Source organism: Campylobacter sp. RM19072 (assembly GCF_024723485.1).
Classification (GTDB): domain Bacteria; phylum Campylobacterota; class Campylobacteria; order Campylobacterales; family Campylobacteraceae; genus Campylobacter; species Campylobacter porcelli.
This window is the reverse complement of sequence record NZ_JANQCU010000010.1, coordinates 1-57,671: the sequence shown is the minus strand read 5'-3', so window position 1 is coordinate 57,671 and position 57,671 is coordinate 1. Positions and strand designations below refer to the sequence as shown.

Annotated in this window: 56 protein-coding genes and 1 pseudogene (1 of these 57 running past the window's edge); 38 read left to right on the top strand and 19 right to left on the bottom strand. The window is 33.9% G+C overall.

Annotation, left to right across the window (positions count from 1 at the left end; all coding sequences use genetic code 11):
* The 3 genes in view from CSUIS19072_RS06110 to rsmH are tightly spaced (each overlapping or abutting the next) and all read right to left on the bottom strand, a layout consistent with a single transcriptional unit that may run on beyond the window.
* A protein-coding gene (locus CSUIS19072_RS06110; protein WP_086236920.1) for an FUSC family protein crosses the window boundary here: on the bottom strand, positions 1-672 show its start. 1,281 nt of this gene lie to the left of the window's left edge; only the first 672 of its 1,953 coding nucleotides appear in the window; the start codon lies at positions 670-672; its stop codon lies off the left edge, out of view.
* Entirely contained in the window at positions 672-953 is a 282-nt protein-coding gene (locus CSUIS19072_RS06105; RefSeq protein ID WP_086236919.1) for a hypothetical protein, read from the bottom strand. Before CSUIS19072_RS06105 ends, CSUIS19072_RS06110 begins: the two co-directional genes overlap by 1 nt.
* Positions 950-1,873 (bottom strand): 16S rRNA (cytosine(1402)-N(4))-methyltransferase RsmH, encoded by a 924-nt coding sequence (gene rsmH / locus CSUIS19072_RS06100; protein ID WP_086236918.1) that lies wholly within the window; start codon positions 1,871-1,873, stop codon positions 950-952. The genes CSUIS19072_RS06105 and rsmH overlap by 4 nt, the downstream gene beginning before the upstream one ends.
* Before the next feature lie 111 nt (positions 1,874-1,984).
* Here rsmH and CSUIS19072_RS06095 point away from each other — a divergent pair, with 111 nt between their 5' ends.
* The 5 genes from CSUIS19072_RS06095 (at position 1,985) to gltS (ending at position 8,062) form a co-directional block, all read left to right on the top strand.
* Positions 1,985-2,563, top strand: coding sequence for a class II aldolase and adducin N-terminal domain-containing protein (locus CSUIS19072_RS06095; protein WP_086236954.1), 579 nt, complete (start codon positions 1,985-1,987; stop codon positions 2,561-2,563).
* A gap of 110 nt (positions 2,564-2,673) precedes the next feature.
* Positions 2,674-4,146 carry a peptidylprolyl isomerase gene (locus tag CSUIS19072_RS06090; RefSeq protein WP_086236917.1) on the top strand — a complete coding sequence of 491 codons (1,473 nt, stop codon included), beginning with the start codon at positions 2,674-2,676 and terminating at the stop codon, positions 4,144-4,146.
* A 2-nt stretch (positions 4,147-4,148) separates the two neighbouring features.
* Positions 4,149-5,576: a cell division protein FtsA gene (gene ftsA / locus CSUIS19072_RS06085; RefSeq protein WP_086293610.1), complete on the top strand. Its 1,428-nt coding sequence runs from the start codon at positions 4,149-4,151 to the stop codon at positions 5,574-5,576.
* 15 nt (positions 5,577-5,591) lie between these two features.
* Positions 5,592-6,743: a cell division protein FtsZ gene (gene ftsZ, locus CSUIS19072_RS06080; protein ID WP_086236915.1), complete on the top strand. Its 1,152-nt coding sequence runs from the start codon at positions 5,592-5,594 to the stop codon at positions 6,741-6,743.
* A gap of 116 nt (positions 6,744-6,859) precedes the next feature.
* Positions 6,860-8,062, top strand: a complete 1,203-nt coding sequence (gene gltS / locus CSUIS19072_RS06075) for a sodium/glutamate symporter (protein WP_086293609.1) — start codon at positions 6,860-6,862, stop codon at positions 8,060-8,062.
* Here the strand turns inward: gltS and CSUIS19072_RS06070 are convergent.
* On the bottom strand, positions 8,055-9,959 hold the full coding sequence (locus CSUIS19072_RS06070) for a bifunctional C40 family peptidase/M15 family metallopeptidase (protein WP_086293608.1): 1,905 nt from the start codon (positions 9,957-9,959) through the stop codon (positions 8,055-8,057). The genes gltS and CSUIS19072_RS06070 overlap by 8 nt on opposite strands.
* Before the next feature lie 51 nt (positions 9,960-10,010).
* On the opposite strand from CSUIS19072_RS06070, the gene CSUIS19072_RS06065 reads away from it, so the two are divergent.
* The gene (locus CSUIS19072_RS06065; RefSeq protein WP_086293607.1) at positions 10,011-11,318 is read left to right on the top strand and encodes an ATP-dependent DNA helicase; all 1,308 of its coding nucleotides are present in this window, start codon (positions 10,011-10,013) and stop codon (positions 11,316-11,318) included.
* A complete protein-coding gene (locus CSUIS19072_RS06060; RefSeq protein ID WP_086236911.1) occupies positions 11,315-11,794 on the top strand; it encodes a hypothetical protein in 480 nt (159 codons plus the stop codon). Before CSUIS19072_RS06065 ends, CSUIS19072_RS06060 begins: the two co-directional genes overlap by 4 nt.
* On the opposite strand, the gene lolA is transcribed toward CSUIS19072_RS06060, so the two are convergent.
* Positions 11,791-12,306 carry a LolA-like outer membrane lipoprotein chaperone gene (gene lolA / locus CSUIS19072_RS06055; protein ID WP_086236910.1) on the bottom strand — a complete coding sequence of 172 codons (516 nt, stop codon included), beginning with the start codon at positions 12,304-12,306 and terminating at the stop codon, positions 11,791-11,793. The two genes, CSUIS19072_RS06060 and lolA, sit on opposite strands and share 4 nt — an antisense overlap.
* A 118-nt stretch (positions 12,307-12,424) precedes the next feature.
* Between lolA and secA the strand changes: the two genes are divergently transcribed.
* From secA to CSUIS19072_RS06025, 6 genes are read left to right on the top strand one after another with little or no spacing between them, the layout of a single operon-like run.
* Positions 12,425-14,959 (top strand): preprotein translocase subunit SecA, encoded by a 2,535-nt coding sequence (gene secA, locus CSUIS19072_RS06050; protein ID WP_086236909.1) that lies wholly within the window; start codon positions 12,425-12,427, stop codon positions 14,957-14,959.
* On the top strand, positions 14,959-16,149 hold the full coding sequence (locus tag CSUIS19072_RS06045; protein WP_086236908.1) for an ABC transporter permease: 1,191 nt from the start codon (positions 14,959-14,961) through the stop codon (positions 16,147-16,149). Before secA ends, CSUIS19072_RS06045 begins: the two co-directional genes overlap by 1 nt.
* Before the next feature lie 32 nt (positions 16,150-16,181).
* Positions 16,182-17,078 (top strand): branched-chain amino acid ABC transporter permease, encoded by an 897-nt coding sequence (locus tag CSUIS19072_RS06040; RefSeq protein ID WP_086236907.1) that lies wholly within the window; start codon positions 16,182-16,184, stop codon positions 17,076-17,078.
* Positions 17,079-18,128, top strand: a complete 1,050-nt coding sequence (locus tag CSUIS19072_RS06035; RefSeq protein WP_086242502.1) for a branched-chain amino acid ABC transporter permease — start codon at positions 17,079-17,081, stop codon at positions 18,126-18,128.
* Positions 18,125-18,889: an ABC transporter ATP-binding protein gene (locus CSUIS19072_RS06030; RefSeq protein ID WP_086236905.1), complete on the top strand. Its 765-nt coding sequence runs from the start codon at positions 18,125-18,127 to the stop codon at positions 18,887-18,889. Before CSUIS19072_RS06035 ends, CSUIS19072_RS06030 begins: the two co-directional genes overlap by 4 nt.
* The gene (locus CSUIS19072_RS06025; protein ID WP_086236904.1) at positions 18,886-19,581 is read left to right on the top strand and encodes an ABC transporter ATP-binding protein; all 696 of its coding nucleotides are present in this window, start codon (positions 18,886-18,888) and stop codon (positions 19,579-19,581) included. The genes CSUIS19072_RS06030 and CSUIS19072_RS06025 overlap by 4 nt, the downstream gene beginning before the upstream one ends.
* 50 nt (positions 19,582-19,631) lie before the next feature.
* On the opposite strand, the gene CSUIS19072_RS06020 is transcribed toward CSUIS19072_RS06025, so the two are convergent.
* Entirely contained in the window at positions 19,632-20,273 is a 642-nt protein-coding gene (locus CSUIS19072_RS06020) for a hypothetical protein (RefSeq protein ID WP_086236903.1), read from the bottom strand.
* 137 nt (positions 20,274-20,410) lie between these two features.
* Positions 20,411-21,676, bottom strand: a complete 1,266-nt coding sequence (locus CSUIS19072_RS06015; protein ID WP_086236902.1) for an apolipoprotein N-acyltransferase — start codon at positions 21,674-21,676, stop codon at positions 20,411-20,413.
* Between CSUIS19072_RS06015 and yajC the strand changes: the two genes are divergently transcribed.
* From yajC to ilvA, 18 genes are all read left to right on the top strand, one after another.
* Positions 21,649-21,939, top strand: a complete 291-nt coding sequence (gene yajC, locus CSUIS19072_RS06010; RefSeq protein ID WP_086236901.1) for a preprotein translocase subunit YajC — start codon at positions 21,649-21,651, stop codon at positions 21,937-21,939. The two genes, CSUIS19072_RS06015 and yajC, sit on opposite strands and share 28 nt — an antisense overlap.
* Positions 21,926-23,509 (top strand): protein translocase subunit SecD, encoded by a 1,584-nt coding sequence (secD, locus tag CSUIS19072_RS06005; RefSeq protein WP_086242505.1) that lies wholly within the window; start codon positions 21,926-21,928, stop codon positions 23,507-23,509. The genes yajC and secD overlap by 14 nt, the downstream gene beginning before the upstream one ends.
* Positions 23,510-23,511: 2 nt before the next feature.
* Positions 23,512-24,486 carry a protein translocase subunit SecF gene (gene secF / locus CSUIS19072_RS06000; protein ID WP_086236899.1) on the top strand — a complete coding sequence of 325 codons (975 nt, stop codon included), beginning with the start codon at positions 23,512-23,514 and terminating at the stop codon, positions 24,484-24,486.
* Positions 24,487-24,495: 9 nt separating this feature from the next.
* Positions 24,496-24,834, top strand: a complete 339-nt coding sequence (locus CSUIS19072_RS05995; RefSeq protein ID WP_086236898.1) for a DUF6394 family protein — start codon at positions 24,496-24,498, stop codon at positions 24,832-24,834.
* 10 nt (positions 24,835-24,844) lie between these two features.
* Positions 24,845-27,277 (top strand): leucine--tRNA ligase, encoded by a 2,433-nt coding sequence (gene leuS / locus CSUIS19072_RS05990; RefSeq protein ID WP_086293606.1) that lies wholly within the window; start codon positions 24,845-24,847, stop codon positions 27,275-27,277.
* A gap of 1 nt (position 27,278) precedes the next feature.
* Positions 27,279-27,818, top strand: a complete 540-nt coding sequence (gene lptE, locus CSUIS19072_RS05985) for an LPS assembly lipoprotein LptE (RefSeq protein WP_086236896.1) — start codon at positions 27,279-27,281, stop codon at positions 27,816-27,818.
* Complete coding sequence (locus CSUIS19072_RS05980) at positions 27,799-29,334, top strand: GGDEF domain-containing protein (RefSeq protein ID WP_086236895.1); 1,536 nt, start codon at positions 27,799-27,801, stop codon at positions 29,332-29,334. Before lptE ends, CSUIS19072_RS05980 begins: the two co-directional genes overlap by 20 nt.
* Entirely contained in the window at positions 29,334-30,497 is a 1,164-nt protein-coding gene (locus tag CSUIS19072_RS05975) for a Mur ligase family protein (protein ID WP_086293621.1), read from the top strand. The genes CSUIS19072_RS05980 and CSUIS19072_RS05975 overlap by 1 nt, the downstream gene beginning before the upstream one ends.
* Complete coding sequence (locus CSUIS19072_RS05970) at positions 30,487-31,380, top strand: M23 family metallopeptidase (RefSeq protein ID WP_086236894.1); 894 nt, start codon at positions 30,487-30,489, stop codon at positions 31,378-31,380. Before CSUIS19072_RS05975 ends, CSUIS19072_RS05970 begins: the two co-directional genes overlap by 11 nt.
* Positions 31,329-31,748 (top strand): bactofilin family protein, encoded by a 420-nt coding sequence (locus CSUIS19072_RS05965; RefSeq protein ID WP_086293605.1) that lies wholly within the window; start codon positions 31,329-31,331, stop codon positions 31,746-31,748. Before CSUIS19072_RS05970 ends, CSUIS19072_RS05965 begins: the two co-directional genes overlap by 52 nt.
* Positions 31,729-34,677 carry a DEAD/DEAH box helicase gene (locus CSUIS19072_RS05960; protein ID WP_086293604.1) on the top strand — a complete coding sequence of 983 codons (2,949 nt, stop codon included), beginning with the start codon at positions 31,729-31,731 and terminating at the stop codon, positions 34,675-34,677. Before CSUIS19072_RS05965 ends, CSUIS19072_RS05960 begins: the two co-directional genes overlap by 20 nt.
* Positions 34,674-35,261 (top strand): putative metalloprotease CJM1_0395 family protein, encoded by a 588-nt coding sequence (locus tag CSUIS19072_RS05955; protein ID WP_086293603.1) that lies wholly within the window; start codon positions 34,674-34,676, stop codon positions 35,259-35,261. The genes CSUIS19072_RS05960 and CSUIS19072_RS05955 overlap by 4 nt, the downstream gene beginning before the upstream one ends.
* On the top strand, positions 35,261-36,010 hold the full coding sequence (locus CSUIS19072_RS05950; protein ID WP_086293602.1) for a DUF815 domain-containing protein: 750 nt from the start codon (positions 35,261-35,263) through the stop codon (positions 36,008-36,010). The genes CSUIS19072_RS05955 and CSUIS19072_RS05950 overlap by 1 nt, the downstream gene beginning before the upstream one ends.
* Complete coding sequence (locus CSUIS19072_RS05945) at positions 35,997-36,671, top strand: 3-methyladenine DNA glycosylase (protein ID WP_086293601.1); 675 nt, start codon at positions 35,997-35,999, stop codon at positions 36,669-36,671. The genes CSUIS19072_RS05950 and CSUIS19072_RS05945 overlap by 14 nt, the downstream gene beginning before the upstream one ends.
* Positions 36,672-36,973: 302 nt before the next feature.
* Positions 36,974-37,351, top strand: a complete 378-nt coding sequence (locus CSUIS19072_RS05940) for a hypothetical protein (protein ID WP_086236887.1) — start codon at positions 36,974-36,976, stop codon at positions 37,349-37,351.
* A gap of 225 nt (positions 37,352-37,576) precedes the next feature.
* Positions 37,577-37,945, top strand: a complete 369-nt coding sequence (locus tag CSUIS19072_RS05935) for a YgiW/YdeI family stress tolerance OB fold protein (RefSeq protein WP_086236886.1) — start codon at positions 37,577-37,579, stop codon at positions 37,943-37,945.
* Between the two features lie 108 nt (positions 37,946-38,053).
* Entirely contained in the window at positions 38,054-38,440 is a 387-nt protein-coding gene (locus tag CSUIS19072_RS05930) for a CoA-binding protein (RefSeq protein WP_086236885.1), read from the top strand.
* Positions 38,437-39,648, top strand: coding sequence for a threonine ammonia-lyase (ilvA, locus tag CSUIS19072_RS05925; protein ID WP_086293599.1), 1,212 nt, complete (start codon positions 38,437-38,439; stop codon positions 39,646-39,648). Before CSUIS19072_RS05930 ends, ilvA begins: the two co-directional genes overlap by 4 nt.
* A gap of 21 nt (positions 39,649-39,669) precedes the next feature.
* Here the strand turns inward: ilvA and uvrC are convergent, their stop codons facing one another.
* Both uvrC and CSUIS19072_RS05915 read right to left on the bottom strand, forming a co-directional pair.
* Complete coding sequence (gene uvrC, locus CSUIS19072_RS05920) at positions 39,670-41,463, bottom strand: excinuclease ABC subunit UvrC (RefSeq protein WP_086236883.1); 1,794 nt, start codon at positions 41,461-41,463, stop codon at positions 39,670-39,672.
* Complete coding sequence (locus CSUIS19072_RS05915) at positions 41,450-41,893, bottom strand: hypothetical protein (protein ID WP_086293598.1); 444 nt, start codon at positions 41,891-41,893, stop codon at positions 41,450-41,452. The genes uvrC and CSUIS19072_RS05915 overlap by 14 nt, the downstream gene beginning before the upstream one ends.
* Positions 41,894-42,047: 154 nt before the next feature.
* On the opposite strand from CSUIS19072_RS05915, the gene guaA reads away from it, so the two are divergent.
* Both guaA and CSUIS19072_RS05905 read left to right on the top strand, forming a co-directional pair.
* A complete protein-coding gene (guaA, locus tag CSUIS19072_RS05910; RefSeq protein ID WP_086236881.1) occupies positions 42,048-43,580 on the top strand; it encodes a glutamine-hydrolyzing GMP synthase in 1,533 nt (510 codons plus the stop codon).
* 22 nt (positions 43,581-43,602) lie between these two features.
* Positions 43,603-44,244, top strand: coding sequence for a uroporphyrinogen-III synthase (locus tag CSUIS19072_RS05905; RefSeq protein ID WP_086293597.1), 642 nt, complete (start codon positions 43,603-43,605; stop codon positions 44,242-44,244).
* Here the strand turns inward: CSUIS19072_RS05905 and CSUIS19072_RS05900 are convergent.
* The 6 genes from CSUIS19072_RS05900 to CSUIS19072_RS05875 are packed head-to-tail and all read right to left on the bottom strand — an operon-like array spanning position 44,230 to position 48,525.
* Entirely contained in the window at positions 44,230-45,015 is a 786-nt protein-coding gene (locus tag CSUIS19072_RS05900; RefSeq protein WP_086293596.1) for an undecaprenyl-diphosphate phosphatase, read from the bottom strand. The genes CSUIS19072_RS05905 and CSUIS19072_RS05900 overlap by 15 nt on opposite strands.
* A gap of 1 nt (position 45,016) precedes the next feature.
* Positions 45,017-45,625, bottom strand: a complete 609-nt coding sequence (gene thiE, locus CSUIS19072_RS05895) for a thiamine phosphate synthase (RefSeq protein WP_086293595.1) — start codon at positions 45,623-45,625, stop codon at positions 45,017-45,019.
* Complete coding sequence (locus CSUIS19072_RS05890) at positions 45,622-46,347, bottom strand: transporter substrate-binding domain-containing protein (RefSeq protein WP_086293594.1); 726 nt, start codon at positions 46,345-46,347, stop codon at positions 45,622-45,624. The genes thiE and CSUIS19072_RS05890 overlap by 4 nt, the downstream gene beginning before the upstream one ends.
* A 9-nt stretch (positions 46,348-46,356) precedes the next feature.
* Positions 46,357-47,082 carry a basic amino acid ABC transporter substrate-binding protein gene (locus CSUIS19072_RS05885; RefSeq protein WP_086293593.1) on the bottom strand — a complete coding sequence of 242 codons (726 nt, stop codon included), beginning with the start codon at positions 47,080-47,082 and terminating at the stop codon, positions 46,357-46,359.
* An 11-nt stretch (positions 47,083-47,093) separates the two neighbouring features.
* On the bottom strand, positions 47,094-47,822 hold the full coding sequence (locus CSUIS19072_RS05880) for an amino acid ABC transporter ATP-binding protein (protein WP_086236875.1): 729 nt from the start codon (positions 47,820-47,822) through the stop codon (positions 47,094-47,096).
* Positions 47,815-48,525 carry an amino acid ABC transporter permease gene (locus tag CSUIS19072_RS05875; protein ID WP_180381024.1) on the bottom strand — a complete coding sequence of 237 codons (711 nt, stop codon included), beginning with the start codon at positions 48,523-48,525 and terminating at the stop codon, positions 47,815-47,817. The genes CSUIS19072_RS05880 and CSUIS19072_RS05875 overlap by 8 nt, the downstream gene beginning before the upstream one ends.
* 170 nt (positions 48,526-48,695) lie before the next feature.
* On the opposite strand from CSUIS19072_RS05875, the gene CSUIS19072_RS05870 reads away from it, so the two are divergent.
* Together CSUIS19072_RS05870 and flgG are read left to right on the top strand one after the other, a co-directional pair.
* Positions 48,696-49,511 (top strand): flagellar hook-basal body protein, encoded by an 816-nt coding sequence (locus tag CSUIS19072_RS05870; RefSeq protein ID WP_086293619.1) that lies wholly within the window; start codon positions 48,696-48,698, stop codon positions 49,509-49,511.
* A gap of 11 nt (positions 49,512-49,522) precedes the next feature.
* Positions 49,523-50,311, top strand: a complete 789-nt coding sequence (flgG, locus tag CSUIS19072_RS05865) for a flagellar basal-body rod protein FlgG (protein ID WP_086236872.1) — start codon at positions 49,523-49,525, stop codon at positions 50,309-50,311.
* A 43-nt stretch (positions 50,312-50,354) separates the two neighbouring features.
* On the opposite strand, the gene CSUIS19072_RS05860 is transcribed toward flgG, so the two are convergent.
* The 3 genes from CSUIS19072_RS05860 to CSUIS19072_RS05850 are packed head-to-tail and all read right to left on the bottom strand — an operon-like array spanning position 50,355 to position 54,120.
* Complete coding sequence (locus CSUIS19072_RS05860; protein ID WP_086293591.1) at positions 50,355-51,512, bottom strand: hypothetical protein; 1,158 nt, start codon at positions 51,510-51,512, stop codon at positions 50,355-50,357.
* 16 nt (positions 51,513-51,528) lie between these two features.
* On the bottom strand, positions 51,529-52,617 hold the full coding sequence (locus CSUIS19072_RS05855; protein WP_086293590.1) for a hypothetical protein: 1,089 nt from the start codon (positions 52,615-52,617) through the stop codon (positions 51,529-51,531).
* Between the two features lie 9 nt (positions 52,618-52,626).
* A complete protein-coding gene (locus CSUIS19072_RS05850; protein WP_086236869.1) occupies positions 52,627-54,120 on the bottom strand; it encodes an MBOAT family O-acyltransferase in 1,494 nt (497 codons plus the stop codon).
* Positions 54,121-54,262: 142 nt separating this feature from the next.
* Here CSUIS19072_RS05850 and CSUIS19072_RS05845 point away from each other — a divergent pair, with 142 nt between their 5' ends.
* Together CSUIS19072_RS05845 and CSUIS19072_RS05840 are read left to right on the top strand one after the other, a co-directional pair.
* Positions 54,263-55,234 (top strand): agmatine deiminase family protein, encoded by a 972-nt coding sequence (locus CSUIS19072_RS05845; protein ID WP_086293618.1) that lies wholly within the window; start codon positions 54,263-54,265, stop codon positions 55,232-55,234.
* Entirely contained in the window at positions 55,234-56,100 is an 867-nt protein-coding gene (locus CSUIS19072_RS05840) for a carbon-nitrogen hydrolase (RefSeq protein ID WP_086236868.1), read from the top strand. Before CSUIS19072_RS05845 ends, CSUIS19072_RS05840 begins: the two co-directional genes overlap by 1 nt.
* Here CSUIS19072_RS05840 and CSUIS19072_RS05835 read toward each other — a convergent pair.
* Positions 56,090-56,686 (bottom strand): M48 family metallopeptidase, encoded by a 597-nt coding sequence (locus CSUIS19072_RS05835; RefSeq protein WP_180379393.1) that lies wholly within the window; start codon positions 56,684-56,686, stop codon positions 56,090-56,092. The two genes, CSUIS19072_RS05840 and CSUIS19072_RS05835, sit on opposite strands and share 11 nt — an antisense overlap.
* Positions 56,687-56,736: 50 nt before the next feature.
* Here CSUIS19072_RS05835 and CSUIS19072_RS05830 point away from each other — a divergent pair.
* Positions 56,737-57,671: pseudogene (locus CSUIS19072_RS05830) on the top strand (hypothetical protein); the annotation flags it as partial.

The following is a 57,671-nucleotide window of genomic DNA, read 5'->3' as shown; positions in this document are numbered from 1 at the left end:
GAGTCGCTCATCTTTTATCGTTGAGCTTTTATTGGCAAATAGATTTTTAATATCATTAATATGCTCATTACACTGTTTGGATAAATTTAAAAACTCCTTATCGTTATTTATATTTTGACTGATTTGAACTAGCTCATCAAGTATCATCATACAAGATCGTTTAGTAAATTTACCATATGTTCCAAAGCGAGTAAGCCTAAAGGTCGCAGCTATAATGCTACTTGCTACAAAGCCACCTAAAGAGTCTTGTAGATTCCAACCTGGTTGATTAGAAGCAATAATGCTAAGAAGCCCAGTGGCATTAACGATGGATAGAATTTTATTTAAATTTTGATTAAAAAGATTGCTAAATCCTACAAATATCATCCAAATTAGCGTAAAAAAGCAAAATATAATATGAAATTTAAAAAGAGCATTAACAAACAAAACCGAGCAAATCCCAAGGATAATATATATTACAAAGTAGCTAATCTTTATCTTTATATTGCCTTCAAGCGATGAGAGAAAAAATATACTCATAGATGAGCTTGCTGCATATACCATACCAAAAAAACCGCCAATATAATATCCTATAAATCCGCATATTAGTATAGATATGGTGGCTTTGATAGAGTAGCTTAGAGCAAACCAAGCTGGGTCATAGTATTTAAAAAATTTGGCAATTTTATCCATTAATCGCTCATATTATCAATTATTTGATTTTTATATCTTATATATTCTAAATCTCTTTTTAGTAGTTTATTTTCTTCTTTTAGCACATTTAATTTGCTTTTTAGCTCTGCTATACTCTTGCTTGTATAGTAAATTTCATTGCTAAAATATACCTTTGGCAAGGCTAAGGCTAGAATGATGAGTAGAGCTGCATAAGCGATGATTATAGTTTTAAAATTCAGATTATTCTCTTTTTTTGTTCTTTGGATATTTTTTTGTAGTAAATTCTCTTTATCTCTCATCTTTGCCTCTTAATTTTAAAGATTCTCATTTTAGAACAGCTAGATCGTGGATTATCGCTAATCTCTTTATCAGTTGGAGTTATAGGCTTTTTGGTTATTATTTTGCCAATTGCGTGATTATTGCCACATTCACAACGCATAGCTTGTATAGGGCAGATACAGCTTGATTGCCACTTTTTAAATGTATCTTTAATAATCCTATCTTCAAGAGAATGAAAGCTAATAATTGCTAGTTTGGTCTCATCTATTTTGGAGTTTTGAATGGAATTTAATAGCTCTTTTAACACATCTAACTCTTTATTTACCTCAATTCTTATAGCTTGAAAGACCAAAGTAGCTACGCTTATAGATCGGTTTTTTAAATTTGAGCTTCCAACTATTTGGCTTAGCTCTTTGCATGAGATTATCTCTTTATTCTCCCTAGCTTTTATAATTTTTTGAGCTATTATTTTGGCATTTGGCAGCTCACCATACTCACAAAACACTCTTTGTAGCTCATCTTGAGTATAGTTATTTACTATAGTTTTAGCATTAATTGGATTAGAGCTATCCATTCTCATATCCAAAACATCGCTTTTAAGCCCAAAACCACGCTCATTAAGGTCCAGTTGAAGTGAGCTAACACCAATATCAGCTAAAATTCCTTTAATATTCTCTTGTGGAATTTTTTTAATAATTTGGCTAAAGTTGCTTTTGTAAATCTCAATCCTATCTTTATAATCTTTAAATTTATCTTGACAATATTTGATCGCCATATCATCTTGATCGCAAGCGATTATTTTGATATTTGGTATAGAATCTAATAGTGCTTTTGAATGCCCACCATATCCCAAAGTACAATCCAATATCACACCATCGCCAATATTTTTAAAAGTATCAACAACCTCGCTAAGCAAAACAGGAGTATGAATAGAGTTCAAAATAAGCCCTTAATTGAAATTTTTAATAAAAATTTTATCATAAATTTGATGAATAGAGTCTTATATTTTGGTATAATGTGGGTAATTTTATGGGATAGTTCAGGAATAATTATGAATGTAGAGTATTCAATAAATGAGATTAAGAAGATCTCATCTTCTATGTTTAAAAAGAATTTTTTAGGCATTTTTCATGGTTCTATATCAGCTAGAATAGAGCATAATCAATTTGTAATAAATAGAAAAGATGCGATTTTTGATGGTCTTAGCGATGAAGAGCTAACCATTTTATACTCTAAGAAAGATTATAGATGGAATGATGCTAGTATCGATGCGGATATCCACTTAAATATTTATAAAAATATAGCTGAAGCTAAGTATATCTGCTATGCAATACCGCCATTTCTAACCGCTTATAGCATTAATCACTCATTTTTTGAGCCTAAAGATTATTTTGGTTATATGAAATTTGGAAATATATTTATATATGACCCAAAACGCTTTGATGATTGGTATGAGCGTGCACCATCTGAAATTTGCCGCCACATGATAGAAAAGCATACAAATGTAGTTGTTATTAAGGGTTATGGGCTATATATATACGAACGAACGGCTCATGACTTAGCTAAATCCATAGCTTTGCTTGAAAATAGCTGTAAATTGCTAAATTTATCAAATGGATTTATAAATTGATTTTAGATAAAGATAAAATTTGATTTTAAGGTCTATTTTAAGGTAATTTAAAAGCAATTATTGATAAAATAACACCGTTTAATTGTCTGGTGTATAAAAAGGGTAGTTTGATGATAACTTGGATGCAAAAGCATAAAAAATATTTAGTTGTTACTATTTGGGTTAGTACAATAGCCTTTGTGGGTGCTGGATTTGTAGGTTGGGGTGCTTATGATATGAATACCAATCGTGCAAAATCCGTAGCAAAAGTTGGCAATAGAAATATATCAATTAGCCAATTTCAACAAAAATATAGCACAATGTATGAATTTTATCTAAATGCTTCAAATGGTAAATTTACTCAAGAACAAGCCGAGCAAATGGGGCTTGATAAGGTGGTGTTAAAAAGATTAATCCAAGATAATGTAATGTTAAATTACGCCGATGAGCTAGGACTAGATGTATCTCAAGAGGAGATAATCCTTGCTTTAATGGTAGATCCAAGCTTTATGAGCGATGGTAAATTTGATAAAGCTAAATATGAAAGCGTGTTAAAACAAGCTAGAATTTCACCAAAGGATTATGAGCAAAATTTAGCTAGCAATCTACTGCTTGATAAGCTATTTAATGCCTTAAAAATAGACACAAACTCAAAAGATCTTGATATGTTAGCGGCTAGTTATTTTATGAAAGATAGGGTATCTACGCAGATTATAAATTTAAATAGATCAGATATTAAAGTAGATGAAAGTGAGCTAAAATCAATCTGGGAAAGTAATAAAGATAAATATCTTACTCAAACAAAATATAATCTAAAAGGCAAATTTATACAAAAAATTATAAGCGATGAGAATTTGACCGCTTTGCAAGAGTATTATGATGAAAATAAAGCCCAATATAGAGATGGATTTGATAAAATTTTGAGCTTTGAAGTGGCTAAAGAGCGTGTAAAAGATGACTATGATATGAGACAAACAAGGAAATTAGCTCTAAGCCAATACCTAAAGGCAAAAAAGGGTGAATTGGAGTTTGAGTTTGATCTAATTGCTTTAGAAGATGATTATGAATTTGACGCACAAGAGTTGAAAAATCTACAAATTGGCGACTATATAAAGCCAGTTAAATATAGAATGAACTATCAAGATGGATATTTAATATCAAAATTAGAGTCTAAAGATATTCCAAAGCCTATGAGTTATGAAGAGGCTAGAGAGTTTATAATAGGTGAGTATATAGATAATAAACTTAAAAATAATTTAGAAAATATGGCTAAAGGTGCTTTAGAAAATTTCAATGGTAGAGATATTGGCTTTATAGCTAGAGATAGCAAGGTGGAGATTGCTGAGTTAAATGAGAGCGAAGTGTCTGAATTTATAAATTTAATCTTTGATAGCAAGAGTAAAGATGGGTATGTGATTTTAGGCAATAAAGCTGTAGTTTATAAAATCACAGATCAAAAATTAGCTAGTGCTAGTGATGTATCTAATTACGAAAATCTACTTAGAAATAGTGCGATTAGTATCAAAAATGAGCAATTAATAGAGGATTTACTATCATCGCTTCAACATAGATATAAGATAGAACAATATTATAAAGGTCAATAGTCGTGGGAATTAAAATATTAGGTATTGATATTGGCTCTACTCAAATTTGTGCTGTGATGGTAGAGCACGACCCAAGGTCAAATAATTCAGTAAAAATTATTGGTATGGGGACGATCAAATCTCAAGGATTAAAAAAGGGCTCAATTACAAATATTGAGTTAGCATCAAATTCTATAAAATCAGTAGTAAGCGATGTAGTAAGGGTAGCTGGAACTAAATTTGATAAGGTTATTGTATCTATTTCTGGTAAAGATGCTAAAAATATAGATTGTAAAGATGTGATAAATATCCCTGAAAAAGAGGTAACAATCAAGCAAATTGAGCGTGCTATTAGCTCAGCTGAATATAAGGTTAAAATTCCTCACGATTATGAGATTTTACATACTTTGCCTTATAACTTTAAAGTTGATGAGCAAGATAATATTGAAGATCCACTAGGTATGAATGGCACTAGATTAGAAGTGCAAGCTCACATTATAGCTGTGCAAAAATCAGCCATTACAAATTTAAGAAAAGCTATAGAAAAGGCTGGTTTAAAGGCTGATAATATCGTATTATCTGGATATGCTTCGGCTATCTCTACTCTAAACGAAGATGAAAAGTCATTAGGAACTGTCTTAATAGATCTTGGCGGTTCAAGTTGTGATATGGTTATTCACTCTGGAAATTCAATTAGATTTAACGATTTCTTACCAGTTGGTAGCTTAAATATAACCACAGATATTTCTACCGTGTTACATACCCCTCCAGCTGTAGCTGAAGAGGTTAAGATAAAATATGGAACTTTAAAAGCTAAAAGTAATGAGCTTATAGTCTTGCCAGATTTAGGCGATGAAAACTCAAGTCGTGAAGTGGATATAAGCGTTATAATAAATGTTATATATATGCGTGTTGAAGAGGCTTTAATGATCCTAGCTACTATGTTAAGCAAGAGTGGATATAAAGACTACGCTTCAGCTGGGATAGTCTTAACTGGTGGTATGGCAAAGCTTGAAGGGCTTAAGGAGTTAGCTACTGCTATTTTTGATAATATGCCTGTTAGAATTGCTAAACCAAGGGAATTTGAAAGCTCAATTGATGTTTTCAAAGACCCATCAAATTCATGTGCAATTGGTCTTTGCTTGTATGGTGCTGGGTATTTTACGCCATATGAGATAGATTCAGAAAGAAAGCTTAGATATAAAGATGAGATAGTCTTAAAGCCAAATCCTTTTGTATCTATTAAAGAGTTTGATGACAATATGGAGAAGTCTGGCTTAAGCGCAAATTCTAATTCATATGATGAGCTTAAATCTGAGCCTAAAACCAAAGTGGAGCTAGATTTGAAGATCGATGATATTAGCGATAAAGGTGATTTAAAGTCAAATAGTGATTTAGATAGGGTAAATCCTATTTCTAAATTTGTTAATTATTTAAAAAATTTATTTTAGTCAAGGGGGCTTGTAATGAGTGGTTTTACTGTAGAAGAGAAGACAAATATTTATGGTGCTAAGATAAAAGTTGTTGGCGTAGGCGGCGGCGGTGGTAATATGATTAATCATATCATCAGAGAGGGTATAAATAATGAAGATGGTATGAAAACTGTAGATTTGATAGTTGCCAATACAGACGCACAAGCACTTGATAGCTCAACTGCTCCAAATAAAATTCAACTAGGCGAGAAAAAGACTAGGGGGCTTGGTGCTGGTATGCAACCAAGCGTTGGTAAAGAGGCAGCTATTGAGAGTTATGAAGAGATTAAAACTACTTTAGAGTATTCTGATATTGTGTTTATAGCCTCTGGATTTGGCGGCGGTACTGGTACTGGTGCGGCTCCAGTAGTGGCTCAAGCTGCTAAAGAGATTGGAGCATTAACCATAGCCGTAGTAACCACTCCATTTAAATTTGAAGGTAGTAAGAGAATGCGTCTTGCTATTGAGGGTATCAATGAGTTAAAAAAAGAGTGTGATAGCGTCGTAGTTGTTCCAAATGAAAAATTAAGCAATATTGTAGATAGAAAAGCTGGTATAAAAGATAGCTTTAAGCTTGTTGATAGCATTTTAGCGCGTGCGGTAAATGGTATGAGCTCTATAGTTCTTAGCCATGGCGATAGCGATATTAACCTTGACTTTGCTGATGTTAAGACTGCTATGAGTCATAGGGGGCTATCACTTATGGGTGTTGGAGAAGCTCAAGGTGATGGTGCGGCTCAAGAGGCCTTAAAATCAGCTATGCAATCTCCACTTTTAGATGATATGGATATTAAGGGAGCGATGGGTGCTATAGTTCATTTTACTATACATCCAGATTGTCCGATGAGTGATATGACTGAAGCTATGGAGATTATAGAGTCAGCTGCTGATCCTGATGCGGATATATTTTGGGGTACTAAATGCGATTTGAGTATGCCAATTGACAAGGTTTTAGTAACACTAGTTGCTACTGGTTTTTCTGATAATAATGTATCTAAACTTCAACCAAGCAAGGAGGTTACTCCAGCAAAATCTGAAGAGCCAAAAGAGAGTATATTTAGTCGTCGTAGGGTATCAGGCTTGGATATAAACATTAATAGCGATGATTTAGATATTCCAACTATTAATCGCCATCAATTAGATTAATTAGTAGTTTTATAGGTGGTTAAGCTAAATTTAACCACCAAAATTCTGATAAATACTTCATTTATTTAACTAAACTAAATATAATAATAAACAAAATTAATTTTTAAGGTGCTTAAATGGAAATTACACTTAATTTTTACTCCACTCTTTGTGCGATGGTTTTTGTGCTATTACTAGGTACTTTTATCATCAAAAAGATTAAATTTTTAAGAGATTACAATATTCCTGAGCCAGTTGTAGGTGGAATTATTGTAGCTGTGGCTATATTTATTGCAAATAGATATGCTGGATTGAGCTTTAATTTTGATGGTTCGCTTAAGGATCCATTAATGCTTGCATTTTATGCTAGTATTGGTTTGAGTGCTGATTTTGCCTCATTAAGAAAAGGCGGAAAAGTCCTTTTTGGTTTTTTATTTATTGTTACTGGCTTATTGATTTTACAAAATTTAGCCGGTGTTGGCGTGGCTTTGGCAATGGGAGAAAATCCTATTATTGGCTTACTTACAGGCTCAATAACTATGAGTGGCGGTCATGGCACTGGTGCAGCGTGGGCAGCTGAGTTTATCAAAGAGCCTTATAGTTATGCTCCAGCTATGGAAGTAGCGATGGCAGCAGCTACATTTGGTTTGATAGCTGGCGGAATTATCGGTGGTCCTGTAGCTAGATATTTAGTTGTTAAAAATAATCTAATAGGCCACACTTCAAAAGAGAAGATAGACCCAACTCTATTTGAAAAGCCTGAAAAAAGTAGATTAATAACATCTAGTTCGTTTATTGAGTCTTTGGCGTTGATTGCTATATGTTTATTGGTTGGAACTGAGCTTAAAAAGATTGTTACTTTCGTAACTATGCCTACATTTGTATGGTGTCTATTAACAGGTGCGATTCTTAGAAATATTCTATCAGCTACTAAAATTCACACAGTATTTGATCGCGAGATGTCTGTAATTGGCAATGTTAGCCTATCTCTATTTTTAGCATTTGCTTTAATGACTATTAATATCTCTCAGCTTATCTCTCTTGCACTTCCTATGCTAACAATCCTTGTGGTACAAATTGTGCTTATGGTTTTATATGTGATATTTGTTACATATAGATTTTGCGGGAAGAATTATGACGCAGCCGTGCTATCAGCTGGCCATTGCGGATTTGGTCTTGGTGCGACACCTACAGCACTTGTAAATATGCAAACAGTAACAAAGCATTATGGTCCAAGCCATATGGCATTTATCGTTATTCCATTAGTTGGAGCATTTTTCATAGATATTATAAATGCTTTTGTAATCTCAGCGATGGTGGGTTTGCCTATTTTTAATTAACCCCATATAAGGCGGCAAATTCAGGGCGATACTCAAAATGCATTGTATCAAAATGCTCCCATCTGCCGCCCCAGATAAATCCATTTTTCTCAAAAATCTCAACTATTTTATATGGAATTTTGTTTTGGTAGCCATCTTTGTGCCATAGCCAGTAGTGGCTATTTGCTACATTTATGTCTATAGCAATCCCCCAGCTATGAGCCGATAGCCTGTTGGTTTGAGCTATATTTCTATATTTAAATGTCCCACCAATATCTTTAAGATATATAATCAAATTTGGCTCATTTTGCACCAAAATATCAAGCTCATCGCTGACTTTTTGTAAAGCCTTAGCAGCTCCATTGATGGAGTTGAATTTAATTTTTTGATTTAGGCTGTTTTTTAGCCAAGTTACTTCAACTAAGTTTTTCTCTACAGCCTCTTTATTCTGACCATAAATTTCGTTAAAAAATCGCTCATTTCTTATCCTTCCAGCATCTATTAGCTTAGAGTTTAAAGGGGCTAAAAGGGGATATTTTAAAGCAAACATATCTTTGATACTTGGGTTATTTAAAATATCACCCTCATCATATGGCATAGATGAGTTATTGGCAAAGATTATATTATTATTTTGAAATTTAATATCATAGCTATTTTGTAGGGCTAATTTTGGATTTGGGGCTAGGATATTCATCGATTCTACAAGGCTGAGTAAAAGAGCTTTTATATCATCTCTATCTTTGCCAATCTCAATATCAGTTATAGCTGTGCGACCTATGATGGCTCTAGCGTTATTTTTGGTTTTTAGTCCCCAAGAAGCGTGAGTAACGCTGATTTTACCATCTACAACGCCAGTATATAGCATAATATGCCCACGCATATATAAAAGCGTAGCATAAGGCACTGCAAATTCAACTATCTTAGATTTTTTCTCTTCATCAGATAAGCCTTTTAAATCTATGATTTGTGCGATTTGGGATTGTGGTTTGGAGTTGCGTGGTAGCCAAATTCCAAAACTAGCAAAGTAGTCTTTTGTAAATGCAGAGCAATCACGAAGTCCATCTATCCCGCCCCAGCCATAGTTCATTCCTAGCATCTCATTTAATATCAGTTTAGCATTTTTGGAGTTTAGCTCCAATTTATCAGTGGCTATATCTTGGCTTATTTTATATCCTTGTGGTGTGATGAAATTGCCATTTTCAACTCTTTTATATGGCACCAAACCGCCAATTCTTGAGTAGAATTTAAACTCTCCAACCTTATCTTTTATCGCAACTCCATCTTTTATAAATATAGCGAATTTGGATTTTCTAAACTCATCAGCCTCTTTTTTGTTTAAAATTTTTATATCGCTACTTAAGACAAAGCCAGTAAATGAGTCGCTTTGGATAAAGGCCCACGCCCCATCAAGGCTAAAGTGCGATACAAGCACCGGATGGAAAGCTTCTAAATTTGAATCTTGTAAATAATCAAATGGATATCCCTCACCTGGTCTGCTATCTAAAAATAGCCTATCTTTAGTCGCAAAGCTTCTAACGGCGGTATCTCTAAGGATAATTGCTGGTTTTAAAATCGTTTTATAAGCGGCGAAATTTGCGTTTTGTCTATTCTTATCAAACCAAGCTTGATCGCGTAAAATGTGGCTCTCGCCATAATATTTTTGCTTCTCAAAAGTGTAGGTATTAAACGCCCACATAGCGCTATTTATATCAATATCAAAGCCATTATCCCAAACGCTAAAATATTTATCTATTAACTCGTTATTGTTTGGGCTAACGCTTAGAGTGGTATCTGGTAAGATACTTGCATTTTGAGTAAAATTTAGATCAAGTGCCAAATTTAGCTCATTTAGCGTATAGCTCTGTTTAGCACATCCTAAAAATATGAAAAATAGTAAAAATAGTAGTAAATTTCTCATTTTTATCCTTAATTTTTTAGGTATAATTATAGCAAAAATAGGATAATTGTTTTGTTAAATTACATTATAGAGCTTCTTGAAAATAGTAATATCTTTCTTACTGGCGGTGGTGGGGTTGGCAAGAGCTACACGACTAAAGAGATTATGCGAATTTATAGATCTAATGGCAAAAATATCATAGCCCTTGGTAGCACTGGAATTAGCGCAGTAGGGATTGGTGGAGTAAGCATTCATAGCTTTTTTAAATTTGGGCTTTGTGGGAATTATTCTGAATTAATGGCTCTTGATAATAAGCAAAAAGGACGGCTAAAAGAGCTATTTGATATTATCAAAAATATTGATCTTTTGATAATTGATGAGATTTCGATGGTAAGTGCTGATCTGATGGAGATGATATATTATAGGCTTATTCAAGGTAGCTTTAATGGTCGTGTGATGGTGGTGGGGGACTTTTATCAACTGCCACCAGTTAAAAAGCAAGATAGTAGTAGCTTGATGAGTTTTTGCTATGCTTTTGAATCTACTGCTTGGTATAATTTTAAATTTAAAAATGTTGAATTAGTGGTATCTAAAAGAACTTCTGATATGCGATTTTACTCTATGCTCTCACGAATTAGGCTTGGCATTGTAGATGATGAAATTTATCAAAGCTTAAAATCTAAAATAACAGATATAATCCCAAGCGATAGTATAGTTTTATTTGGTAATAACGCTCAAGCTGATATGCTAAATATCAAAAAGCTATCTCAAATTCCAAATCCGCTCATATCTATAAAGGCTAGTAGCAAGATATATGATGAGAATTTACATATTAGTGCTTATGATAAGTGGGTAGATAGCTTAAATGTCTTAAGTGATTTGCAGATTAAAAAAGATGCTAGGGTTATGTTTTTGACTAATAAATGGGGTGAGTATTATAATGGCGAACAAGGCATAATCAAAGATGTAAATATAGCTGATAATGGCAATATAATTAGCATAAATGTGCTAAAAGATAGCGGTGAAATCGCTGAAGTGGAGCCATTTACATACTCTTTATTTGAGTATGAAAAAGATGGAGATAGCATAAATGAGAGATTAAGAGCTGAATTTACTCAATTTCCATTAAAACTAGCTTACGCCATTACCATACATAAATCTCAAGGAATGAGTATCGAGCGTTTGGTTTGTAATTTAAATAATATTTTTGCTAATGGTCAGCTATATGTAGCACTCTCAAGGGCGATTAGCTGGAGTGATTTGAGTATAGTTTATACTAAAAGTATGGATTTTTACTCATATTTAAAAAGCGTTGTAAATGTGGATAAGAGCGTGAGTGAATTTTATTCAAAAGAGAAATTTATAAGGGAAGATATATGAAAAAGGCTATTTTATTAGTGATGATTTTGTGTAGTTTTGGTTTTGGTGATATTGTTAGTGTGGAGGGGTTTGAGAGTGATTTATACTCCAAATATGATGCGAATAATCTTAAGAAAATATCTATGGATTTAGAGATTATAACTAGAGATGATGATGTGCCCACAGCTCCTATTTACGATGCTTTAAATATCATTGTGGGGAGCTTTTATGCTGAGGATATTATGACTTCAAAAGGCAAAGAGGGCTTTAAAACCACTTTAATAAAATATATAGATAAAAAGCACTCAATTGCCATTGAAGAGATATATATAATCAAGCTTAAATTTGTAGAAGAGACAAATATCCAAAAGATACTTGATGCTATAAAATCTATCAATAAAAATACCCCAAATAGCAGTGAGCCAGCCTCTGTTTTACCAAATTTACCAAAGATTGAAAATCTAATCCAAGATAATAATTTTGATAAGAATTTTTAATTGCTAATTATATCGTAATTAGCTGGTATTTTAGGAGTTAATAGCCCTTTATCAATTGGCTTATTTTTGATTATTTGAGTAAATTCAATGGTGATTTGATTGCCTAGTTTATCTTCATAGCTAATTAGCTTTGGGGAGTTATTTTGCATTGTGATATTGTAGATTATATCATCATATTGGGCTTGAAATTTATCATCTGTGAGCTTTTTTGCGTTTTTTAGAATTTGGGTTATATCTGGTGAGTTTTTTAGGCTTGTGATTATGGCTTGTTCTAGTTCTGGCTCAATTATAGTAACTCTATTTTCTCTAAAATATATTAGCTTTGTAGTTGGGGTTTGGTATTGCCAAAATGCCCCTAACTTGCTATCTATAACCACCAAGCCACTATAATTTATTGTTTGATTTTGGCTTTTTATGGTTTGGGTAAATTTAGCATCAATGCTATCAAATTCAAGCTCGTTATAGCCAAATAGATTTAAAGATAATATAAAAATTACTATGATTTTTCTCATATTTTGCCTTAAATTTAGTGATTTATAATGGCAAATTGTAGCAAAACTTAGCAAATAAAAGCCTAAATTTAAGCGATTTTAGGTAAAATGGCAGATTATTTTAACTACAGGATATAAAATGCTTTCACTCATTGCTAGAAAAATATTTGGAACCAAAAATGATAAAGAGGTAAAAAAATATTACAAAAGAGTAGCCAAAATCAATGCTTTAGAGCCAAAATATCAAGCCTTAAGCGATGATGAGCTAAAGCAGGAGTTTCTCTCTTTACAAAATTCATTAATAGATGGAAAAGTAACTAAAGATAGTATATTAAATGATGTATTTGCCATCGTAAGAGAGGTCTCAAAAAGAGTGCTAAATATGAGGCATTTTGATGTGCAATTAATAGGCGGTATGGTTTTAAATGATGGTCGCATAGCAGAGATGAAAACTGGAGAGGGAAAAACCTTAGTAGCTACCTTACCAGTGGTGCTAAATGCTATGGATAAAAGAGGCGTCCATGTCGTTACTGTAAATGACTATTTAGCTAAAAGAGACGCTACGCAGATGAGTGCTATATATAATTTTTTAGGTCTTAGCGTGGGCATTATAGTAGGTGGTGAGTATGATGATGTAAAGCGTAAGGCCGCTTATGATGCTGATATAACTTATGGGACGAATAATGAATTTGGCTTTGATTACTTGCGTGATAATATGAAATTTGAATTATCTATGAAGGTTCAAAGGGAGCATAATTTTGTAATAGTAGATGAGGTAGATAGTATTTTAATCGATGAGGCTAGGACTCCTCTTATAATTTCAGGGCCTACTAATCGCACTCTTGATGGCTATATCAAGGCTGATGAGGTGGCTAGAGCTATGGTAAAAGGTGAGCCAGCAGCCACGCCTCAAGATAAGCCTACAGAGGATTTTATAGTAGATGAAAAGAGCAGAACCATAATGATAACTGAAGCTGGTATTGCTAAGGCTGAAAAGCTATTTGGGGTTGAAAATTTATATAATCTAGACAATGCTATATTAAGCCATCATCTAGACCAAGCATTAAAAGCTCACAATTTATTTGAAAAAGATGTCCATTATGTGGTGCGTGATTCTGGGGTTGTGATCGTTGATGAATTCACAGGCAGACTTAGTGAGGGTAGGAGATTTAGCGAAGGATTGCACCAAGCCTTAGAGGCTAAAGAGGGTGTAAAAATTCAAGAAGAGAGCCAAACCTTAGCTGATATAACATTCCAAAACTATTTTAGAATGTATAGCAAAATAGCTGGTATGACAGGAACAGCACAGACTGAAGCGTCTGAATTTTCTCAAATTTATAATTTAGATGTTATATCCATTCCTACAAATTTGCCTATTAAAAGATTGGATAAAGATGATCTTATATATAAGAGTGAAAATGAGAAATTTAAAGCCGTTATCGAAGAGATTAAAAGGGCAAATTCCATCGGTCAGCCCGTGCTTGTAGGAACTGCAAGCATAGAAAAGAGTGAAGTGTTTCATAAAATGCTTGTAAAAGAGAGAATCGCCCACTCTGTGCTAAATGCTAAAAACCATGAAAAAGAGGCACAAATCATCGCTCAAGCTGGTGTTAAAGGTGCTGTAACAATCGCAACTAATATGGCTGGTCGTGGTGTGGATATTAGGATTGATGATGAGGTCAGATCGCTTGGAGGGCTATATATAATAGGCACAGAAAGGCACGAAAGTCGCCGTATAGATAACCAGCTAAGAGGTCGTGCTGGGCGTCAGGGGGATCCTGGTATTAGTAGATTTTATCTAAGCTTAGAAGATAATCTTCTTAGGATATTTGGTAGCGATAAGATAAAGGCTATTATGGAAAGATTAGGGATTGAAGAGGGAGAAAGTATAGAGAGTAGGCTAGTTACTCGTGCTGTAGAGAATGCTCAAAAAAAGGTAGAGAGCCTACATTTTGAGAGTAGAAAACATGTATTAGAGTATGATGATGTAGCAAACGAACAAAGAAAGACCATATATAAATATAGAGATGAGTTACTAGATCCAAATAGCGATCTAAAAGATAAGATTATCTCTAATCGCCAAGATTTAGTCGCTATGTTTTTAGATGATGCTGATATTGTCGATGGTGGGCTTAGCGAGGATTTTGATATGGATAAACTATGCTTGATAATCAAAGAAAATAGCCTAATAGATATAAATTCTAGCCAGCTAAAGGGGCTTGATTATAATGAAATCAAATCTTTTATAGTTGATGAGCTTACTAAAGATTATGAGAATAAGATGTCAAATATAGATAGTGAGCAAAGAAGGAGTATAGAAAAACTCTTATATCTACAAATTTTAGACGCAGCTTGGAGAGAGCATTTATACCAAATGGATATTTTAAAAACGGGAATTGGGCTTAGAGGATATAATCAAAAAGACCCCCTAACTGAGTATAAAAAAGAGAGCTATAATCTCTTTATGGAGCTTGTAAATAGGCTAAAAACTGAGAGTGTAAGAGCTTTGCAAGTGGTTAAATTTAAAACAGAATTAACAAATATAGATGAGCCAAAAGATATGTCAAAAAGAGATAAAAAGCCATCTCGCAACTCGCCTTGTCCTTGCGGTAGTGGGGCAAAATATAAAGAGTGTTGTGGTAAAAGCGGACCAAAAAAAGGAGTTTTTGCTTAGTGGTTAGGTATTTGCTATTTAAATATTTACGCTTTGATAAGTCTCAGCCCTTCATCGCACTATCGGCTATTTTAGCCTTTTTGGGTGTTAGCGTTGGCTTGATGGTGCTTATCATTGCTATGGCTATAATGAATGGATTTGATAAAGAATTTGAGCGTAAGCTATTTACTATGAACTATCCAATTACGATTATTAGCTATATTAAAGGCTCTATTGATGAAAGCGATGTAACTGGGCTTAAAGAGCAGTTTAAAGAGCTTAAATTTAGCCCATATATCTCCACACAAGCTATTGTAAAATATGGCAACAAACTAGAGGGCGGAGTGCTATTTGGCGTAAATTTTAGCGATGAAAAGCAGATAAATTCTGTAATAAATGAAGCCTTAAAAGATACCATTCCAAAGGGTTTTGAGGTGGTTTTAGGCAAGGGGATTGCTGATGATTTCTCTCTTGCTTTAAATGATAAGGTTACTATACTTTTTACTCAGCTTAGTCCAAGTGGCTTAGTATCTATGCCTACTATGAAAAGATTTGATTATGTAGCAAATTTTAGCTCAGGGCTTAATGCTTATGATAAGGCGTATTCATACACAAATGTGGAGTTTTTGGCTAAAATTTTAGGCTATGAGGATAAAAAATATGATGGAATTCACATCTATTCAGACAATCCAAAAGATGATATTATAAAGCTAAATCAACTCTTAAAACCAGGTCAAAAAGCTATTGGTTGGTGGGAGCAAAATGGCAATTTTTTCAGTGCTTTAGAGCTAGAAAAAAGAGCACTTTTTATAGTTTTAATGCTTATTATTTTGGTTGCTAGCTTAAATATTATTAGCTCACTTCTTATGACTGTTATGAATCGTCGCCAAGAGATAGCCTTGCTTTTGGCACTTGGAGCAAGTAAGATGGAGATTAAAAAGAGCTTTTTTGCTCAAGGGGTTGTAATTGGTGGAAGTGGGATAGTTTTTGGGCTGATTTTGGGGCTTTTTGGAGTTTGGTTATTAGGAAGTTTTGATATAATTAATTTACCAGCTGATGTCTATGGTAGCTCAAAACTCCCTATGGAGCTATCAATTTATGATCTAGCCATGATATTAGTTGGTGCTTTGATTATTGTCTTGCTCTCATCATACTATCCAGCCAAAAAGGCTAGCAATATCGATATTCTTACTACTTTAAGAAATGAGTAAGATTAGGCAAACAGGCTTAATAAGGGGAATTTATGGATATAACTCTATTTTTACAGCAGATGGTTAATGGCTTTAGCTTGGGTTCTATGTATGCTTTGATAGCCATTGGTTATACTATGGTTTATGGGGTGCTAAGGCTTATTAATTTTGCTCACGGCGATATAATGATGGTTGGGGCTTATGTGGCGTTATTTTCTATGACAAGTATGTCGCTTCCATTTGGTTTTGCTTTGATTTTTGCAGTTATTTTATCTGCGATTTTAGGTATTTGCACTGATAAGATAGCTTATAAGCCTCTTAGAGCCGCACCTAGAATTTCACTATTAATCACAGCTATTGGGATTAGCTTTTTATTAGAAAATATATTTCAAGTTGTATTTGGCGGGATACCTAGATCATTTAGCGTTCCATCTTTTTTTGAAAATATTGTAGAGATTGGCCCCATTACCTTGCCTGTTAGTGCGATATTTGTCCCTGTGATTACTATATTTTTGCTTTGTATAGTTTTATATATACTTTATAAAACCAAATATGGCATTGCTATTAGAGCTTTGGCTTTTGATATTAGCACTGTGAATTTGATGGGAATTGATGCGAATTTAATCATATCAATTGTATTTGCTCTTGGGTCATCTCTAGCGGCTATTGGCGGAGTATTTTGGGCTATTAATTATCCTAGTATTGATCCATTGATGGGCGTTTTGATAGGGCTTAAGGCTTTTGGGGCAGCTGTGCTTGGAGGCATTGGGAGTGTCGGCGGAGCTGTGCTTGGTGGATTTATTATAGGATTTAGCGAGGTTGTGGCTGTGGCTTTATTTCCAGATCTTGCAGGATTTAAAGATGCATTTGCGTTTATATTTTTAATCCTAGTTTTATTATTTAAGCCAACTGGAATTCTTGGGATTAATTTTGAAAAGAGTAGGTTTTAGATGGTGGGTAAATTTAAATTTTGGATAGCTACTATTTTGGCTATTGGGTTTTTATTTTTTTGTGATAGATATTTTAGCGAGTATAGTTTAGGAATTATCAATAATATCGCTATTTTCATAACTCTTGCTATTAGCTACAACCTTATAAATGGCGTAACTGGTCAGTTTAGCCTTGAGCCAAATGGATTTGTGGCTGTGGGGGCATATGTAGCGGCTATTTTATTATTAAATGCCGATTCTAAAGTATATCAATTCGATGCTGCTGAGCCATCTGGTATTATACTAGCTCTATATACTAGCAATTTTATTTTAGCTATGTTTGTAAGCGGTATTTGTGCTACCTTGCTTGCTTTGATTCTTGCTATGCCTGTATTTAGGGTTAGGGGTGATTATTTAGCTATTGTTACTTTGGGATTTGGCTTTATAATCCAGCTATTAGCTGTGAATTTCCCAGCATTTACTAATGGCTCAATTGGGCTAAATGAGGTAATGAAAGTAGGTGAAAATGGAGATTTGAGCCGCTTTACTAATATATTTTATAGTGGAGGACTGGCTATTATAGCTACTATTGTGATATTAAATTTAGTCTATTCTAAATTTGGTAGAGCCATGAAAGCTGTAAGAGATGATGAAGATGCGGCCATTGCTATGGGGATCAACGCCTTTGCTACTAAGACTACCGCATTTTGCGTTAGTGCGTTTTTTGAGGGTATGGGTGGGGCCTTGCTTGTAGGGCTATTAGGTAGCGTGAGTCCAGATCAATTTACATTTATGTTTACTTTTTTATTGCTTATTATTATTGTGCTTGGCGGACTTGGTAGCACTACTGGAGCGATTATTGGGACGATACTTGTCATCGGCGGTAGCGAGTGGCTTAGATTCTTAGATGAACCGATGAATATATTTGGGTATCAAACAGATGCTTATCCAGGGCTTAGAATGGTGGTATTTTCTTTGGTGCTTATATTTGTTATGCTATTTGCTAGAAAGGGCATTATGGGTCAGATGGAGCTAGGTGATCTATTTAGGCGTAAAGGTAGCGACAAATGATATTACAATTAAATAAAATTTCTAAAAATTTTGGTGGGGTTGAGGCTATTAAAGAGACAAGCTTTAGCATTAAAAGTGGCGAAATTTTCGGTCTTATCGGTCCAAATGGTGCTGGAAAAACTACTATGTTTAATATAATTACTGGTGCCTATGAGCCAAGCAAGGGTGAGATTAAATTTAATAATAAAATCCTAAATGGGATTAAACCAAATAAAATTGTAAATTTAGGTATCGCTAGAACATTTCAAAATATACGCCTTTTTGGCTCTTTGAGTGTGGTTGAAAATGTCCTAATCGGACTGAATTCATCTACTAAATATAGCTTTTTAGAGGCTTGCTTGCATATTGGTAGATTTGCAAGATCTGAAAAATTAGCCAAGGATAGAGCTATGGAAATTTTAGAGCGTTTGGGGATTATTAGATACGCTAATGAATTTGCAAAAAATCTAAGCTATGGAACTCAGCGTAAAGTCGAGATAGCAAGAGCGCTAGCTACTAATCCAAAGCTACTATTATTAGATGAGCCAGCAGCTGGAATGAATCCTAGCGAGAGTGATGAGCTAGCAGATTTGATATTTGATCTTAGGGCTAAAGATGGATTATCGATTTTATTAATCGAGCATGATATGAAATTTGTAAATCGCTTGTGCGATAGGGTTTTGGTGCTTGATTATGGAAGGGTGATTTTTACTGGCTCTCCATCTGAAGCAGTAAATCACAAAGATGTTATAAGTGCGTATTTGGGAGATTTTATACAATGATAGATGTTAGAAATTTACATGTTTATTATGGTATGATCGAGGCTGTAAAGGGGATTAGCTTTTCAGTTCAAACAGGTCAGATAGTAAGCTTAATTGGCTCAAATGGTGCGGGTAAAACTAGCACACTAAATGCACTTATAAACTCAGTTAAAAGAAGCGGAGAGATAAATTTCTTAGGCTATGATACTAGCAGACATAAGACTCACACTATAGTAAGGCAAGGAATAGCCCTAGTCCCAGAAGGTAGAAGAGTCTTTATAAATCTAAGCGTAGAAGAAAATCTTAAAATGGGGGCTTTTAATAATGATGAAAATTATGAGCATTTAAGAGATGCTATGTATGAGCTATTTCCTAGATTAAAGCATAAAAGAGATCAATTAGCTGGAACTCTAAGCGGTGGAGAGGCTCAAATGCTTGCTATTTCTAGAGCTTTAATGAGTGAGCCAAAGCTCTTAATGCTAGATGAGCCAAGCCTTGGACTAGCTCCTAAGATTGTTGGGGAAGTTTTTGATATTATAGAGAGATTAAAAGAAGAGGGCATTACTATACTTTTGGTAGAGCAAAATGCTTTTTTAGCCCTAAAAACCAGCGATTATACCTATGTGTTAGAAAATGGTCATATAGTAATGGAGGGAGTATCAAAAGATATGACTAATAATGATGAAATTCGCAAGAAGTATCTTGGTGCTTGATAAATCTTAGAATTTAAAGTAAATATGGGGGCAGATTAACGCCCCGTTTATTAAAATTTGTAGTTATATCCTACATATACGCCATAATTTAGTATATTATCAAATTCGTCTATACCGGTTGTTTGATAATCCCCTTTGACGCCAAATTCAATCTCATTATTTTTGACAACTTCATAGATACCACCAATTTTTAGACCGATTAATGCACCTGTGCCAGTTGTTGATGAATTATCTAAGGTATATGTATAGATACCTGAAGTATATTGGGCTTGACCTGAGAATTCTCCCTTAACAAATGAAATGCCAGTATAAGCACCAAGAGCTAGTTTGAGATTATCGCTTAGTAGTGGAGTGTAGTCAGCACCTACTAAGATATTGTGAGTTTGCCAACTAAATTTACCATCTATGAAATCCGCGCCATCTCTTAGATTATAATCTTCACTACCTTTAGTTCTGTATGAGTATCCACCCCAAACTCTAAAAGTATCAAAGTCATAACCACCTTTTAACCCAAGCTCAACTGAAGTATCACTTGGATCATCAATAGTTGAAGGGAAAATTTCATCTAATGTTGTTCTGCTTTGTAAGAAACCACCCTCAACCCCTACAAATACGCTTTGCGCTACTGCATTGCTGCTTAAAATAGCTGTAGCTGCTACAACCGCAGCACCAAATTTAACTATGTTTGTCATAGAAAAACCCCTTGTATAATAAAATTTGAATTAAAAATTCATAACTTCACTATACCCCCCCATTAATCTAAGCTTAAATTTAATAAAATAAGATAAAAATTTATAATATTTCAATATTGTGTTACTTATGGTAACTTTTATGGGGTGATTAACTGACTTAAGCTGCCATTTATGCTATGATATATCGTGGTTTTATGCTTAAATGCCATTAATTTTAGTAGTTTGCTTTGTAAATTTGGCTGGGTAGATGGGCTAAACCACGCATTATTGCTAATAGCTATCATAAATTTAGGATCATTCTTAAATAGCTCATCTTTAGTAGCTTCGTAGCAGATGGCGTTTCTAATCTTTACTCCATCAATCTCATAATCACTTACCCCATTAGCCTTGCTATAATCCACCGCAGAGCCAAAAAATAGGGTATTAATAGGATTTTTAATGAAATTTGGCAGCGGGATCTCCTCGCCAAATGGGACTAAAATGAGCTTATCAAGCCTTTGAAATTCCCCTTTATCAAATATATATGTTGAGTTATAAAGCTTATTATCGCTAACCCCTAAGGCTCCAGCTATTATGGCTATTTGGTGGGATTTTTGCTTAAGCTCACTAAGTAGAATTTGGCTTTTATTTAAAAATAGCGGAAAGGCACTCTCAGGCAGCACCACAGCCCTAGAGCCATCTTGGATAGCTAGGTCGATTATATCAAGATTGCTTTTGATAATCTTATCTTTTGTGTTGCGATCCCAAATTTGATCTTGGCTAAGATCTGTGCTAATAAGCGAAATATCAAATGGCAAACTCTCATATTTGGCTGGTTTATTGTAGCTAATCATAAGGGAGCAAATAAGCAATATAACCCCAAAATATCCATTAAATTTAATAGCTATAATAAGGCAGATTATCACCAAAGCAAGGGTATATATAGATGGGATAAACGGGGTATCTATAAAGATTAATTGAAAATTTAACCAATCAAAGCCAAAAGGGGCAATGAGATTAGCAAAAAGCAAGAAAATCGCCTTAATATATATATTTTCTAGCCAACCAATAGCCAAAAATATAAAGCCATATATTAAGCAAATTCCCAAAATTTCAATAGGTATAAGATAGCTAAAATTATAATAAATCAAACTAAAGCTAATCCAGTAAAACCAAAATAATCCGATAAAAAACCCACTCCAAAACCAAATTTTTCTATCATTTTTTAATAATAGATATAGACCTAAAATTGCACTAATTAGACCTAAATTTGCAATATATTTTAAATTTAGTAGATCTAAAAATATAAAAAGCGAGAGTAAAATAGATATTATAAAGCCTTTTATTATAAATTTTAATGTAAAATAATCAACTAATTTTTTCTTAAAGGATCCACATGGCAGAAAATTCAATGCTAACTTCATTATTACCCCTTGTTGTATTGTTCGCAATATTCTATTTTTTAGTTATTAGACCACAGCAAAAACAGCAGCGTGAGCATAAAAATATGCTAGCCAATCTCCAAAAAGGCGATAAAATCGTAACAAATGGAGGCTTAGTGTGCGAGGTCATAAAACCAGAAGATGATTTTATCAAAGTTAAACTTAATGATGATGTAATTGTCCGCATTGATAGAAATTTTGTCGCCAAAAAATTAGACAAAATAGAGTCTAATGATGAGAAGTAGGATAACTTACAGGCTTATAGTTTTTATCCTTGCTTTTGCGTTTGGCATATTCTTTTCTATGCCAAGCTTCACTGATAGTCAAAATGGTAAAAAGGTAAGCCTAGGACTAGATCTACAAGGCGGTTTGTATATGCTCTTAAGCGTCCAAACAGAGTCTGCAATAATCTCTAAAATCAAAACAATAGCCTCAGCTATAAAGTATGATACCGATAAAAATGATATATTAGTAGATAGATTAAAAGCTGATGAAAATGGCATTAATATATCGCTTTTAGATGGAGATGATGCTAAGAGATTAGATGAAATTTTGACTAAAATCAGCGGTGTAGAGGTGCAAAAAGATGGATTGAATTATAGAGTTTTGCTCACCCCACAAGAGAAGATCGATACCTCTAAATACGCAGTAGATCAAGCTGTAGAGACTATTAGAAACCGCTTAGATCAATTTGGCTTAGCTGAGCCTACGGTGATTAAGCAAGGAGAGGATAAAATTTTAGTTGAACTTCCTGGTATTAAGAGTGCTGCTGATGAGCAAAGGGCTATGGATTTGATAGCAAAATCAGCCCACTTACAGCTAATGGCAGTTGATGAAAAGCGTCAAGATATAGCTCAAACTATGAATGAAGATGAGGCCGCAGCTTATGGAGATCTATTATTAAGCGATGCTAAAAATCCAAGATATAAGTATTTGGTAAATGAAATTCCAATTTTAGATGGAAGTATGCTAGTAGATGCTAGGGTGGCATTTGATAATCAAACAAATATGCCAATTATAAATTTCACCCTAAATGCTCAAGGGGCTGCTAAATTCGGTGATTTTACTGGGGCAAATGTAGGCAAAAGACTTGCTATAGTCTTAGATAATAGAGTATATTCAGCCCCATCTATTAATGAGAGAATCGGCGGTGGAAGTGGTCAAATAAGCGGTGGATTTAGCATTGAAGAGGCTCGTGATATAGCTATAGCTTTACGAAGTGGAGCCTTAATAGCACCTGTAAATTTGGAAGAAAAAAGAAGTATAGGCCCAAGCCTAGGTCAGCAAAGCATCGATCAAAGTATGATAGCTCTATCTTTAGGGGCTGTTTTGGTTTTATTATTTATGGTTTTAGTGTATGGCTTAGCTGGAGTTTTGGCTAATATTGCTTTGGTTGTAAATATATTGCTACTTATAGCGGTTATGGCGTTATTTGGTGCGACGCTTACACTTCCTGGTATGGCTGGGATACTACTAACTATAGGCATGGCAGTTGATGCAAATGTCATTATAAATGAGCGTATTAGGGAGCTTTTAAAAGAGGGACACAATATACATACTTGTATCCAAAAGGGATATCAAAATGCTATGAGTGCGATTGTTGATTCAAATTTAACTACGCTTATAACTTCAGCTGCCCTATATGCTTATGGGACTGGACCAGTAAAAGGCTTTGCTGTAACTATGAGTATCGGTATCATCGCTTCTATGCTAACTGCGATTTTAGGCACTCATGGTATGTTTGAGTTTTTAAGCCGTAAGATAGAAAGAGGTAGTAGTGTGCTTTGGTTTGGTTATAGGATTAAAAGGGGCTAATAATGCAGATATTTGATAAGGGTAAAATATATAATTTTATGGGTATTAGATGGGTTATGTTTGCCATCTCTGCTACGCTATTTTTTGGCTCTATTGCTCTTTTATTTACCAAGGGGTTAAATTATGGGATTGACTTTGCTGGTGGGACACTAATTCAGGTTAAATATCATGATAAAGATGCGCCAATAGATTTGATTAGAGATAAATTTTCTAGTAATGAAATTTTAAAAAATGCTAGTATAACTGAGTTTGGCTCAGCTAGTGAAATCACCATTAGATATACCACAACTAGCGATAGTTTGGGTAATAATCCTGGGGCTTTTGTGGCTGATATGCTTAAAGGTAGTGGAGAATTTGAGATTCGCAGAGTTGATGTGGTAGGGCCAAAAATCGGTAGTGAGCTAAGAGAGAAGGGGATAATGGCTGTGATTGTCTCTCTTGTGCTTATACTTATATATCTTGGTGTTAGATTTGAGTGGAGATTTGCTCTAGCTGCTATATTTAGCGAAATTCACGATGTGGTTATAGTGCTTGGGGCTATTAGTTTGCTTAGTATTGATGTAAATTTAGATACCCTTGCGGCGATTTTAACCGTTCTTGGCTACTCGCTAAATGATACTATCATTATTTTTGATAGGATTAGAGAGAGGGTTAAAGAGAGTAAATTTATAGAGCTATTTGGCGTGATTAATGAGTCTGTATCGCTTACTCTTTCTAGGACTTTGATGACATCAGTTACCACACTTTTAGCCGTTATTACGCTATTTTTCTATGGTGGAGATATGATACATGGCTTTTCTATTATTATGATAATTGGAATTTTGATTGGGACTATTAGCTCAGTTTTTATCGCTGCGCCTATGCTTAGTTGGTTTAGATTTAGTGTTGAAGAGTATAGAGCTTTAATGGTTGCTAAAGAGCTAAGAAAGAAAGAGAAAGAGAAAATTCGCGCTATGTATGAAAAAGGTAGATTATAAGGAGTTTATATGGATTGGGGTAAGGTTATATTTACATTTTTTGCACTTATGAGCTTGACTACTACGGCTGGTTTTTTATTTGAGGATAATGCTGTTGCGTTATTTATCGCTGCTAGTATAAATTTGATCTCTACCTTGCTTAAAGTAGGGGTAAGAAACCTACTTGCAGCTGAGCTTTTTGCTAGTTCATTGGTGGCTGATTTACATCTAATTCCTGCTTTTGTGTTGCTTATAACTGGCTATAGTCAAAGTATGGTATATACGCTAGTTATTGGTGCGATTTTGGCAAATATATTTTCTATTATTTTAATATTGATAGAAGCGTATAAAACTAGAGATGAATTCTAAGGATAAATAAATGCAATACATAGCTAAAGATATAGAGTATAAATGGCAAAGCGCATGGAGAGATAGCGGTTATAGTGAGCCTAAAGATGATTATAATTTGCCTAAAAAGTATATTTTATCAATGTTTCCATATCCAAGCGGTAGGCTCCATATGGGGCATGTGCGAAACTATAGTATAGGAGATGCCCTATCTAGATACTATAGAAATCAAGGCTTTAATGTCCTTCAGCCAATGGGCTTTGATAGCTTTGGTATGCCAGCAGAAAATGCTGCTATAAAGCATAAAATCCATCCTAAGAAATGGACTTATGAAAATATTGATTATATGATAAAAGAGCTTGATTCTTTGGGGTTTAGCTTCTCTAAAAAGAGATTACTAGCTACAAGCGATCCACTTTATACAAAGTGGGAGCAAGAGTTTTTTATAAAAATGTATGAAAAAGGCTTAGTATATCGCAAATCAGCTGTAGTAAATTGGTGTGAAAATGACCAAACCGTCTTAGCAAATGAGCAAGTCGAAGATGGCAAATGCTGGAGATGTGGGCATGAAGTAGTCCAAAAAGAGATGCCAGGATACTATCTTAAAATAACTGAATATGCCAATGAGCTTTTAGAGTGTTTAAAGGATTTAGAGGACAAATGGCCAAGCCAGGTTATTACTATGCAAGAGAATTGGATAGGAAAGAGCAATGGGCTTGAGTTTAAATTTGAGTTTGATGATAGTAGTAAAGAGATAGTTAAAAATGATGGATTTATGGTCTTTACCACTAGACCAGATACTATTTATGGTGTTAGCTATTGTGCTTTAGCACCCGAGCATGATATTATAAAGAGATTATTAAATAGCGAATTTATTAGCACAGATATAAAAGATAAGATTAAATCTATGTTAAATCAAAGCCCTAAAGAGCGTCAAATAGCCGATAAAGATGGGGTATATCTAGGTATTAATGCTATCCATCCACTAACCAAAGAGCTAGTGCCGATATGGTGTGCTAATTTCGTATTAGCTCAGTATGGTCATGGGGCATTGATGGCAGTTCCAGCGCATGATGAGCGGGATTATGAGTTTGCTATTAAATTTAATTTGCCTATTAAGAAGGTAATAGAGTGCGATGAGTTGCCATATATTCAAAAAAGTGGTAAGCATATAAATTCTAATATGATAAATGGCAAGGAGTATGAAGAGGCTAGTAGGGTTATTATAAATTATTTTCAAAATAATAATACTGGCAAAGAGGTTACAAACTACAAATTAAGAGATTGGGGTATCTCTAGGCAGAGATATTGGGGTGCGCCTATACCAATGGTGCATTGTGATAAATGCGGAATTGTAGCCCAAAAGCTTGAAAATTTGCCTATTTTATTGCCTGATGATGTGGTTATCACTGGGGAGGGAAATCCGCTAGATAAGCATCCAAATTTTAAAAACTGCAAATGCCCTAAATGCGGTAATCAAGCTAAAAGAGAAACCGATACTATGGATACATTTTTTGAAAGTAGCTGGTATTTTGCTAGATATGCAAGTGATGAGAAAACTTGGGAAAAAGTAGCCATAGATAAAAAAAGCGTTGATTACTGGATGAGCGTAGATCAATATATCGGTGGGATAGAGCATGCTATACTTCATCTTTTATACGCTAGATTTTTTCAGAAAGTTTTAAGAGATCTTGGATATTTGCGTGATAGTGAGCCTTTTGCTAGTTTGCTTACTCAAGGTATGGTCTTAAAAGATGGTGCTAAGATGAGTAAGAGCAAGGGAAATACAGTTGATCCTGATGATATTATCGCTAAATATGGTGCTGATACAGCAAGGCTATTTATACTCTTTGCAGCCCCTCCACAAAAGGAGCTTGAGTGGAATGATAGTGCCGTTGAGGGTGCGTTTAAGTTTATAAATAGGCTTTGTGATAGAAGTGTAAATGCCTATAAAACAGAGCAAATCCCAGATATAAATCACTCAAATTTAGATAAAGATGAAAAATACGCAAGATTAAAGGTCTATGAAGCGCTTAAAAAATCAAGCGATGTTTTTGAGAGTAGCTTTGCTTTTAATACCTTAATCGCAGCTTGTATGGAGGCTCTAAATGCCCTAAATGCTCAAAACAATAAAGATATATGGACAGAGGGCTACTATATAATTTTAAATTTACTAGAGCCAATTATCCCGCATATTTGTTGGGAGCTTAGTAGCAAGCTATTTGGGCTTAAAAATTTTAGAAAAATTGAGTTAAAAAGCGAGGTTTTTGATAGTGATATAATAAATTTAGTAATTACTATAAATGGCAAAAGAAGAGCCCAAATCGAAGTAGATAAGAGCTTAAGCAATGAAGAGATAATTGCTCAAGCCAAAGTCGCAGTATCTAAGTGGATCGCACAAGCACAAATAGTAAAAGAAATTTATGTACCAAATAAACTTGTAAATATCGTTATAAAGGGCTAAAGTGAGACTATTTGCCATTTTATTGCTAACTTTTTTGATTGTGGGTTGTGGGTATAAGCCATCTAGCGTGGCTGCTAGAGATGTTTTGGGTGGTAGTGTTTGGATTGATGTGATTATTAGCAAGATTGACCCAGAGAGCTCAGTAAATATAAAAGATGGTATAAAATCTGCTATGTTAAGACGCCTTGGGACTGATCTAGTATCAAAAGATCTAGCTGAGAGTATAATTATCGCATCTATAAAATCGCTGACATTTACCGCTATTTCATATGACCAGTTTGGCTATGCTACTGCATATAAGGCAAATTTGATTATGGAGTATAGATTAAAGCAAAAAAATGGCAATATTAAGAGTATTTTAGCTAGTGGGGATTATGATTTTCGTGTAACAAGAAGGCTTAATGATAAGCGATTTACCGATAGTGTTATTAGCGATAGTGAGAGATTTGACGCTATTACAAATGCCTCACTTCAAAGTTTTGATGAATTTATAAGCAAGTTAGCTATGCAAGGTCTTTTAGATGGCAAGTCTAATATCTGATGTTATAAAAGATGTATTTCAAGAAGCAAGTCAAAAGAAAATCACCCTAACTCCTGATAATTATCACACTCTTTTTTGTGCTGCAGCAGCTAGAAGGGGTCTTAGTGCGATGGAGTGTAAGAAGCTAGAAAATTATATATCCAAGCTAGATCAAAGCTATCAAAATGAGCTAAAAAAGATGAATGTAAGAAATATTGATGAGCTTTTTGCTTTCATTAGCTCTAGACTAAATCGTGCTAATCCAACTGATATTACTAAGATTAGTCTAGCTCAAACGATGCTTTTAAAGCGAATTTTACACGCTATAAATTTATTACATAATACCAAAGCTAAGGATTTAGCAAATTCAAGTATCTCTATGCTAGATGGTGTAATAAGCGTAGATAGTTTAAATTTGATTAGAGATCGTTGGTTTGATTTTGTTTCGCATTTTGATGATAACTATATAAAAAGATTAGAAAAATATGGGATAAAACAAAGCGATGATATAGAGAGCATAATCTCTAAAATAGAGAAATTTAAAGATAATTCTAAAGAACAAGATTTAAAATATCTTAAAATTTGCGATCTACTTATAGCGGCTTTAGTCCCATCTATAGCACCAAGTGCCGATGATGATATAGCCGCAGTTAGCGAGCATTTAAGGCAAGATCCAGCCTTGCTTAGTAGCCCAGCTATGGAAGATGATATTAAGAGATGTATCTTAAAAAGAGTTAGGCTTGACCAAAATGAGATAAAGCATAAAATTGCTATTTTAGATGGGATATTAAATAGTTTAAATACCCAAATTCAAGATTTTGCCACGACGCTTTTAGATAATGGCAGTATGGTTGATAGTGCTATTTTTGATATGGATAGTATCACTTCAATTGATGATTATAATACCATAAAGCTAAAATTGCAAAATACATCAAATAGCCTTCGTAGCGAGATAAAAGCGATGGGCTCAAAATTAAGCGATGATAGTAAGGTTATAAATAATCTAAAAGAGCGAGTAAAAGAGCTTGAAGAGATGATAGCTAGGGCTAATATTCAAAAAGATGAGATAACAGGGTTAAATAATAAAAGTAGCTTTGAGATGGAGCTAGCTAGCATTGAAGAGGCTAATTTAAAATATGGCGTGGATTATGCTATTATGATTATTGGGATTAATGGCTTAGATGATACTAGTGCTAAATATGGGGCAAATGCTAAAGATGCTATCTTATCTACAATGGCTAAAATTATACAAAATCGCTGTTTAAATGGCGAATTTATCGCTAGGACAAATACAGATGAGTTTGTGATATTAGTAGCAAATTTGGATACAAATGGTTGTGTGAATTTAGCCCAAATGATGTTAAATGATATTTCAGGGTATAAATTTAGATATAAAAATGAGCATATCATAGTAGGTGCTAGCTGTGGAATTGCCATTAGATCTAGTGCAAATAACCAAACTGATATGATACAAAGGGCAAATTTGAGATTAAAATCAGCCAGAAGCGAGGGGTTAAATTGCATAAAAGCGATTTGATGGATTATGAGAAATTCCTAAGCTCAAAGCCTATTTATTATAAAGAGATTGATTATGAGAGATTTCCTAGGATTTTTAAACAAATTAAGCTAAATACGCCACCAATTATCCATATATTAGGCACTAATGGCAAGGGTAGTACTGGCAGATTTCTTACTCAAATTCTCTCTTCTAGTGGTAAAAAAGTAGCGCATTATAGTAGTCCGCATATATTTGATTTTAGTGAGAGATTTTATAGTAGTTGTGAAGTCATTGATAAAGATAGATTAAATTTAGCTCACATTAAGCTTTTAGATATTTTTAACTCCTTTGATAACGCAAATCAGATGATAGAGAGTTTAAGCTATTTTGAGTGGGCAACCTTGATGGCTGGAGTTCTATTTGATGGGTATGATTATCTTATTATGGAGGCTGGAATGGGTGGTGAGTATGACGCTACTAACGCCTTTGATAAAATCCTTAGCATTTTTACGCCAATTGGCTTAGATCATACTGATATGCTTGGGGATACTCTTAGTAAGATTGCTACAACCAAGCTTAATGCGATGGGAGGGGTGGCTTTGGTTAGTAGCGAATTTGCCTGTAAAGATATAGCTAAAGAGATTGCTAAGAGTAAAAATACAAATTTAATATTCCAAAGCGATATATTTCAAAGTAGCATTGATGAGTATGCTAAGAGATTTAATTTGCCTGAGTTTTTAAAGATGAATCTAAGCTTAGCGGCAAATGCGGCTCACATTTTGGGTGTAGAGAATTTGGATAATATAATTTTAAATTTAGATAAATTAAGCTTAATTGGCAGATGCCAAAGGATAAAGGATAATCTAATAGCAGATGTCGGCCATAACCCCCACGCAGCTAAAGCCATAGCAAAATATCTACAAGATATAGGCTGGGATAGGGTAAATTTGATATATAATGCCTTTGATGATAAAGATATTTTTGGAGTTTTATCAAGCTTAAAGCCTTTTATTGATACAATTTTGGTTTATAATTATCCAAGTCAAAATAGAAAATTAGCAGTAGATAGGATTATTGAGCTTTCAAAAGAGCTTAAAATTAAGTGCTTTGAGTTTAAAAATCTTGATGAAAAAGAGCGTTATTTACTCTTTGGATCGTTTATGTTAGTAGAAAATTTTATTAAGGAAGAGATTGAAAGATAAGATTGTAGTTACCATAACTGATGTTAATGGCTCTAGAAACTATCTATTAAGTCAGGTATTAAAGAAAATTTTTATATATATTTTTGCTATTTTATTATTGATTTTTGTCTTTGGGGCTTTATATATGGGCTATTTACAAGATGAGACAAATGCTCTTAGGCAGACCAAAGAGGAGCTAATAAGCAGTAGCGAGAGTTTAAATTTAGAGTATGAAAAGATGAAGCAAAAGCTCTCCACTAAAGAAGAGGAGCTAATAGCAATCGAGGATAAAATTTCTCTTTTAGAAGAGCAAATAGGGCTAAATGATGAGGCAAATAGCACTACAATAGATGATAGATTAGAAAATATTAAGCTTACAGTAGAGCAGCAAAATATACTATTTTCGATGATTCCAAATGGTAAAGTGATGGAAGATGGTGGTGTAACGGCTGAGTTTGGCTGGAGAATTCACCCAGTTTTAGGTCATAGACACTTACATCAAGGTATTGATCTTAGAGCGCCAATTGGAACTCCAGTATATGCACCCGCTGATGGAGTGGTGCAAGTAGCTGGGTTTAATATAGTTAGCGGATATGGATATTTGGTGGTTTTAGAGCATAATTTTGGCTTTAAGACTAGATTTGCCCATCTATCAAGGAAAGATGTTGTCAAAGAGGGGCAGTTTGTTAAAAAAGGAGATTTAATAGGCTATAGTGGTAATACTGGTATAAGCACAGGCCCGCATTTACACTATGAGATTAGGTTTGTGCAAAGACCACTAGATCCAGCAAATTTTATTAATTGGAATAGAAAAAATTACGAAGAAATATTTCAAAAGGAGAAGAGAGTATCATGGCAGTCTTTAGTAAAGGCAGTGGCAAATTTAACTCTGAAACAACCATAATATCAGAAGGTGCTTATATAAAAGGGGAGTTGGCTTGCAGTTCGGTTTTATACATAGAAGGGCATGTAGATGGTATGATTAAATCTAGCAACACAGTTGTAATTGGTAAAAATGGTAAAGTTACTGGGATTATCACAGCTTCTAAAGTTGTGATAAATGGCGTTTTTGAGGGTAATATCGATTCTGATTCAGTTGAGATTTTAAGCGGTGGATTTGTGCTAGGCGATATATGCTCAGGTAGCTTAAGTATAGAAACTGGCGGTAGATTTGATGGTAAAAATTCGATCAAAGCCTCAGACTCTATGAGATCTTTAGAAAATTTAGAGATAATTGACACAGAGGAAAGTGGTGCAATCAAGGGTATATGAGTTTTTTAAAACCCATAAAGATCAGTTTCAAATTTTAATTGTTAGCGATGATAAAGATGCGCTCAAAGCTTACGCTGCAGCTAGTTATGCTGGGCGTGAGTGCTTTATCCTTCCTGATTTTAGAGCTAAAAACGGCGATGATTTAAGAGCTTTTAATAGCGAGCTTTTAGATATTAGCAAGGCTTTGAGCGAATTTCATCTAAGCACAAATCCAAATAAACTTATAATCTCCCCATTTAGAACAATCCTAAATAAACTCCCAAACGCAAATCAGCTAAAGGTAAAAAAGATAAATTTCGCTGATACCATCGACTTAAATAGCTTTAAAGATGAGATGCTAGGGTATGGATATACATTTGTTGATATTGTAGAAAGTAGGGGCGAGATAAGGGTTAGTGGCGATATAATCGATATTTTTAGCGTTGGAGATGAGCAGCCTTGTAGAATTACACTAGATATTGATATAGTAGAGAGTATTCGCAGATTTGACCCCGCTACCCAAAAGAGCATTAGCAATGAAGAGAGCATTACGATTACTCCATATGTAGCAGCACTTAGCGATAGTGAGTTTAAGAGCACTTTAGATAGCTTACAAGAGATCAAATCAAATAATTTGGTAAATGATCTAAATTCATTTGGCTTTTGGGTCATTGATGGATTTATAGATTACTTAGAGCAGTTTAAAGCTATTAAGGATTGTGAGATTGACTACGATGATTGCGATATGGATATAAGCAAACTTAGTAGCATTGATACCTTGCCAAAATCAAAAATATATAGAGCCTTTGAAGGTAGCATTAATAGTGATCTTATAGCATTTCATAAGGATAAAAAGATAGAGATTTTAAGCTCTAATGAGAGTGCATTTAGGGCTTTGGGATTAGAGATAAATCCAAATTTAAGTTTTATTAAAAGCGATTTAATATTAAATTTAATAAGCAAAGATGAGCTTATAATCAGCCTAAACCGCCTTACTTCTCGTAAGAAAAGACAGAAAACTAGCATTGTTTTAGATGAATTAAAAATCGGAGATTTTGTAGTTCATAGTGAGTATGGCATTGGTAAATTTGCTGGTCTTGAGCTGATTTGCGTGCTTGGCAATAGTAAGGAATTTGTGGTATTAACTTATCAAAATGATGATAGATTGCTCCTTCCTACAGAGCACCTTGATATGATAGATAGGTATATTGCTGGAAGTGGTGCGGTGGTAAATTTAGATAAGCTTGGTAAAGCGAGTTTTACAAAGCTTAAGCAAAAAGTCAAAGAGAAGCTATTTATCATCGCTAGTAAGATTATCTCACTAGCAGCTAAAAGGGAGCTGATAGAGGGTGTTAAAATCGATATTGATAGTGCTGAATTTGCTAGTTTTCAAGCACAAGCTGGATTTGAATACACTCAAGATCAAAGTGTAGCTATAAGCTCTATTTTAAATCATTTAAGAAGTGGCAAGGTAATGGATATGCTCTTAAGTGGCGATGTAGGCTTTGGCAAGACTGAAGTAGCTATGAATGCGATATTTGCTTGTGTTAAAAGTGGATTTCAAGCTCTATTTTTCGTGCCTACTACCTTGCTTTGTGCTCAGCACTATAAAAGCTTAAGCGATAGATTGAGTAAATTTGATATTGATGTTAGGCGACTTGATAGATTTAGCACGGCTAAAGATAAGGCTAGATTACTTGCTGATTTAAAGGGCTCTAAACCACTTGTGGTTATTGGGACACACGCACTTTTGAGCGTTCAAAGTGTGAATTTGGGTCTAATCATTATCGATGAAGAGCATAAATTTGGGGTAAAACAAAAAGAGAAATTAAAAGAATTTAGCGATCGCTCCCATCTATTATCTATGTCAGCTACTCCGATTCCAAGAAGCTTAAATATGGCTCTTAGCTCCATTAAAAGCTATGCCACACTCACCACGCCGCCACTTGATAGATTAGATGTTTGCACCTTTGTCAAGCAGTGGGATAGAAGCTTGATTAAAGAGGCGATTATGCGTGAGCTACGCCGTGCTGGGCAGATATTTTACTTACATAATAAAATTGCTGATATGCCAAGCATTGAGCGTGAGATCAAAGATATAGTGCCAAATTTAAAGATTCTTACTCTTCATAGCAAGATTGATGCGAAAACTAGTGAAGATGAGATGATTAAATTTGCTAATGGCGAGTATGATTTATTGCTTTGTACTAGCATTGTTGAGAGTGGAATTCATATCCCAAATGCAAATACAATTATAATTGATGAAGCAAATAAATTTGGTATTGCGGATTTACATCAGCTCCGTGGTAGAGTAGGTAGAGGCTCTAAGCAGGGGTATTGCTATTTCTTAGTAGAAAATAAAGATGAGCTAAGCGATGAAGCGCTTAAGCGTCTTGTGGCACTAGAGTCAAATTCATTCATTGGCAGTGGTGCTTTGCTTGCTTATCATGATTTAGAGATTAGGGGTGGCGGAAATTTAATTGGAGAAGCACAAAGCGGTCATATAGAGGCCATTGGCTACTCTTTATATCTTAAAATGCTAGAAGATGAGATAAATTCGCTTTTAAATAAAAATGATAAAAAGGAGTCTCAAGTAGATATTAAACTTAGTGTAAATGCCTTTTTAAATAGTGAGCTAATTAGCGAAGATAGATTAAGACTAGAGCTTTATAGGCGTCTTAGTAAGTGTAATCAAGCAAGTGAAGTATATGAAATTGGTGGGGAGATTGAAGATAGATTTGGCAAGCTTGATATTTATACTAAGCAGTTTTTAGATATTATAGTTATAAAGATTATGTCAGCACAGCAAGGATTTAAGAGTGTTAGTAGCTATGAGCAAAATATCACTTTAACCAAAATCGATGGAACAAAAGTTGCTTTAAAATCGCCAAGCAAAGATGATGATGATGTCTTAGCTGAAATTTTACGCTATTTAAGGAAAAATAGATGACTATTTCTGGGCTATCTTACCATAAGCCACTTTATACTATAGAAAAAGAGATTTCGCAAGAGAAGCAAAGTAATGATAGCAACACGCAAAATTCACAAGATCAAGCTAGTAAATATGAGCTAACAAAAGAGCAAAAGATGCAAATTACCCAGCTGCAAAAGCGTGATTTAGAAGTTAGAACTCACGAAGCAGCACATATGTCAGCTGGAGCTGGGCTTACAACTGGTGCTACCTATAGCTACCAAAGGGGACCAGATAATAAAATGTATGCTATAGGCGGTGAAGTTGGTATAGACACATCTCCAGGCAATACGCCAGAAGAGACATTGAAAAAAGCAGGACAAATCAAAAGAGCCGCCCTAGCACCAGCTCAGCCTAGTGCGGCTGATTTACAAGTAGCAGCTACGGCCACAAGCATGGAGATTGATGCTAAGATAGAAATTCAAAAAAATCAAACCCAAGAAGCAAAAGCCGATCAAAATACCCAAAATTCGCAATCAACAAACTATCTAAACGAGCAATTAAAAAACCCATACACAGCTATAAGCGTGGATTATACATCTAAAACAATAGGGGTATTTTAGTGAAAATAAAGTGGAAAAAGACCAAAGCAGCTATCGTAAGAGATGGAAAATTAAAGGCCGTAAGTGAGCTTGCCTATACAAATTTAGATGATTTAATAGGACTTAAAGAGCAAAAAGAGAAGCTTGTAAATAATACGCTAAAATTTATTAATGATGATGTTGTAAATCATGTACTTTTATGGGGCGAGAGGGGTTGTGGTAAATCTAGCCTTGTAAGGGCTGTATTTTGTAAATTTATGGATATGAATTTAAGGCTTATAGAGATAAGCACTAAAGAGCTTAAGTATCTTCATAAAATTTTAGATAAAATTAGAGATAAAAAGAGATATAAATTTATTATTTTTTGCGATGATTTTGGGTTTGAAAATACAGATAGCTCATTATCTGAGTTAAAAAATCTTCTTGAAGGCTCTATTCAAGCGACCCCATCAAATGTGATATTTTATGCTACGACCAATTTAAAACATCTTGTAAAAAGCAAACCAAATAGCGATAATTATATCATTGAGAAGGAAAATAGCAGGGAGAATTTAAGCCTTGCTGATAGATTTGGACTTCATATTAGCTTTTATGAGTTAGGGATCGATGAGTATATCGATATTGTGAGTAAATTTTTTGAAAGTAGCAATATCAATAAAGATAGGATAAAAAATGAAGCCCTAGCATACGCAGCTAGTAAGGGTGTAAGAAGCCCTAGAAATGCTAAGCAGTTTTGGCAAATGACAAAGGAGTATATTGAGAAGCGTTGAGCTATTTTTAGCACTTGATGAAGTTTGTGAGTTTGATTTTAATCTAAATAGGCATTGGTGGCCTGATTATGGGACTTTTTGGGTTATAGTGGGTGCTATTTTAACCCAAAATAGCAAGTGGTCTAGCGCAGAAAAATCCTTAAATAATCTAAAAAATTATGGCGTTAGAACTCTAAATGATATAGCAAATTTAGATATTGAGATATTAAGTGAGCTTATTAAGCCAAGTGGATTTTACAACACTAAGGCTAAGAGATTAAATCTGCTTTGTAATAATATTGTAACTAAATTTGATAGCTTTGATGAGTTTGCTAGTAGGGTTAGCTTTGATTGGCTCATAGCTCAAAAGGGCTTGGGGCTAGAGAGTGTTTATTCTATTTTATGCTTTGCTTGTGGGCGTGATGAGATGGTCGTTGATAGCTATACTAATCGGATTTTAAGGGCCCTTGGGTATGAGTTTGAGAGTTATGAAGAGACTAAAGAGTGGTTAGAGAGCATTGATAGAGATGAGGTTTATAAAGCAATTGGCGATATAAGCGATAATGAGCTATTTTGCCGCTATCATGGGGTTATTGTGGAATTTTGCAAACGCCACTTAAAAGGGGCTAAATTTGATGATTTTGCGTTAAATTTATTTAATAAGCTTAGCGATATATTATAATATTAATTTAGTAGATATTTAGATGGGCAGTTAAATGGGGATTTTGGTAGATTTTTTAAGTGGTTTGTTTCTTATTTTTGCGCTATTGCTACTATTGATTATTTTGTTTTCATCTATTTTGATGATATTTTTTTATTTTAAAAAAAGAGCTGATTATAGTTTTAAATCTGATTTAGCTTTTAGGATTTTTATTTTTTGTTTTTCTTATCCAATTCTTACTTTTATTCTTGGTTTAAGTGCTTTTGCTTGGGCGAATATTTTTATAATTTTTCATTAAAATAATATATTTTAAGGAGATTAATATGTTTGCTGGTATTATTGGTTTATTTACAATTGGAGCTTTTATATCTTTATTGCTTATACTTACTATATTTGGCTTGATTTGTCTATTTTTCTTACCATTTGCTATTGTTAATAGGTTATTTCCAGACCCATACGCTAAGCCATTTAAGGATAATTTTTTAGGAATTGGTGATAAATTTCCTTTTTTGTATAAGATACCAAAATTGGCTTTGAGATTTAGCTTTGCTAATGGTGATTATTCTAATTACACTGATGAAGAGTTAAAAAAATTTAAAAAAATTAGAGAGTTTTTATTTAAATTAATTTTTCGTTTTAATGTGATAATATACCCGATTTTTATAATTTCTACGCTTTTTATCTCTAGTTTGTTTCGGTGAAAATTTTGTTAAAATTAAGGTATTTTATAAAAAAGCAATAAAATATAAGTTATTATGGGGGAATTTAGTTTGATTAGTTTTTGGCTATCTTTGCTTTTGTAAAGATAAAAAGCTATAACTTTAGACAAAATTTTTATATATTCATTAAAATATACTTTTAAATTTCACACTTGCTTAACAAATATGGTATAAAATTACGCCATATTAATTATTAAAGGAAGTAAAATGAAAAAAATTAGTTTGATAGCGATTTTAGCTTTAGCAATTAGTGCTAACGCAGCAGGCTTTACAGGCGGTCAAGCACCGATTAATCAAGGTGGATTTTTAGGTCCAAAAAGCGGAGTTACAACAGTCAAAGAAGCTCTTCGTGCTTGGGATGATACTTTGGTTGAGATAAAAGGCAAAATCATAGCTCAAGTCGGACATGAAAAGTATAAATTTAGCGATGGCAAAGATACCATTATCATAGAGATTGATGATGAGGATTGGTATGGGCTTAGCGTAGGTCCTGATGAAGTTGTCACAATATATGGTGAAGTCGATGGCAATGGCGTTTTTGCCAATGAAATTGATGTAAAAAGAATTATTAAATAAATAATCACACTACCAAAAGCTTATTACCAAAGCTTTTGGGTAATTTAAATTTAAACTTAGCAAAATTTCGTTAAAATCTAAACCTAAAAATCACAAAAAAGAAAAATAATGCAAAATATTTTAAATTCAATGAAAAATATAGCCGTTGTAGGCTTTAGTCCAGATCCAAGTAAGGCTAGTAATCATGTTGGTAACTACTTAATAGAGCAAGGTTTTAATGTATTTGCCATATATCCAAAAAGCGTAGAGATAAATGGACGCCAAACCTATCAAAGCCTAAGCCAGATTAATCAAAATATAGATACTATAGTTATGTTTAGAAAGGCTGAGTTTGCCACTGAATTAGCCAAAGAAGCAGTGAAATTAGGCGTGAAAAATCTATGGCTACAATTAGGGATTATAAATGATGAGGCTAAGCAGATTGCGCAAAATGCGGGGTTAAATTTCGTTCAAGATGCTTGTATAATGATAGAGCATAAAAGGATTAAGAAATGATAAGTTTAAATAAAATTATCCAAGCTAAGCGTAATATCGATGGGTTTGTGGCTAAAACTCCTTTTGGATTTGCTCCTAAATTAAGCAAGATAGCAGATGCACAAATTTATCTTAAAAAAGAGAATTTACAAATAACTGGGGCTTATAAGGTCAGGGGTGCTTTTAATAAAATTGCAAATTTAGATGAAGATGCCAAAAAGTGTGGAGTCGTAGCAGCAAGTGCTGGTAATCACGCTCAAGGGGTAGCAATCAGCGCAAAGCACTTTGGCGTAAGGGCTATAATCATTATGCCAGAAGCAGCACCGCTATCAAAGGTCGCTGGGACTAAAGCCCTTGGTGCTGAAGTGATTTTAAAGGGAGATAATTTTGATGAGGCTTATGCCTATGCTTTGGAGTATGCTAAAGAGAATAATATGAGCTTTATCCACCCTTTTGATGATGAGTTAGTCCAAGCAGGTCAAGGGACAATCGCTCTAGAGATGCTAGATGAGGTTAGCGATCTTGATTATATAGTTGTGCCAGTTGGCGGTGGTGGGCTTATTAGCGGTGTGGCAAGTTGTGCTAAGCAGATTAATCCAAATATTAATATTATTGGCGTTAGTGCTAAGGGGGCTCCAGCTATGTTTGAGAGCTTTAAAGATAGGTGCCAACACAATTCTAAAAGTGTCCGCACCATTGCTGATGGAATTGCTGTTAGAGATGCTAGTAAGATTACTCTAGCTCATATTTTAGAAAGCGTAGATGAGATGGTACAAGTAGATGATGAGGAGATCGCAAATGCGATTTTATATCTTTTAGAGCAGCAAAAAATTATGGTTGAAGGAGCTGGTGCGGTATCGGTAGCAGCCATTTTGGAGAGTAAATTTGAGTTTAAAAAGGGCTCTAAGATCGGTGCTATCTTAAGCGGTGGCAATATAGATGTACAAACTCTAAGTGTGATTATAGAAAAAGGTCTTTTAAAGAGCTATAGAAAGATGATAATTAATGTTACTTTGATCGATAAGCCAGGTGCTTTAATGGCACTTGGAGATGTCTTAAGGATTGCTGGGGCAAATATCGTTAAGATTGATTATGATAGATTTTCAACCAAATTAAGCTATGGCGATGCTAAGATAACCATCACTTTAGAGACTAAAGGCAAGGAGCACCAAGATAGAGTTCAAAAAGCCTTAAAAGACGCTGGATACGAATATACTCAAGAGTTTTAGCTCTTGATTTAATGGCTAAATTTAGCTTTTTGTTATCTTTTGGGCTACGCTTTTATTGGTTACTTTTTTTATCTCATCAAAGCTAGCATTTTGGATATTTTCAAAGCTACCAAAGTAGTTAATAAGCTTGATTATTGATCCTTTTGATATACCAAGAGTGGCTAATTGACTACTTTGTATATCAATTTTTTGCCTACTTTTTTGGTGAAAACTAATGGCAAATCTATGCGCCTCATCTCGCAAACGCTGGATAAATTGCAGTTTTGTATCATTTGGATTAAGGCTAAATTTGCCTATATTTGTGTAAATTTTATCACTTGCCCTGCCTTTTGCTCTATTTGCTTTAGCGTCAATTTTTTCTTTAGATATTGCGATTATATCGACATTTGCTCCACTACTTTTGATTATTTGATTGGCTAAATTTAGCAAGGCATCGCCACCATCTATAATCCATAAATCAGGAGCTGGGGCTTTATCAAAGCTTTTGGCTCTATGGGTTAATAGCTTTGACATTTGGTCATAATCATTTATATCTTGAAGGTGCATATGGCGATATTTTGCTTTATTAAATTCCCCATTTTCCCACACGACCATAGCGCCAACTGGAGCTGAGCCAAATAGATGAGAGTTATCAAAAATCTCAATTTTTAATGGTAGATTATTTAGCTCAAATAGATCTTGAATTTCCCTTGCTAGAGTGTAATCATTTGTTTTGATATGTTTTTTTATAAACTCAAGAGCATTTTGGTAGGCGATATCTACTAGCTCTTTTTTCTCTGCGATTTTTGGCTGAGTGATTTGAAATTTTCTATTATGGCGTAAATTTAATATATCAGTTAAAATATTCTCATCTTCAAGCTTTGCGTATGTGTAAATTTTAGTCGCACCTACAGGCTGATCTATTGTAAAAGCGTCTAAAATCATAGTTGAGTATAACGCTTCTAAATCCGATTCTATCATATCTTGAGCTGGTTTAATACTGTGAGTACAAAAGCAAACTCTACCATCTCTAATGCTAAATCTAACACCGCAAACAAAGCCAGAATTTGCATTGACGCTAATGACCTCAAAATCCTCTAATTTAGCTAGATCGATTTGGATTTTTACGCTTGTATCGTTAATGGTTTTGATCTGATCTCTTATCTTAGCAGCCTCTTCATAGTTCTCATTTTGGGCTAAATTTAGCATTGTTTTTTCTAAATTTGGTATTAAAAGCTCTGGATTTTTAATCTTTTTTATAGCTTCATTTACGATTTTAGCGTAATCATTTTTATCAATTAGCCCAAGACAAGGAGCGTAGCAGCGGTTAATTTGATGAAATAAGCACCCCTTTTTCTCTTTTAGGCATGATCTTTTTTGGACTAGTTTAAACTCTAAATACAAAGCTTCTAAAATCTCATTAGCACCTTTGAAAAATGGACCAAAATATTTGATATTAGAGCCTTTTAACACCTTTCTAGTTATCTCAAATCTAGGAAAATCGCTATTTAAATCTAAGCATATATATGGGTAGGTTTTATCATCTCTTAATAAGATATTATATTTTGGGTGAAGTTGCTTGATAAATGAATTTTCTAGTATCAACGCATCTTGTTCGCTTTGAGTAGTGATCCACTCTATATGCACAGCTTGGCTTATCATCTTTGCTATGCGTGGGCTAAGATTTGAATTTGGCGTAGCATCAGCGTTAAAATAGCTTTTTACTCGGTTTTTTAAATTCTTAGCTTTGCCAACATATAAAAGCTTTGCATTTTTATCAAAATATTGATAAATTCCTGGGCTATTTGGTAGCGATTTTAGCTCATCTATTAGCATTTATAGACTCTCTTAATCTTTCAAAAAGTTCGTAAATATCTCTATCTTTGGCGTTATTTTGAAATTTTCCATCACTTCGCTCTATGAAAATTGGCTTTTGCTCTTTGGGTATTTCTTGGAAATTTTTAGGTTTTGTGATGAAAACTACTACGCTATTTACAGGGGTTAGGGCGGTGCTAGGAGCATTATGAATATATGTGTTTAATAGGTTTTTTATCTGAAATTTGATACTATCGTGATTTAGCTCAAATTTGGCAAGTGGATGCACGACAGCGATAAATAAATTTCCATCTTTTTGGTATGTAAATTTAATAAGCCTATTTTTGGCAACGCCGAGCAATTTTAATATATCTCTTGTCTCTTTTGCGGCTTTTAATTTTTTATATTTAGGATCGTTTATAATATGGTTAATAATCTCAAAACTTTGCATATGGCAATTATAGCCGTTTTTTGCTTAATTTTTTTAGCAGGATGTGGATATAAGGCAGATCCATTCTATACAGATTTTAAACAAGAGATTAAGGCTAATTAATTAATAAGCCAAATTTAGATAGACTTGCGTAAATTTAATTTTAGGATAAATTATGAAAAATGCTGATATTTTGGTGCTAGATTTTGGCTCACAATATACCCAATTAATTGCTAGAAGACTTAGAGAGCAAGGCGTTTATACCGAGCTTATGCCCTTTAATGCTAGTATTGAGACCATAAGAGCAAAAAACCCAAAAGGGATAATTCTAAGTGGTGGTCCAGCAAGTGTGTATGATGAGAATGCTTATTTTTGTGATGATGGGGTATTTTCTCTTGGACTTCCTATCCTTGGGATATGCTATGGTATGCAGTTAATCGCTCATAAAAATGGCGCCAATGTCGCTCCAGCCAATCACAAAGAGTATGGTAAGGCAAATATAGAGATTATAAAAGAGTGCGAGTTTATGAGTGGTGTGGTAAATAATAGCGTTGTATGGATGAGCCACTCTGATAAGGTAAATGAACTTCCAAAGGGCTTTGAAGTGATAGCAAAGAGCCAAAATAGCGAATTTTGCGTATTTGGTGATTTTGAGCGTAAAATTTATGCTATGCAGTTTCATCCAGAGGTGGCTCATAGCGAATTTGGTAGTGTAATGCTTAAAAACTTTGCTAAGATTTGCGGGTGCGATAGCACTTGGAATATGGGAAGTTTTGCTAAAACTCAAATTGCTGCCATTAGAGAAAAAGTAGGCGATGATAAGGTATTGTGTGCTGTAAGTGGCGGAGTGGATAGCTCTGTTGTTGCTGCACTTTTAGCAGCTGCAGTGCCTGAGAATTTGATAGTGGTATTTGTAGATAATGGCTTACTACGAACTAATGAGGCTAAGCAAGTTGAAGAGATGTTTAAGCTTAAACTTGGTGTAAATTTAATTAGCATTGATGCTAGTGAGCTATTTTTGAGCCGTTTAAAAGGGGTAAGGGATCCAGAGAAAAAACGCAAAATTATCGGCGAGACATTTATAGAGGTTTTTGACTCTGAAGCTAAAAAACACGCTAATGTAAAGTATCTAGCTCAAGGAACTCTATATACTGATATAATCGAGAGTAGCGTAGCTGGCGCGTCTAAAACCATTAAGAGCCATCACAATGTAGGCGGACTTCCTGAATGGATGAAATTTGAGCTTATTGAGCCATTAAGAGAGATTTTTAAAGATGAGGTTAGAGCGCTTGGGCTTGAGCTTGGGCTTAGCCGTGATGTGGTATTTCGCCATCCATTCCCTGGGCCAGGACTTGCTATACGCATAATGGGCGAGGTAAATGAGCCTAGCCTTGAGCTACTTAGAAAAGCTGATGTAATTTTACGAGAAGAGCTAAAAAGTAGTGGCTGGTATGATAAGACTTGGCAAGCATTTTGCGTGCTTTTAAATGTAAATTCAGTAGGCGTAATGGGGGATAATAGGACATATGAGAATGCTGTTTGTATCCGTGTAGTTGATGCGAGCGATGGTATGACGGCTAGCTTTTCAAGGCTCCCATATGATTTATTAGAAAATTGTAGCCGCCGTATAATAAACGAAGTAAGCGGAATTAACCGTGTAGTTTATGATATCAGCTCTAAGCCACCAGCGACAATTGAGTGGGAGTAGGGTGGATTTTCTAGATTAAGATATGATATATCTACTCTCCAATACGCCTTTTGATGATGAGAGCGTGGAGCAAATTTCGCTTTGTAGGATTGAGTTTAATAAATTTAATCTTGATTTAAGTGAATTTGACGCTCTTATAGTTACTAGCAAAAACGCTATTAATTCGCTTAAATTTAACTCTATAACCTTAGCTGATATTTTGGTTTTTGCTATTGGCAAGGCTACGGCTTTAGCTTGTAAGGAGTTTGGATTTAGGCAAATTTATGAGGCTAAGAATTCGCATGGAAGTGAGTTTGGTGCTGAAATTTTAGAAAAATTAGTTAGCAAGAGAGTAATATTTATCAAAGCTAAAGAGACAATTTCAAATTTAGATATATACTTTCGTCAAAACGGCATTGATATAAGCGTAATTGATGGCTATGAAAATATAATTTTAAAAAATAATAGCTATGAAAAACCACAATTAAACTCAATTTTAATTTTTACAAGTCCTATGAATGTGCGTGCGTTTATCCAAAATTTTGGCTGGGATCATAGCTACAAAGCAGTAGCTATAGGCAAAGCTACAGCTAAGGAGCTAAAGGGTTATTGCGACCCTATAATCTCTAAATCGCAAAGCATAAAAGATTGCGTAGAATTAGCTAAATCTTTAAACAAGATATGAGCCAAATAACAAAAACGCTAATCCTAAAATTATGCGGTAAATCCCAAAGCTAATATAGCTAAAGTGTGCCACAAAACGCAAAAATAGCTTAATAACCACAAGAGCAACTATAAACGCTACAGCCCCACCAAGTAAAAATATCCAAATTTGATCTAAATTAGTAGCGAAAATCTCTCTATTTTTATAGCTATCATATATTGTAGCTGCTATCATTGTAGGAATTGCAAGTAAGAAGCTAAATCTAGCTGCCACTTCACGGCTAAGCCCGCAAAGCAACCCAGTAATAATAGTAGAGCCACTTCTAGAGGTGCCAGGAATCATAGCTAAGCACTGACTAAGACCGATTATAAAGGCTTGTTTGTGGCTAATATTGTGAATATGCGTGGTGCTTGGAGTATAGCTAGGGCATTTTTGAAATAGCTCAACAATGATAAAAACAATACCGCCAATGATAAGCATATATGCTACTGTATTTGGGTCAAATAGCTCTTTAATGTGTTTATAGGCCAAAAAACCTATAATCGCAGTTGGGATAAATCCTATAATTAGCTTGATCCATAGTAAAATATCACTTGTAAGACGCTCTTTAAAAGCCCACACAACAGCCAAAATACTACCAAGCTGAATGACAACCTCAAAGCATTTTAAAATTTCATTTTGCTTAAGACCTAAAAAGTGTGAAGTAAGGATCATATGCCCAGTTGAACTAACTGGTAAAAACTCAGTAAGCCCCTCTACAATGCCTAAGATTATCGCTGAGATTATATCCATTTTATCCCTTTAATGCTCTATTTAATTTATCTATATTATCCTTTATAGATCCACCTGTATATAGTGCGGATATGATAGCTATGTAATCAACGCCAATATCTTTTATTAAATTTAAATTTGAGCTATTAATTCCACCTATTACGGCGATTTTTTCTTTAAATTTTAATCTAGCTTCTTTGATTATATTAAGCGGACATAGCGGTGCGTTTGGCTTAGAGCTACTAGGAAATAGCGAGCCAAATGCGATATAATCAGCGCCATTTTTAATAGCATTTTTAGCTAGGTTTAAATCGCTATAACAGCTAACTCCTATAAATGCTTCATACCCTAAAATATCCCTAGCTCTTTTTAGACTCTCATCATCTTTGCCGATATGAACGCCACTAGCTTGAACTATTTTGGCTAGATTTACATCATCATTTATTATAAATTTACTATTATAACTTTTACAAATTTTTGCTATCTCTTTTAGAAGTGATATATCGTGATTTTGGCTTTTATTTCTATATTGAATTATCTTAACTCCACTATTTAAAAGCTCATTAATTTGAGCTTTTAAAGTATGATTTGGAGTGAAATTTTGATCAGTTAATGCGTAAATTTGATTCATTTAAGATCATATTTAACAAGTAGTTTATCATAAGTGCCATTATCTTTGATCTCTTTTAAGGCTGCATTAAATTTATTTAAAAATTCGCTATTTTTACCCTTATTAAAAGCAAAGCTAAATCCATCACTACCATCTGACTCTTCTAAGAAATTTACAATATCTCTATTTTTATTTAGATACCCAAACCCAACAGAGCTATCTACGATTACTACATCTACTTTTTTGGCTTTTAAATTCATAATAGAACCAGCAATACCTTCAGTTGGAATAACTCTAGCTCCTTTTATTGAATGTGCTACGCTCTCTTGAACTGTGCCAAGCATCACGCCAATTTTAAGGTTGTTTAGCTGCTCTTTTGATACGATTTTATCATTATTTGCAAGTTTTAAATATAAATTTTTAGTAAAAAAATATGGATCACTAAAATCAACAGATTTTTTACGCTCATTAGTAGCACTCATAGAAGCAGCAATCATATCGATTTTACCGGCTTTTAGGGCTGGAATTAAGGCATCAAAGCCAATTTTTATAAATTTATACTCAAATCCAGCAACTTTAGATATTTCATCGATTAAATCAATATCAAATCCAGCGATTTTGCCATTTTCATCTATATAATCAAATGGCGGATACTCAGCATCAGAACCGATGATAATCTCCTTAGCATTTAAGGCTACAGATAGACAAAATATAGCCACAAATATCTTAAATAAATTTCTCATTTAACTCCCTTATTTTAGATCATATTTGATTAAAAGTTTATCATAGGTGCCATTTCTCTTTAGCTCATCTATGGCGCTATCTACCTTAGCTTGAAGCTCTTTATTTTTATTTTTATCAAAAGCAAAGCTAAATCCATCGCTACCATCTGGAAGGATTAAAAATTCAGCTAAATCTGGATTTTGCTTTAAATACCCATAGCCTATAGAGCTATCTACTATTAAGGCATCGGCTTTTGAGTTTTTCACAGCCATAACCGCACCAAAAATTTCATCAATAGCCATAACTTTAGCTGATTTAATCTCTCTAGCGGCTAACTCTTGGACTGTGCCTAATTGGACAGATATTTTTTTGCCTTCTAATTGCTCAAGCTTGGTTAAATCTTTATTATCAGCTCTTTTTATAAATAAATTCATAGTATTATAGTATGGTTTGCTAAAATCAACAGCCTTAGCTCTTATAGGAGTAGCACTCATAGCTGAAGCTATAATGTCGATTTTATCGGCTTTTAAAGCTGGAATTAAAGCATCAAAAGAGATATTTACAATCTCAAATTTAAACCCAGCAATCTTAGATATTTCACTTATTAAATCAATATCAAACCCAGTTATTTGATTTTGCTCATTTATAAATTCAAATGGCGGATATGTGGCGTTTGTGCCGACTTTTATCGTTTGGCTAAGAGCCAAAGTGGCTAATAAAGCAACACCGAAAAATAGTTTGAAAAATAGTTTCATTTAAGCTCCTTTTAATGGTTTAAAACCTTATTTAAAAATTCATTTAGTCTTGGGTGCGAAGTGTCTGCAAATATGGATTTAGGGGAGCCATCTACTGCTATAACCCCCTTATCCATAAAAAATATTCTATTTGCTACATTTCTTGCAAATCCCATCTCGTGAGTTACTACAACCATAGTCAAACCCTCACTTGCTACCTCTTTCATAATGGATAAAACTTCGCCTATCATCTCTGGATCTAAGGCACTTGTAGGCTCATCAAATAGTATTATTTCAGGCTTTAAGGCTAGACTTCTAGCTATGGCTATTCTTTGCTTTTGACCGCCACTTAGCTTGTGCGGATAGACATCTGCTTTGGACTCTAATCCAACTTTTTTTAGTAAAGTTAAGGCTATATCTTTAGCTTCAGACTCACTGCATAGCTTTGTTTGGATTGGTGCTAGGGTTAAATTTTGCATTACGGTTTTATTAGCAAAGAGATTAAAATGCTGAAAGACCATACTAACTTTTTGTCTTACCTTATTTATATCTACTTTTTTATCTAAGATATTTTTACCATTTATAAATATCTCTCCACTACTTGGCTCTTCTAATCTATTTAAACAGCGTAAGAATGTGCTTTTTCCCCCGCCGCTTGGACCTATTATAGCTACTACTTCGCCTTTGTGAATTTGGGTATTTATGCCATTTAATACAGATAAATCGCCATAATTTTTTGTTAAATTTACTACCTTAATCATCTTTATTTAACCTATTTTCTAATAATTTTGCTATAGCAGAAAATATCTTAACATTAGTATAATATATCACTCCAGCAAACAAAATTGGCTCTGGAGTAAATAGTGTAGCTTGTAAGCTTTTGCTTTGCATTGTTAGATCAAAAATACCTATAAGCCCCACTACAGAAGTCTCTTTAAATAGGCTTATAAATTCATTAGCAAGGGCTGGAAGGATATTTTTAATAGCTTGTGGAAATATGATTAATCTCATTGATACACTATAGCTAAGCCCCATTGCACGGGCTGCTTCCATTTGACCGCGATCTACGCTATTAATACCGCTACGAACTATCTCTGCGACATAAGCAGAGCTATTTAATCCAAGTGCTATAACTGCTGCGTAAAAATTATCACTAAGTGTAGCAAGAATAACAAAAGCAAATATCATAAGTTGTAATAACACAGGTGTGCCACGGATAATATCTATGTATTCATCGATGATAAATGATAAAATTTTAATATCTAAAAATTTTAAAAATGCTAAAATAAAGCCTAGAATTATACCTATGCTAATCCCGCCAAAAGTCAGCATAATTGTGGTAAAATAGGCATTTTTGTAGGCTAGTTTTTGTGCTTGGGTTAGCTCAGTTGGAAAAGTAAGCCATAAGCCAATTATGATTATGGTAACTATAAAGATGAATTTAAAAAATTTCTCATTAAATATCTTGGTCAAATTTATAAGCCTTAATTTTGGTTTAAATGAAGTTGTGATTATACATTAAAATTAATTTTTTATAGCTTAATGTTTATGAAAATAATATGTTTTTTATACTAAAATTTTATTATGGAACGCAACTTGCTTATTTGCCTAAAATCATTTTATTAGGAGCTACTATGCAAAATGGATATTACCAAGCAACTGGTGCGATGGTAACGCAGTTTAACCGCTTGGATATTATTACTAATAATCTTGCTAATGTCAATACCAGTGGGTATAAAAAAGATGATGTGGTAATAGCTGATTTTGAAAGAATTTTTAAAGAGACTAAGGATATATTACCACTAGAAAATCACACTAAAGATTCTGCTAAATTCTTAAATCGCACTTTAAATAGAGTGCCTCATATTAATGAAGTTTATACAGATTTTAGCGTAGGTGGGTTAAAGCATACTAATAATCCTCTTGATATAGCAATTGGTAAAAATGATCTATTTTTATTAGTAGATACTCCAGCTGGTGTAAGACTTACTAAAAATGGCTCTTTGAATTTAGATAATGAAGGGTATTTGGTTACTAAAGAGGGGTATAGGGTTTTGCCGACAAATTATGAAGCCCAGCCACCGCTCACAAGGGGGATAATTATTCCGCAAAATGCTCCAATGACAATTGATAGTAATGGTAATATCTACTCAAATCAAGATCCAGTAGGAAGATTATATGTAGCCCAGCCTAGAGAGCTTAGAAATTTACAAAAAGAAGGGGATAATCTATATAAAATAGATAGCTTAGAAGATGTGGTAGATAATGCTACAAGTGGCTCTATAGCTCAAGGTTACGCACAAATCTCAAATGTAAATCCAGTAAAAGAGATGGTAAGTCTAATAGAGACCCAAAGAATGGTAGATATGTATCAAAAAGTTATGACAACTCATATGAGTGATTTAAACCAAGAAGCGATAAATAAACTAGCCTCAATGAGAGCTAACTAAAGGATAGAGTAATGATAAGATCACTATATACAGCAGCTACAGGTATGATGGCTCAGCAAACACAGATAGATACGACTTCGCACAATATCTCAAATGTTAATACAATAGGTTTTAAGAAAAGTAGAGCTGAATTTGCTGATTTAATGTATCAAACAATGCAATACGCAGGCACCCCAACTAGTGCTACAACCATGAGCCCTACAGGTATGGAAGTGGGTCTTGGTGTGCGTCCTACTGCTATTACAAAGATGTTTAATCAAGGATATTTTAAAGAAACTGGCAATAATCTAGATATGACAATTGCTGGAAATGGCTTTTTCCAAGTACAACTCCCAGATGGGACTACGGCATACACAAGAAATGGGGCATTTAAGCTTGATGGCGATGGAAATATAGTAAATAGCGATGGCTATAGATTGCTTCCAGAGATGACTATTCCAGCTGATGCGACTGAAATTTCAATAGGCACAGATGGGACTGTGTCTGTGCTTCAGCCAGGCAATCAAGAGATGACACAAATTGGTCAAATAGAGTTAGCTGGCTTTGTCAATCCAGCTGGACTTCACTCCATGGGGGATAATCTATTTTTAGAAACAGCAGCAAGCGGAGCTCCAAATATTGGAAATGGTGGAACTGATGGATTTGGTCAGATCAAACAAAGCTTTGTAGAGATGAGTAATGTCCAGCTCGTTGAAGAGATGACCGATCTCATCACCGGTCAGCGTGCGTATGAGGCCAACTCAAAAGCTATCACCGCAAGTGATGAAATGCTCCAAACAGTTAATCAGCTAAAACGATAATTTAGCTGATTAAATTTTAATATATAGCCCTATTTATGGGCTATTACTGCTCTATCTCTACATTTTCTAAAGCCTTGATAAATGGCTCTATATCATATGATTTAATCTTTTGCTCCACTGTTTTTAAATACTTATCTATGTTTTGTGGGGTTAGGATATTGGTTTGATTTTTGATAGCGTCAAGTTGGATTGAATTTAAATCTTTGCTATAATGTGGCAAGTCTTTATAATTAGCAATATCATCAGCATAATCTAAATCATCAAATCCATATACTTTGACATTTTTATAATTACTGCTTTTTGTGATAAAGTATCGTAGAGATTTTTCCCAGATATAAAAATATTTAGAATTATCACTATATGCTCCTTTTATATTTCGCATACGATAAAATAGTCTTGAATATGTTGGGATTATTATTGAAAATTTGGTATTTGGATAGTCTTTAAAAAATCTAATTAAATATTTTTGTAGATAATCTTGTTGAGCTAATATATCTACCCCCCCCCATACATCTTGATTATTTATATTTTTTAGATTACCATTTTTTATATCTATTAGCGGCTGCTTGATCGCATCATTATCTTTATTTTTTATCCAGTTATCAAATCCACCAAATATTGCTTTATTTTTTTTATACCAGTTGGTAATTTGATATATATCATCTATTTTGCCTACACATTTTTCTTGGTTTGAAAATCTGACAGCACAAGATATAAATTTCCAATTCATATAAATTTTTATATCATCGTATAAATTATTATTGTATAAAAAATCCCAATCCAAACTACTATTATTGTGATTATTTACAATATAATATCCATCAAGAGAGTATATAATATGTTTTGGATTTTGATTTTTAAATATATAATCCATCACTATAGCTCTTTCATCAAAACCACTACCGCTAAGTGGTATATTTATCCAATTACCATCGTTACTAAGTTTATTTGCGGCCTCTTTGGAATCGGTATTTTCTAGCATTGAAGTTCCTATTATATATGAGTCAAATTCATAATTTTTTATAATTCCTAAAGCTTGTTTTCTCATATCTGTAAAAAATGTAGCTTCTCTAAAGTATGGTTTATGAAATATTTGGAGCGGGTCATAAATATATATCAATCCAAAAATCATAATCACAAAAGGCAGTGGATATAGTAGGGTAATAAGTATAAATCTTTTTGCATTCTTATCATTTGGCATTTTAAAACCTTGTTTATTATAAATTTTTTATCATATCAATAAATGGCTCTACATCATATGATTTAATCTTTTGCTCCACTTTATCAAAGTATGATTTTGCGTTATCAAGAGTGAGAATATGTCTTTTGTCTTTAATAGCACTAAGCTCTAAAGAGTTCATATCTTGTGCGTAATGGATTGTATCTCCAGCGTAATTGGCAATATCATCAGGATAATCTAAATCATCAAATGCGTAAATCTTAACATTATCTAAATCCCTAATTTGCTCAAGTAGCCACAATACCACCTTTTTACGCTCCATAAAAGCTGATGGAAAAACTTTAAAATGAAATCTAGAGTATGGCGGGAGTATTAGGTAAAATTTGGTTTGCGGATTATCTTTGATAAAAGGTAGGGTAAATTGGCTGAGAAATTTCTTTTGCTTTGTTATATCCATTAAGTTATCATCAAATATCACTGATTTGAGATTAAAAAGATCAAATTTCTTTAATTCATCTGGATTATACTTTATCCAATTAGCAAATCCGCCTAATCTTTGCTGATGCTTCTCTTCTCTATACCATTGTAAGGCAGTTTCAATATCAGGCTTACCGACACATTTTTCATCTTTGCTAAGTGTTAAAATACAAATTAAAAATCTATCATTTAGATAGGCTTCTAAATCATTTAGTTTTGAATCATCATAGAGTAGTTTGAAATTTACCTTCCCTCTCATCTCATCGGTAAATGCGTCTAAAGAGTAGATTATATTTTTAGGTTTTTTGTGTTTAAATAGAAAATTTAATATAATGGCTCTTTCGGCTATACTGCTTGCTGCTGGAGATATATTAACAAAATTACCGCCAATTTTTTGGTTTGCCTCTTTTGCTGAGGTGTTTTGTAGCATAGAGGTGCCAATGATATATGAATCATAATCATAATGCTCTATAATCCCTCTAGCCCCAAGACGCATCTCACCAAAAAATCGTGGCTTACCAAAAAAGCTTTTATGAAATATCTGAAGTGGGTCATATATGTATATAAAACCAAATAAAATAGTAGTAAGAGCTATAGGCGTAGCAATAGCAACTGCTATAAATCTTTTTGAATTCTTATCATTTGGCATTTTGTAACCTTAAAAATTGAAATATATAAACTCTACATATGGAGTTATGCTTAAAGTAATAAGTGCTAAATATAGCAAAAATCCAGCAAAAATTGCGTTTTTTAAATTTGGCTTAAATGAATTTAGCATCTCAATGCTATTTTTGAATATTAAGGTTATGATAAATGCGAGTATTAGATATATAATAGTATCATTTCTACCACCAATATGCTCTAAAATAAAAGGAAATCTAAGCTTTTGTGGTAGTTCTATCCAGACAATTCCAAACATTCCTTTAAGTAAATTTAAAGCCCCATCTAAGTTTTGACTTCTAAAAAATATCCAAGTTATATTTAAAAAATTAAATGTTATAAACCAGCAAAAAACCTTATACACTCTAAAATTAATAAATTTAAATGAGCTACTATAATATGAGTAAATCCTATGGATTACCATAGCTAAGCCATGAAGCGCTCCCCAAATCACAAATCCCCAGCCAGCACCATGCCAAATTCCGCTTAAAAATGCTACTATAAAGAGATTTCTAAGCGTTAAAAGCTTGCCAAATTTATTACCGCCAAGTGGAATATATAGATAATCTTTTAAAAATCTACCAAGAGTTATATGCCATCTACGCCAAAATTCAGTTATACTCAATGATTTATATGGAGAGTTAAAATTCATAGGCAAGATAATGCCAAACATAAGCCCAAGCCCAATAGCCATATCACAATACCCACTAAAATCAAAATATAACTGAAATGTATATGAAAGCGAGGTTACCCACGACTCTACAATATTTAAAATTCCACCATTTTCAACATAGCCAAAACCAGCATTAGCCCACTTAGCAAAGCTATCTGCGATAAATATCTTTTTAAATATTCCAATACAGAATATAAAAACCCCTTTAGCTATAAGCTCAATCTTGATAGTTTCATTTGCTTTAAATTGTGGCATCATCTCCTTGTGATGGACTATTGGCCCAGCAATTAGCTGTGGAAAGAAGCTGACAAATAAGCAGTAATCTATAAAATCAATATTTTTACTTCCCTCTTGTAAATCATTAGTATCTACCTTTTTATAGCAATCTGTTAAAAACGCAATCTGCTGAAAGGTAAAAAATGAGATTGCTAAAGGCAAGACTATATGTGGTAAAGGAATATTGAAGTTTAAATTTAAAATTTGGCTAAAAAGATTGAAATTTTCTAAGAAAAAATCTGTATATTTGAAAAATCCAAGTAATCCAAGATTAAATATTATGCCAAAAATTAAAGTGGGCTTTACCCCCCCCCACCAGCTCAAATTCGGCGTTAAAATTCTCTTAGCTATTATGTAGTTAATTAAGATAGAGCCAAGTAGCAATGGGATATAGATTAAATTCCAAAATCCATAGAAAAATAGACTACCAAGAACTAAAAATATATTAGAAAGTCTATGATATTTTAGATATTTTAAGAGATAAAATCCAAAGAGCATAATAGGCAAAAAGCCAAATATAAAGGCATATGAGCTAAATATCATTGTTTATCTTTCATTAAAAATAGGGTCTAAATGCTATCGTAATTTAGCTTAAATTAAAATATAATTTATTAGATTTTAAAATATTTTTTGCTATTCTTTGCGATTTAATTAAAGGTTTGTTATGTTAAATTTAAATAGTAAGATTAGGGCTTTTGCTGAGTGGGAAGCTCAAGAGCTTTTGATGCTTAGCATACCGCATAGTAAGAGTGATTGGGCATTATATCTAGATGAAATTTTAGATAGCTATGAAGAGCTAGTAAGGGTGGTTAGTAGCTATCAAAAAGTGCTATTGATAGCGCCGAATTTAAGTGATTTTGATAGGTTTAAAAAGTATAAAAATTGCGAATTTTTACAAGTGGATACCGATGATACTTGGATTAGAGATTATGGTGCTATCGATGTTCAAAGGGCTGATGAGATAATTAGCTATAATTTTAAATTTAACGCTTGGGGTGGCAAATTTAGTAGTAGTAAAGATAACGCAGTAAATGCAAAATTATTTAAGCATTTTGGCGGAGTTTTACAAGATGTGGATTTGATATTAGAAGGTGGGAGTGTAGAATTTAACGGCAATGGAGTGATGCTAACTACTACTGAGTGTTTATTAAATGATAATAGAAATAATTTAAGCAAATTTGAGCTAGAAAATAGATTAAAATCCCTATTTGGGCTAGAGAAAATAATCTGGCTAGAACATGGTTTTATAAAAGGCGATGATACCGATAGCCACATAGATACTCTAGCTAGATTTATAGCCCCAAATATTGTAGCTTACGCAGCTTGTGATGATGAGAGCGATGAGCATTATGTGGAGTTAAATTTAATGAAAAGAGAGCTAGAATCGGCTGGATTTGAGCTTGTGGGATTAAACTTACCCAAACCAATCTACTATAATGGCAGACGCCTTGGGGCGACATATTGTAATTTTATATTTATAAATGGTGCTGTAATCGTGCCGACATATGGGGATAAAAACGCTGATGAAAACGCTATAAATGCTCTTAAAAAAGCAATTCCAAATAGGGATATAATAGGCGTGGATAGTAGGGTGTTTATTAGACAAAATGGTAGCTTACACTGCTCAAGTCAAAATAGATATAAAAGGATAAAATAATGAAAGTAGCGCTAATTTCGCATAGATATTATGGCAATAAAGATAGCACGATTAACCACACAACGCAGATGATCCAAAAGGCTGCTAGAGATGGAGCGCAGCTTGTAGTGCTTCAAGAGCTCCATCAAGGGGCGTATTTTTGTCAAGATGAAAATGTGGATAAATTTGATTTAGCAAATGATTATCAAAAGGATAAAATTTACTGGGCTAATGTAGCTAAGGATAATAAAGTAGTGCTGGTAACTTCGCTATTTGAAAAGCGAAGCGAGGGGCTATATCATAACACTTCAGTTGTATTTGATAGCGATGGAAAAGAGGCTGGTATATATAGAAAAATGCATATTCCAGATGATCCAAATTTCTATGAAAAATTCTATTTTACGCCTGGGGATTTAGGCTTTAAGCCTATTGATACTAGTTTAGGAAGGCTTGGAGTGCTTGTTTGCTGGGATCAGTGGTATCCAGAAGCTGCTAGATTAATGGCTTTAAGTGGGGCTAAATTATTAATATATCCAACTGCGATTGGGTGGTTTGACTCTGATGATGAAGAGACAAAATCAGCCCAACTAGAGGCTTGGGTAGCAGTCCAAAGGGGTCATGCTGTGGCAAATAATATCCCTGTAATTAGCGTTAATCGTGTGGGTTTTGAAAGCGATGAGTGTGGCGGTGGGATTAAATTTTGGGGAAATAGCTTTGTTTTTGACGCTCAAGGGGTAGAGCTATTTAGGTCAAATTCAACAGATGAAATCGTCCAAATAGTAGATATAGATATGCAAAAATGCGAGCAAATCCGAAGGTGGTGGCCATTTTTAAGAGACAGAAGGGTTGAGTCTTATGGAGATATTACAAGGAGATTTATAGATTAAGTCTAGATTTAAAATCAGCCATTAAAGATGCGATAAAATCATAAAATTCCTTTTGGTGGTGCGGATAGATTAGGTGAGCTAACTCGTGAAGCACCACATACTCTATAAATTTAATATCTCTTTGAATGAGATTTGAACTAAAATTCAAATATCCCTTTTTACTATTACAACTACCCCATCTAGTAGTCATCTTTTTAATCCTAATAGCATTTATCTCTTTGCCTATTTTAGGGCTATAAATAGCGATATATTGGCTTATTAGCTCTTTTAGCTTTTCGTTGGCGTAATGATTTAGAGTTTGTAAATCTGGAGTAAATATATAATCATCGCTAAATTTAAACTCATTAGATATTTGGATTTTATAGCTTTTGCCTAGGAATTTTATCAGATTTGGATCGTTTTTTGGGATTTTTGATAGGGTCTTTTCTATCCAAATAGAGTGAGTTTTGATAAAGTTGTCTATTTGAAATTTAGTAGCGTAAAGTGGAGCTATGAGCTTAATATCACCAGTTGAAGTAATCTTTAGGCGTAAATATTTAACACGCTTTTTTATGCACTCTATCTTAAATTTCCCATACTCTATCAAGATATCTCCCCTTTATCAAATGGGACATTTTATCTAAATTTTAGATATTTTTGGCTGAATTTAGCTCTATTAAAAACCAAAGCGGAAAAAGAGCTGAAACTATGAAGGCAAACTTCATAATAGAAAAGCTCAAGCCTTTAATACCAAGATTAGGCAATAATGAAGCCTTAAAACTACACTTAAATAGAGCCATTTTAAATGCTAATGGCGACTTTAAACTAGCGATTAAAAATATTGAGAATATCCCAGATGGTAACTTGCCAACGCCTACAAGAAATCTCTTAAATGAGTTTAAAAATGCGTTAAAAGATATAGAACAAGTGGTTAAATCTCAAGCTAATGAGCCAACGCAAATTAAGGCTGAAAATCAAGTAAATTTATCTAAAACCAAAGAGCCAACGCAAGAGCCAGTAAAAGCTGAAGCTAAAAAAGAAGCTGAAAATTTAGCTCAGTATCGCAAAGATATCGAAACTAAGTATAACATTAATCCTATAAAAGAATTCGGCACAAATTACGCTGAGTTTTACCACGATGGGGCAAATGCCATTAGAAAGCTTTTAGTTGAAAGACAAGGGCAAGTAGCTGGGGCATTTGAGAGAAAAGAGCTAGGGGATATAGATTTAGTGTGGGGCGAAGCTAAAGCTGCAAATGGCGATATAAAAGGGTATGGGCTTAGCAAGATAGAAGCTAAGCACCTTAATGACTTTGCTAGTTTTTACGGCGATACACCACAAGAGAAATTAATAAATGGCTTAAATGAGATTATAAAAAATGGCAAAATTATAAATGAAAACGGCGTAGATACAATTATTTATAAAAAAGGCGACAGCGAATTTAAAGTTGGGCTTAGTAAAGGTTGGGATAATCAAGGCAAAAATAACTGGATTATTACAGCGTATAATAATAAAAAAGTGTTGGGAAGTAGCGAGACTTCCTACCACGATACTTTTACAGCTAAAGAACCTTTAGCCAACCAACGAGCAAA

Coding starts and splice junctions, on each gene's coding strand:
- CSUIS19072_RS06105 (WP_086236919.1), bottom strand. CDS start 953: ATGAGAGATAAAGAGAATTTACTACAAAAAAATATCCAAAGAACAAAA.
- CSUIS19072_RS06095 (WP_086236954.1), top strand. CDS start 1,985: ATGAATGTAGAGTATTCAATAAATGAGATTAAGAAGATCTCATCTTCT.
- CSUIS19072_RS06090 (WP_086236917.1), top strand. CDS start 2,674: ATGATAACTTGGATGCAAAAGCATAAAAAATATTTAGTTGTTACTATT.
- ftsZ (WP_086236915.1), top strand. CDS start 5,592: ATGAGTGGTTTTACTGTAGAAGAGAAGACAAATATTTATGGTGCTAAG.
- gltS (WP_086293609.1), top strand. CDS start 6,860: ATGGAAATTACACTTAATTTTTACTCCACTCTTTGTGCGATGGTTTTT.
- CSUIS19072_RS06070 (WP_086293608.1), bottom strand. CDS start 9,959: ATGAGAAATTTACTACTATTTTTACTATTTTTCATATTTTTAGGATGT.
- CSUIS19072_RS06060 (WP_086236911.1), top strand. CDS start 11,315: ATGAAAAAGGCTATTTTATTAGTGATGATTTTGTGTAGTTTTGGTTTT.
- lolA (WP_086236910.1), bottom strand. CDS start 12,306: ATGAGAAAAATCATAGTAATTTTTATATTATCTTTAAATCTATTTGGC.
- secA (WP_086236909.1), top strand. CDS start 12,425: ATGCTTTCACTCATTGCTAGAAAAATATTTGGAACCAAAAATGATAAA.
- CSUIS19072_RS06040 (WP_086236907.1), top strand. CDS start 16,182: ATGGATATAACTCTATTTTTACAGCAGATGGTTAATGGCTTTAGCTTG.
- CSUIS19072_RS06035 (WP_086242502.1), top strand. CDS start 17,079: ATGGTGGGTAAATTTAAATTTTGGATAGCTACTATTTTGGCTATTGGG.
- CSUIS19072_RS06030 (WP_086236905.1), top strand. CDS start 18,125: ATGATATTACAATTAAATAAAATTTCTAAAAATTTTGGTGGGGTTGAG.
- CSUIS19072_RS06025 (WP_086236904.1), top strand. CDS start 18,886: ATGATAGATGTTAGAAATTTACATGTTTATTATGGTATGATCGAGGCT.
- CSUIS19072_RS06020 (WP_086236903.1), bottom strand. CDS start 20,273: ATGACAAACATAGTTAAATTTGGTGCTGCGGTTGTAGCAGCTACAGCT.
- yajC (WP_086236901.1), top strand. CDS start 21,649: ATGGCAGAAAATTCAATGCTAACTTCATTATTACCCCTTGTTGTATTG.
- CSUIS19072_RS06015 (WP_086236902.1), bottom strand. CDS start 21,676: ATGAAGTTAGCATTGAATTTTCTGCCATGTGGATCCTTTAAGAAAAAA.
- secD (WP_086242505.1), top strand. CDS start 21,926: ATGATGAGAAGTAGGATAACTTACAGGCTTATAGTTTTTATCCTTGCT.
- secF (WP_086236899.1), top strand. CDS start 23,512: ATGCAGATATTTGATAAGGGTAAAATATATAATTTTATGGGTATTAGA.
- CSUIS19072_RS05995 (WP_086236898.1), top strand. CDS start 24,496: ATGGATTGGGGTAAGGTTATATTTACATTTTTTGCACTTATGAGCTTG.
- leuS (WP_086293606.1), top strand. CDS start 24,845: ATGCAATACATAGCTAAAGATATAGAGTATAAATGGCAAAGCGCATGG.
- CSUIS19072_RS05980 (WP_086236895.1), top strand. CDS start 27,799: ATGGCAAGTCTAATATCTGATGTTATAAAAGATGTATTTCAAGAAGCA.
- CSUIS19072_RS05975 (WP_086293621.1), top strand. CDS start 29,334: ATGGATTATGAGAAATTCCTAAGCTCAAAGCCTATTTATTATAAAGAG.
- CSUIS19072_RS05965 (WP_086293605.1), top strand. CDS start 31,329: ATGGCAGTCTTTAGTAAAGGCAGTGGCAAATTTAACTCTGAAACAACC.
- CSUIS19072_RS05955 (WP_086293603.1), top strand. CDS start 34,674: ATGACTATTTCTGGGCTATCTTACCATAAGCCACTTTATACTATAGAA.
- CSUIS19072_RS05940 (WP_086236887.1), top strand. CDS start 36,974: ATGTTTGCTGGTATTATTGGTTTATTTACAATTGGAGCTTTTATATCT.
- CSUIS19072_RS05935 (WP_086236886.1), top strand. CDS start 37,577: ATGAAAAAAATTAGTTTGATAGCGATTTTAGCTTTAGCAATTAGTGCT.
- CSUIS19072_RS05930 (WP_086236885.1), top strand. CDS start 38,054: ATGCAAAATATTTTAAATTCAATGAAAAATATAGCCGTTGTAGGCTTT.
- ilvA (WP_086293599.1), top strand. CDS start 38,437: ATGATAAGTTTAAATAAAATTATCCAAGCTAAGCGTAATATCGATGGG.
- uvrC (WP_086236883.1), bottom strand. CDS start 41,463: ATGCTAATAGATGAGCTAAAATCGCTACCAAATAGCCCAGGAATTTAT.
- CSUIS19072_RS05915 (WP_086293598.1), bottom strand. CDS start 41,893: ATGCAAAGTTTTGAGATTATTAACCATATTATAAACGATCCTAAATAT.
- guaA (WP_086236881.1), top strand. CDS start 42,048: ATGAAAAATGCTGATATTTTGGTGCTAGATTTTGGCTCACAATATACC.
- CSUIS19072_RS05905 (WP_086293597.1), top strand. CDS start 43,603: ATGATATATCTACTCTCCAATACGCCTTTTGATGATGAGAGCGTGGAG.
- CSUIS19072_RS05900 (WP_086293596.1), bottom strand. CDS start 45,015: ATGGATATAATCTCAGCGATAATCTTAGGCATTGTAGAGGGGCTTACT.
- thiE (WP_086293595.1), bottom strand. CDS start 45,625: ATGAATCAAATTTACGCATTAACTGATCAAAATTTCACTCCAAATCAT.
- CSUIS19072_RS05890 (WP_086293594.1), bottom strand. CDS start 46,347: ATGAGAAATTTATTTAAGATATTTGTGGCTATATTTTGTCTATCTGTA.
- CSUIS19072_RS05885 (WP_086293593.1), bottom strand. CDS start 47,082: ATGAAACTATTTTTCAAACTATTTTTCGGTGTTGCTTTATTAGCCACT.
- CSUIS19072_RS05880 (WP_086236875.1), bottom strand. CDS start 47,822: ATGATTAAGGTAGTAAATTTAACAAAAAATTATGGCGATTTATCTGTA.
- CSUIS19072_RS05870 (WP_086293619.1), top strand. CDS start 48,696: ATGCAAAATGGATATTACCAAGCAACTGGTGCGATGGTAACGCAGTTT.
- flgG (WP_086236872.1), top strand. CDS start 49,523: ATGATAAGATCACTATATACAGCAGCTACAGGTATGATGGCTCAGCAA.
- CSUIS19072_RS05860 (WP_086293591.1), bottom strand. CDS start 51,512: ATGCCAAATGATAAGAATGCAAAAAGATTTATACTTATTACCCTACTA.
- CSUIS19072_RS05855 (WP_086293590.1), bottom strand. CDS start 52,617: ATGCCAAATGATAAGAATTCAAAAAGATTTATAGCAGTTGCTATTGCT.
- CSUIS19072_RS05850 (WP_086236869.1), bottom strand. CDS start 54,120: ATGATATTTAGCTCATATGCCTTTATATTTGGCTTTTTGCCTATTATG.
- CSUIS19072_RS05840 (WP_086236868.1), top strand. CDS start 55,234: ATGAAAGTAGCGCTAATTTCGCATAGATATTATGGCAATAAAGATAGC.